At 72.6% G+C, this 57,671-nt stretch carries 43 protein-coding genes, 1 rRNA gene and 1 other RNA gene (1 of these 45 running past the window's edge); 24 read left to right on the forward strand and 21 right to left on the reverse strand.

Going from position 1 to position 57,671, the window contains the following annotated elements:
- Positions 1-105, forward strand: a 5S ribosomal RNA gene (rrf, locus tag ABT296_RS26835); the annotation flags it as partial.
- Positions 106-199: 94 nt separating this feature from the next.
- Here the strand turns inward: rrf and ABT296_RS26840 are convergent.
- Genes ABT296_RS26840 through ABT296_RS26860 form a run of 5 tightly spaced genes read right to left on the reverse strand, consistent with a single transcriptional unit; the run spans position 200 to position 5,789 of the window.
- Complete coding sequence (locus ABT296_RS26840) at positions 200-1,510, reverse strand: DUF58 domain-containing protein (RefSeq protein WP_351931210.1); 1,311 nt, start codon at positions 1,508-1,510, stop codon at positions 200-202.
- The gene (locus ABT296_RS26845) at positions 1,510-2,499 is read right to left on the reverse strand and encodes an AAA family ATPase (protein WP_351931211.1); all 990 of its coding nucleotides are present in this window, start codon (positions 2,497-2,499) and stop codon (positions 1,510-1,512) included. The genes ABT296_RS26840 and ABT296_RS26845 overlap by 1 nt, the downstream gene beginning before the upstream one ends.
- The gene (locus tag ABT296_RS26850) at positions 2,499-3,698 is read right to left on the reverse strand and encodes a DUF4350 domain-containing protein (RefSeq protein WP_351931212.1); all 1,200 of its coding nucleotides are present in this window, start codon (positions 3,696-3,698) and stop codon (positions 2,499-2,501) included. The genes ABT296_RS26845 and ABT296_RS26850 overlap by 1 nt, the downstream gene beginning before the upstream one ends.
- Positions 3,695-4,462 carry a DUF4129 domain-containing protein gene (locus tag ABT296_RS26855; RefSeq protein ID WP_351931213.1) on the reverse strand — a complete coding sequence of 256 codons (768 nt, stop codon included), beginning with the start codon at positions 4,460-4,462 and terminating at the stop codon, positions 3,695-3,697. Before ABT296_RS26855 ends, ABT296_RS26850 begins: the two co-directional genes overlap by 4 nt.
- 4 nt (positions 4,463-4,466) lie before the next feature.
- On the reverse strand, positions 4,467-5,789 hold the full coding sequence (locus ABT296_RS26860) for a DUF7847 domain-containing protein (protein WP_351931214.1): 1,323 nt from the start codon (positions 5,787-5,789) through the stop codon (positions 4,467-4,469).
- A gap of 141 nt (positions 5,790-5,930) precedes the next feature.
- On the opposite strand from ABT296_RS26860, the gene mtnA reads away from it, so the two are divergent.
- The 7 genes from mtnA to ABT296_RS26895 all read left to right on the forward strand — a co-directional run bounded on the left by mtnA (position 5,931) and on the right by ABT296_RS26895 (position 15,062).
- On the forward strand, positions 5,931-7,073 hold the full coding sequence (mtnA, locus tag ABT296_RS26865; RefSeq protein WP_351931215.1) for an S-methyl-5-thioribose-1-phosphate isomerase: 1,143 nt from the start codon (positions 5,931-5,933) through the stop codon (positions 7,071-7,073).
- Positions 7,074-7,230: 157 nt separating this feature from the next.
- The gene (mtrA, locus tag ABT296_RS26870; protein ID WP_187283109.1) at positions 7,231-7,920 is read left to right on the forward strand and encodes a two-component system response regulator MtrA; all 690 of its coding nucleotides are present in this window, start codon (positions 7,231-7,233) and stop codon (positions 7,918-7,920) included.
- 1 nt (position 7,921) lies between these two features.
- Positions 7,922-9,982, forward strand: coding sequence for an MtrAB system histidine kinase MtrB (mtrB, locus tag ABT296_RS26875; protein ID WP_351931216.1), 2,061 nt, complete (start codon positions 7,922-7,924; stop codon positions 9,980-9,982).
- Positions 9,972-11,810 carry an LpqB family beta-propeller domain-containing protein gene (locus ABT296_RS26880; protein ID WP_351931217.1) on the forward strand — a complete coding sequence of 613 codons (1,839 nt, stop codon included), beginning with the start codon at positions 9,972-9,974 and terminating at the stop codon, positions 11,808-11,810. Before mtrB ends, ABT296_RS26880 begins: the two co-directional genes overlap by 11 nt.
- Before the next feature lie 205 nt (positions 11,811-12,015).
- Positions 12,016-13,101, forward strand: a complete 1,086-nt coding sequence (locus ABT296_RS26885; RefSeq protein ID WP_351931218.1) for a ComF family protein — start codon at positions 12,016-12,018, stop codon at positions 13,099-13,101.
- A gap of 315 nt (positions 13,102-13,416) precedes the next feature.
- A complete protein-coding gene (hpf, locus tag ABT296_RS26890) occupies positions 13,417-14,109 on the forward strand; it encodes a ribosome hibernation-promoting factor, HPF/YfiA family (protein ID WP_453167443.1) in 693 nt (230 codons plus the stop codon).
- A 206-nt stretch (positions 14,110-14,315) separates the two neighbouring features.
- Positions 14,316-15,062 (forward strand): response regulator, encoded by a 747-nt coding sequence (locus tag ABT296_RS26895; protein WP_351931219.1) that lies wholly within the window; start codon positions 14,316-14,318, stop codon positions 15,060-15,062.
- A 31-nt stretch (positions 15,063-15,093) separates the two neighbouring features.
- Here the strand turns inward: ABT296_RS26895 and ABT296_RS26900 are convergent, their stop codons facing one another.
- Complete coding sequence (locus ABT296_RS26900) at positions 15,094-16,266, reverse strand: winged helix-turn-helix domain-containing protein (RefSeq protein ID WP_351931220.1); 1,173 nt, start codon at positions 16,264-16,266, stop codon at positions 15,094-15,096.
- 80 nt (positions 16,267-16,346) lie between these two features.
- Positions 16,347-16,919 carry a GNAT family N-acetyltransferase gene (locus ABT296_RS26905; protein WP_351931221.1) on the reverse strand — a complete coding sequence of 191 codons (573 nt, stop codon included), beginning with the start codon at positions 16,917-16,919 and terminating at the stop codon, positions 16,347-16,349.
- A 268-nt stretch (positions 16,920-17,187) separates the two neighbouring features.
- On the opposite strand from ABT296_RS26905, the gene secA reads away from it, so the two are divergent.
- Positions 17,188-20,031, forward strand: coding sequence for a preprotein translocase subunit SecA (gene secA, locus ABT296_RS26910; protein ID WP_351931222.1), 2,844 nt, complete (start codon positions 17,188-17,190; stop codon positions 20,029-20,031).
- 169 nt (positions 20,032-20,200) lie between these two features.
- Here the strand turns inward: secA and ABT296_RS26915 are convergent, their stop codons facing one another.
- On the reverse strand, positions 20,201-20,881 hold the full coding sequence (locus ABT296_RS26915) for an Rv3235 family protein (protein WP_351931223.1): 681 nt from the start codon (positions 20,879-20,881) through the stop codon (positions 20,201-20,203).
- Between the two features lie 340 nt (positions 20,882-21,221).
- Here ABT296_RS26915 and ABT296_RS26920 point away from each other — a divergent pair, with 340 nt between their 5' ends.
- The 3 genes from ABT296_RS26920 to ABT296_RS26930 all read left to right on the forward strand — a co-directional run bounded on the left by ABT296_RS26920 (position 21,222) and on the right by ABT296_RS26930 (position 27,930).
- On the forward strand, positions 21,222-21,728 hold the full coding sequence (locus tag ABT296_RS26920) for a DUF6912 family protein (protein WP_351931224.1): 507 nt from the start codon (positions 21,222-21,224) through the stop codon (positions 21,726-21,728).
- A 75-nt stretch (positions 21,729-21,803) separates the two neighbouring features.
- Positions 21,804-22,469 (forward strand): HAD family hydrolase, encoded by a 666-nt coding sequence (locus ABT296_RS26925; RefSeq protein WP_351931225.1) that lies wholly within the window; start codon positions 21,804-21,806, stop codon positions 22,467-22,469.
- A 529-nt stretch (positions 22,470-22,998) separates the two neighbouring features.
- Positions 22,999-27,930 (forward strand): NAD-glutamate dehydrogenase, encoded by a 4,932-nt coding sequence (locus ABT296_RS26930; protein ID WP_351931226.1) that lies wholly within the window; start codon positions 22,999-23,001, stop codon positions 27,928-27,930.
- A 65-nt stretch (positions 27,931-27,995) separates the two neighbouring features.
- On the opposite strand, the gene ABT296_RS26935 is transcribed toward ABT296_RS26930, so the two are convergent.
- Positions 27,996-28,847 carry an ABC transporter ATP-binding protein gene (locus tag ABT296_RS26935; RefSeq protein ID WP_351931227.1) on the reverse strand — a complete coding sequence of 284 codons (852 nt, stop codon included), beginning with the start codon at positions 28,845-28,847 and terminating at the stop codon, positions 27,996-27,998.
- Positions 28,840-29,763: an ABC transporter permease gene (locus ABT296_RS26940; RefSeq protein WP_351931228.1), complete on the reverse strand. Its 924-nt coding sequence runs from the start codon at positions 29,761-29,763 to the stop codon at positions 28,840-28,842. The genes ABT296_RS26935 and ABT296_RS26940 overlap by 8 nt, the downstream gene beginning before the upstream one ends.
- 184 nt (positions 29,764-29,947) lie before the next feature.
- On the opposite strand from ABT296_RS26940, the gene ABT296_RS26945 reads away from it, so the two are divergent.
- Positions 29,948-30,574, forward strand: coding sequence for a TetR/AcrR family transcriptional regulator (locus ABT296_RS26945; protein WP_351931229.1), 627 nt, complete (start codon positions 29,948-29,950; stop codon positions 30,572-30,574).
- Between the two features lie 18 nt (positions 30,575-30,592).
- Here the strand turns inward: ABT296_RS26945 and galE are convergent, their stop codons facing one another.
- Positions 30,593-31,576 (reverse strand): UDP-glucose 4-epimerase GalE, encoded by a 984-nt coding sequence (gene galE / locus ABT296_RS26950; RefSeq protein ID WP_351931230.1) that lies wholly within the window; start codon positions 31,574-31,576, stop codon positions 30,593-30,595.
- Between the two features lie 92 nt (positions 31,577-31,668).
- Entirely contained in the window at positions 31,669-32,178 is a 510-nt protein-coding gene (locus tag ABT296_RS26955) for a MarR family winged helix-turn-helix transcriptional regulator (protein WP_502977335.1), read from the reverse strand.
- Between the two features lie 79 nt (positions 32,179-32,257).
- Here ABT296_RS26955 and ABT296_RS26960 point away from each other — a divergent pair, with 79 nt between their 5' ends.
- Complete coding sequence (locus tag ABT296_RS26960; RefSeq protein ID WP_351931232.1) at positions 32,258-32,671, forward strand: organic hydroperoxide resistance protein; 414 nt, start codon at positions 32,258-32,260, stop codon at positions 32,669-32,671.
- 28 nt (positions 32,672-32,699) lie between these two features.
- Here ABT296_RS26960 and ABT296_RS26965 read toward each other — a convergent pair whose 3' ends face one another.
- The 7 genes from ABT296_RS26965 to ABT296_RS26995 form a co-directional block, all read right to left on the reverse strand.
- Positions 32,700-34,358 (reverse strand): hypothetical protein, encoded by a 1,659-nt coding sequence (locus tag ABT296_RS26965; RefSeq protein WP_351931233.1) that lies wholly within the window; start codon positions 34,356-34,358, stop codon positions 32,700-32,702.
- A gap of 40 nt (positions 34,359-34,398) precedes the next feature.
- Complete coding sequence (locus tag ABT296_RS26970) at positions 34,399-35,667, reverse strand: hypothetical protein (protein WP_351931234.1); 1,269 nt, start codon at positions 35,665-35,667, stop codon at positions 34,399-34,401.
- A gap of 188 nt (positions 35,668-35,855) precedes the next feature.
- Entirely contained in the window at positions 35,856-38,114 is a 2,259-nt protein-coding gene (locus tag ABT296_RS26975) for a bifunctional glycosyltransferase/CDP-glycerol:glycerophosphate glycerophosphotransferase (RefSeq protein WP_351931235.1), read from the reverse strand.
- A gap of 164 nt (positions 38,115-38,278) precedes the next feature.
- Positions 38,279-39,160: a carbohydrate ABC transporter permease gene (locus ABT296_RS26980; RefSeq protein WP_351931236.1), complete on the reverse strand. Its 882-nt coding sequence runs from the start codon at positions 39,158-39,160 to the stop codon at positions 38,279-38,281.
- Positions 39,157-40,482, reverse strand: a complete 1,326-nt coding sequence (locus ABT296_RS26985; RefSeq protein WP_351931237.1) for a carbohydrate ABC transporter permease — start codon at positions 40,480-40,482, stop codon at positions 39,157-39,159. Before ABT296_RS26985 ends, ABT296_RS26980 begins: the two co-directional genes overlap by 4 nt.
- Before the next feature lie 3 nt (positions 40,483-40,485).
- Positions 40,486-41,844: an ABC transporter substrate-binding protein gene (locus tag ABT296_RS26990; RefSeq protein ID WP_351931238.1), complete on the reverse strand. Its 1,359-nt coding sequence runs from the start codon at positions 41,842-41,844 to the stop codon at positions 40,486-40,488.
- A 225-nt stretch (positions 41,845-42,069) separates the two neighbouring features.
- A complete protein-coding gene (locus ABT296_RS26995; protein WP_351931290.1) occupies positions 42,070-45,495 on the reverse strand; it encodes an FtsK/SpoIIIE domain-containing protein in 3,426 nt (1,141 codons plus the stop codon).
- A gap of 384 nt (positions 45,496-45,879) precedes the next feature.
- Between ABT296_RS26995 and ABT296_RS27000 the strand changes: the two genes are divergently transcribed.
- The 4 genes from ABT296_RS27000 to ABT296_RS27015 all read left to right on the forward strand — a co-directional run bounded on the left by ABT296_RS27000 (position 45,880) and on the right by ABT296_RS27015 (position 50,985).
- Positions 45,880-47,517, forward strand: a complete 1,638-nt coding sequence (locus ABT296_RS27000; RefSeq protein WP_351931239.1) for a serine/threonine-protein kinase — start codon at positions 45,880-45,882, stop codon at positions 47,515-47,517.
- Positions 47,518-47,660: 143 nt separating this feature from the next.
- A complete protein-coding gene (locus ABT296_RS27005; protein ID WP_351931240.1) occupies positions 47,661-48,896 on the forward strand; it encodes a serine/threonine-protein kinase in 1,236 nt (411 codons plus the stop codon).
- Between the two features lie 95 nt (positions 48,897-48,991).
- A complete protein-coding gene (prfB, locus tag ABT296_RS27010) occupies positions 48,992-50,095 on the forward strand; it encodes a peptide chain release factor 2 (RefSeq protein ID WP_351931241.1) in 1,104 nt (367 codons plus the stop codon).
- A 299-nt stretch (positions 50,096-50,394) separates the two neighbouring features.
- Positions 50,395-50,985 carry a hypothetical protein gene (locus ABT296_RS27015; protein ID WP_351931242.1) on the forward strand — a complete coding sequence of 197 codons (591 nt, stop codon included), beginning with the start codon at positions 50,395-50,397 and terminating at the stop codon, positions 50,983-50,985.
- Positions 50,986-51,071: 86 nt separating this feature from the next.
- On the opposite strand, the gene ABT296_RS27020 is transcribed toward ABT296_RS27015, so the two are convergent.
- Positions 51,072-51,263 carry a hypothetical protein gene (locus ABT296_RS27020; RefSeq protein ID WP_351931243.1) on the reverse strand — a complete coding sequence of 64 codons (192 nt, stop codon included), beginning with the start codon at positions 51,261-51,263 and terminating at the stop codon, positions 51,072-51,074.
- Positions 51,264-51,507: 244 nt separating this feature from the next.
- On the opposite strand from ABT296_RS27020, the gene ftsE reads away from it, so the two are divergent.
- The 6 genes from ftsE (at position 51,508) to ABT296_RS27050 (ending at position 56,640) form a co-directional block, all read left to right on the forward strand.
- Positions 51,508-52,197 (forward strand): cell division ATP-binding protein FtsE, encoded by a 690-nt coding sequence (gene ftsE / locus ABT296_RS27025; RefSeq protein WP_351931244.1) that lies wholly within the window; start codon positions 51,508-51,510, stop codon positions 52,195-52,197.
- Between the two features lie 40 nt (positions 52,198-52,237).
- Positions 52,238-53,155 carry a permease-like cell division protein FtsX gene (ftsX, locus tag ABT296_RS27030; RefSeq protein WP_351931245.1) on the forward strand — a complete coding sequence of 306 codons (918 nt, stop codon included), beginning with the start codon at positions 52,238-52,240 and terminating at the stop codon, positions 53,153-53,155.
- A 68-nt stretch (positions 53,156-53,223) separates the two neighbouring features.
- Positions 53,224-54,387, forward strand: coding sequence for a S41 family peptidase (locus ABT296_RS27035; RefSeq protein WP_351931246.1), 1,164 nt, complete (start codon positions 53,224-53,226; stop codon positions 54,385-54,387).
- A gap of 70 nt (positions 54,388-54,457) precedes the next feature.
- Positions 54,458-54,997: an SsrA-binding protein SmpB gene (gene smpB, locus ABT296_RS27040; RefSeq protein ID WP_351931291.1), complete on the forward strand. Its 540-nt coding sequence runs from the start codon at positions 54,458-54,460 to the stop codon at positions 54,995-54,997.
- Between the two features lie 130 nt (positions 54,998-55,127).
- Positions 55,128-55,496, forward strand: a transfer-messenger RNA (tmRNA) gene (gene ssrA / locus ABT296_RS27045).
- Between the two features lie 160 nt (positions 55,497-55,656).
- Entirely contained in the window at positions 55,657-56,640 is a 984-nt protein-coding gene (locus ABT296_RS27050; protein ID WP_351931247.1) for a DUF4232 domain-containing protein, read from the forward strand.
- A 345-nt stretch (positions 56,641-56,985) separates the two neighbouring features.
- On the opposite strand, the gene ABT296_RS27055 is transcribed toward ABT296_RS27050, so the two are convergent.
- Positions 56,986-57,671: the 3' portion of an MFS transporter gene (locus ABT296_RS27055; RefSeq protein WP_351931248.1), read on the reverse strand. 529 nt of this gene lie beyond the right edge of the window; the window shows 686 of its 1,215 coding nt (coding positions 530-1,215); its start codon lies beyond the right edge, outside the window; the stop codon is at positions 56,986-56,988.

The following is a 57,671-nucleotide window of genomic DNA, read 5'->3' on the forward strand; positions in this document are numbered from 1 at the left end:
AGCGTGAGGGAAACGCCCGGTTACATTCCGAACCCGGAAGCTAAGCCTCACAGCGCCGATGGTACTGCAGGGGGGACCCTGTGGGAGAGTAGGACACCGCCGAACAAATTTTGAGAAAACCCCCGACCGGGGATACCGGTCGGGGGTTTTCTGCGTTTAGGCATGCATTTCGGCCCTCGTAATAGAGGGCCAAGCACGGTCAGAGGCGTCCTGCTGTTTTCAGTGCCAGATAGGCGTCCGCCAGTTCCGGTGCCAACGTGTCCGGTGTTGCGTCGACGACGGTGACTCCATGGCGGCGGAGCTGGCCGGCGATGCGGTGGCGTTCAACCTGTGCCTGCGCCGCGGCTGCGGCCTCGTAGACGGAATCGGTGCTGCCGCGTGCTTTCGCCATACGGGCGACGTGCGGGTCCGCCACCGATGCCACCAGGACCGTATGGCGCTGGGTCAGCTGTGGGAGGACCGGGAGGAGGCCCTCCTCGATGGGGGCCGCGTCGAGGGTGGTGAAGAGGACGACGAGGGAGTGTCGGGGCGCCGTGCGCAACACGGTGGAGGTCAGGCCGCGGGAGTCGGTTTCGAGCAGCTCGGGTTCCAGCGTGGCCATGGCGTTGACCAGGGACGGAAGCATGTCGCCCGCGGTTCGGCCCTGGACCAGAGCGCGTACGCGGCGGTCGTAGGCGAGGAGGTCGACGCGGTCGCCGGCGCGGGAGGCCAGGGCAGCGAGGAGGAGGGCCGCGTCCATCGACGCGTCCAGGCGGGGGGCGTCACCCACCCGGCCGGCCGAGGTACGGCCGGTGTCGAGGGCCAGGAGGATGTGGCGGTCGCGTTCGGGGCGCCAGGTTCGTACGGCGACCGTGGACTGCCGGGCCGTGGCACGCCAGTCGATGGAGCGGGTGTCGTCGCCGGGGACGTACTCGCGGAGGCTGTCGAACTCCGTGCCTTCGCCGCGGTTGAGAACGCTGGTGCGGCCGTCGAGTTCGCGGAGGCGGGCGAGCTTGGACGGGAGGTGCTTGCGGCTGGTGAAGGGCGGCAGGACACGTACCGTCCACGGGACTTTGTGGGTTCCCTGGCGGGTGAGGAGGCCGAGGGGGCCGTAGGAGCGGATCGTCACGCGGTCGGCCTCGCGGTCGCCTCGGCGGGTGGGGCGCAGGCGGGTGGTGACGCGGCGGCGTTCGCCCGGCGGGACCGTCACATGGTGGCGGGAGGCGGCGACCTCCGTGCCGGGTTCCCAGCTGCTCGGCGGCCAGGCGTCGCGGATTCGGGCGCGCAGGGGACGGTTGGAGGGGTTGGTGACGGTCAACGTGACCTCGGCCGTTTCACCCAGGCGTGCGGAGGTGTCGCCCGATCTGGTGAGGCCGAGTCGGCGTACGGGGGCGGCGAGGGCGAAATCGCAGGCGCACGCCACCGCGAGGGGGGCGTTAACGGCGAGGATGCCGGCCCAGCCGGGTGCCCAGATGCCGACCGGAAGGGAGCCGAGGGCCGCGAGGAGCGCGGTGCGTCCGGTGAGCGCCATCAGCGGGGGACGGGGACGTGGGCGAGGATCGCGTTGATGACGGAGTCGGCCGTCACGCCCTCCATCTCGGCCTCCGGGCGGAGCTGCACGCGGTGCCGGAGGGTGGGGAGTGCCAGGGCCTTCACGTCGTCGGGGATGACGTAGTCGCGGCCGGTGAGCCAGGCCCAGGCGCGGGCCGTGGCCAGGAGAGCCGTGGCTCCGCGCGGGGAGACGCCGAGGGTGAGGGACGGCGATTCGCGGGTGGCGCGGCAGAGGTCGACGACGTAGGCCGTGATCTCGGGGGAGACCGTGGTCTTGGCCACGGCCGCGCGGGCCGCTTCGAGGTCGGTGGGGCCCGCTACGGGGCGTACGCCGGCGGCGCGCAGGTCGCGCGGGTCGAAGCCCTCGGCGTGGCGGGTGAGGACGGCGATCTCGTCCTGGCGGGAGGGCAGGGGGATCGTCAGCTTGAGGAGGAAACGGTCCAGCTGGGCTTCGGGGAGGGGGTAGGTGCCCTCGTACTCGACCGGGTTCTGGGTGGCCGCGACCAGGAACGGTTCGGGGAGCGGGCGGGGCGTTCCGTCGACCGTGACCTGGCGTTCCTCCATGGCTTCGAGGAGGGACGACTGGGTCTTGGGGGGCGTGCGGTTGATCTCGTCCGCGAGCAGGAGGTTGGTGAAGACCGGGCCGGGCTGGAAGGAGAACTGTGCGGTGCGGGTGTCGTAGACCAGGGAGCCGGTTACATCGCTCGGCATGAGGTCGGGGGTGAACTGGACGCGTTTGGTGTCCAGTTCCAGCGCGGACGCGAGGGCACGGACGAGCAGTGTCTTGGCGACCCCGGGGACTCCTTCGAGGAGAACGTGGCCACGGCACAGAAGGGCGACGACGAGGCCGGTCACGGCGGGGTCCTGGCCGACCACGGCTTTGGCGATCTCCGTGCGCAGGGCTTCCAGGGAGGCCCGGCTATCGGGCCTGTCCTCGCTCTGCCCGGCGTTGTCAGTGGTCGGGTCCATCATGGACGGCGTACCTCTCTTTCGAGGGCGTCGAGTTGGTCGGCGAGCGAGACGAGGGCCGCGTCGTCGCGGGGCGGCGGGCCGAAGAGGAGGACGTGCGGGGCCTGTGCGTCGCCGTTGAGGTGGGCGGACAGGGCGGGGAGCAGGGCTTCGGGCGCGTGGGCCTGGGCGGCGGGGACGCCTACCAAGGGGGCGAGGCGGGTGCGGGTGGTGGAGCGGAGAGCGGCGGCCGCGCGGTCGCGGGCGTCCGCCTTGCGGTAGAGGCGGGCGCGGCCTTCGACGCTTTCGGAGGCGCGGATCGCGACGGGGAGTCTTTCGGGCACGAGGGGGCCGAGTCGGCGTGCCCGCCACAGGGCGGCCAGGGCTGCCGCGATGAAGAGCTGCAGTGTGCCCCACAGCCAGCCCGGGGGGAGCAGGTCGAAGAGGCCGCGCTCGCCTTCGGTGCCGGCGGCGGTGGAGTCGGCGAGCGAGGGGAGGTACCAGACCAGATGGGGGCGGGAGCCGAGGAGTTGGAGGGCGAGCGAGGCGTTGCCCTGCTCGTCGAGGCGGTCGTTGAGGAGGATGTCGGGGGCGCCGAGGACGACGGTGTCGCCGCTGCCGGAGGTGTCGGGGATGTGCAGGAGGGTCGCCAGGCGCTCGCTCGGGTAGCAGGAGGTGGCCTGGAGGTGGATCGTGGTGTAGCGGATGCCGCCGGTGTCGGCCGCTCCCGCGCGCCGGGCCTCGGGGAGGTCGCAGGCGGGGCGGAGGGCGGAGCCCGGGCTCTTGGCGGGGTCGGCCACGACTCCGGGGGCGAGGCGTTCGACGGACCAGCTGCCCGGTGCCACGAGGAGCGTGCGTCCGCCGGTGCCCGTGGTCGCGGTGTGCAGCGCGCTCTGCTGGGGTTCCGTCAGCAGGTCGGGGACGGCGACCAGGAGGGTGGTGTCGGGGCCGGCCGCCGAGCGGGCCTCGTCGAGGGTGGTGACCACGCGTGTGGACACGCCCCGGTCGGCGAGGAGTTCGGCGACGGCGCGGCTGCCCTGGGGGTCGGCGGAGCGGGGGTCGAGGGTGCCGTGCCGGGCGTCGGAGCGGATCACGGCGATGACGACGGCGCCCGCGAGGAGGAGGACCAGGGCGAGGGCGATGCCTCGGGTGCGGGTCCAGACCTGGCGGGTGGTGGGCGCGACCGAGGTGGCGGGCGCTGCGGTGGCCTCGGTGGTCATTCGGCGGCTCCCTGGCGGGCGTGGTGGGCCGCGCTGTGGGCGCTGGTGTTGGTCAGCCGGGGTTTGGCGCGTTCCAGGTCCTCGTCGAGGTCGGCGATGCGCCGGTACGAGGGTTCGGCCGCCGTCCGGCCGCCGTAGGTGATGTCGTCGAAGTCCCGTGCGGCGGAGCGCAGTCGGTCGGTGTGGGCGGGCAGGGCGCGGCCGGCTTCGGCGGCCGCCTCGTCGGCGGTGCGGCCTGGGCGGGTGTCGAGGAGGGCGCGTTCCTCCAGGGAGCGCACGATGGCCCGCATGCGTTCCTGGACGGCCTGGTTCCAGTGGCCCTGGGCGGCGTGCGCCCCGGCGGCCGCGCGGTGTTCGGCGGCGCTGCGCGGGCGGTCCTCGAACAGGGCGGCGGAGGAGACGGGTTGGCGGCGCGGCGTGCCCAGGCGCCACCAGAGCGCCCCGACGACGGCGAGCACGGCGACGATGACGATCACCAGGCCGAGCGTGCCTCCGGGGGCCAGCGACGAGGCGCTGCTGAACAGTTCGCCGATCCAGTCCCAGAAGGCGTCGAGGGCGCGCTGGAACAGGCCGGGGTCGTTCTCGTGGTACGTCCGCTTCGACAGCTCGCGCCGGGCTGCCTCCCGCGCGGGGTCGCGCGGGACGGTCAGCGGCGGTTCGTCGTCGGAGCGGGCCAGTGGCAGTGCCGCCGCGTCGCCGACGCGTGCGGACACGCGTACGGCGGCGCGCGGCAGCGCGGTGAGAACTCCCCCCGCCAGGCTCACCGGTTCAGCTCCCCGGGGTCTCGGATCCGTAGCCCTGGACGCCGGCGGCGCGGGCGAGTTCGAGGTCGAGGGCCTCGCGGCGGATGCGCTGGTCGATGTAGAGGAGCACGGTCACGCCCGCCGAGATCGGGAAGGTGATCATGGAGCCGATCACCGAGCCGATGCCGCTGACGATGAGGAACGTCCAGCCGAGGTCGCCGGTGCCTTCGAGGAGGCCGCTCACGCCGTCGCTGCTGAGGGCGCCGGCGAGGAAGGCGAACGGGATGGCGATGATCGACGCGAGGATGCTCGCGATGATCATGGCCAGCAGCTGGATGCCGAAGATCCGCCACCAGGAGCCGCGGACCAGTTTCGCGGAGCGGCTCATGGACTTCACGATGCCCTGCTTCTCCAGCATCAGCGCCGGCGAGGCGAGGGAGAAGCGCATCATCAGCCAGAGCGCGACGACGATGGTGCACAGGCTGCCGAGGACGGTGAGTGCCGCGCCCGCCTCGGCGGCCCCGGAGGCGGCCACGAGGACGCCGGGCAGCACGCCGACGGCGACGACGCCGAAGGTGATGAGGAGCAGCAGGAAGATCAGCCCGAACAGCCGGGCGAGCTGGGGACGGGCGTCGCTCCATGCCTCGCCGGTGGTCACCGACTTGCCGAGGACGGCGCGGCTGGTGACGGTGGTGAGCAGGGCGGTCGCCACGATCGTGCCGATCAGGGAGATCAGCGAGATGACGCCGTAGCTGAGCAGGGCGTCGCCCATGGCGCGGGTGAGTTCGCCGAGCGTGGCGCTCGGGTCGTCCAGGGCGGAGGTGTCGACGCGGTCGTTGAGGACGAAGCCCTGGAGGAGGACGACGACGATCTCGGTGAGCACGGCGACGGTCAGGGAGATGCCGAGGACCGTGCGCCAGTGGGCGCGCATCGTGGAGACGGCGCCGTCGAGGAGTTCGCCGACGCCGAGCGGGCGCAGCGGGATCACCCCGGGCTTGGCCGCGGGCGGGGGTCCGCCCCAGCCGCCGCCCCAGGCGCCGTGGCCGCCCGGGCCGCCGTAGCCTCCGGGGCCGCCGGCGGTGGGGGGCTGGGCGCCCCAGCCCGGGCCGGGGGGCGGGGGCGGAGGGGTCTGCGCCGGGTTCGCGGGGCCGGTGGGCGCCGACCACTGGGCCGGTGGCGGCTGCTCCTTGGACCACTTCGGGCCGGAGTCCTGCGGCTGCGGGCCCGGCTGGTCGGCGGGTTGTTCGGGGGCAGGGCGGTCGGCGGGCCGGTCGGTGCCGGGCTCGCGGCGCTCCTGACCGTCGGACGGGGCGGATCCGGGCGAGGCCCAGCCCGGAGTGTCGTTCATCGTCGCTCCTTCACGGTGCCCGTCCGCGGGTCGCGGCGGCAGGCTGGCAGCCATCGTGCCATGGGGTGGTCGTCGGGGGACCGGCCAAGGTATGGGCTGCACACCTTCAATGGTCCGCCGGATAACGGGCAGACTGACGGCATGGCTGATCAGCACGCGCAATCCGGTGAGGACAGGCGGCCGACCGGTGTACCGGTGATCCGTTGGGAAGAGCCGCCCGAAGGCCCCGTACTGGTTCTGCTCGACCAGACGAGACTGCCCGCCGAGGAGGTCGAACTGGTCTGTACGGACGCGCCGGTGCTGGTGGAGGCGATCCGTTCGCTCGCCGTGCGAGGGGCGCCGCTGCTCGGGATCGCGGGGGCGTACGGTGTCGCGCTCGCGGCCGTGCGGGGGTTCGACGTGGACGACGCCGCCGACGCGCTCGCGGCGGCCCGGCCCACCGCGGTCAACCTCGCCGTCGGGGTGCGCAGGGCGCAGGCCGCCTACCGGGCGGAGCTGGCCGGGGGCGGGGACGCGGGGAAGGCGGCGCAGGCGGCGCTGGCCGCGGCGCGCAAGCTGCACCGCGAGGACGCCGAGGCGAGTGCGCGGATGGCCCAACGGGGGCTGGCGCTCCTGGACGAGCTGCTGCCCGGCGGCGGGCACCGGATCCTCACCCACTGCAACACCGGCTCGCTGGTGTCCGGCGGTGAGGGCACGGCGTTCGCGGTGGCGCTGGCCGCGCACCGCAAGGGGCAGTTGCGGCGGCTGTGGGTGGACGAGACGCGCCCCCTGTTGCAGGGGGCCCGGCTGACGGCGTACGAGGCGGCCCGCAGCGGGATGGCGTACAGCCTGCTGACGGACAACGCGGCGGGGTCGCTGTTCGCGGCGGGTGAGGTGGACGCGGTGCTGATCGGGGCGGACCGGATCGCCGCGGACGGGTCGGTGGCCAACAAGGTCGGCAGCTATCCGCTGGCGGTGCTCGCGCGCTACCACCATGTGCCGTTCATCGTGGTGGCGCCGCTGACGACGGTGGACCCGGAGACGCCGGACGGGGCGTCGATCGAGGTGGAGCAGCGGCCCGGGTTCGAGGTGACCGAGGTGACCGCGCCGCAGGTGCCGGTGAGCGGGCCGGGCGGCGGGATTCCGGTGGCGCCGCTGGGGACGCAGGCGTACAACCCCGCCTTCGACGTGACGCCGCCGGAGCTGGTGACGGCGATCGTGACGGAGGCGGGAGTGGTGTCGCCGGTGACGGCCGAGGCGCTGGCCGAGCTGTGCGCCGGGGCGGGGGAGGTGACACTCGGCTGAGGAGGGATGCGCGCTGAGTGCCGGCGGGCGGACCGTCGGCGCGTACAGCCGCACTCGAGTTCGAGGGACGAGGGCAGACAGTAGTGACCCGGTACGACTATCGTCACAGGCCAGTGACCCTTCTCACCAGCGCCCCGGTCACTGTTACGAGAATGGGATGATGTCGTTTATGAAGGGACGAGTCCTTGTCGTCGACGACGACACCGCACTGGCCGAGATGCTCGGCATCGTGCTGCGTGGTGAAGGTTTTGAGCCGTCTTTCGTAGCCGACGGCGACAAGGCGCTGGCCGCTTTCCGTGAAGCCAAGCCCGATCTTGTACTGCTCGACCTGATGCTGCCCGGACGGGACGGCATCGAGGTGTGCCGTCTGATCCGGGCCGAGTCGGGCGTACCGATCGTCATGCTCACGGCCAAGAGCGACACCGTCGACGTCGTCGTGGGCCTGGAGTCGGGCGCGGACGACTACATCGTGAAGCCGTTCAAGCCCAAGGAGCTGGTCGCCCGGATCCGGGCGCGGCTGCGGAGGTCGGAGGAGCCGGCGCCGGAGCAGCTCGCCATAGGTGACCTGGTCATCGACGTGGCCGGGCACTCGGTGAAGCGCGACGGGCAGTCGATCGCGCTGACGCCGCTGGAGTTCGACCTGCTGGTCGCGCTCGCCCGCAAGCCGTGGCAGGTGTTCACCCGCGAGGTCCTGCTGGAGCAGGTGTGGGGCTACCGGCACGCCGCCGACACCCGCCTGGTCAACGTGCACGTCCAGCGGCTGCGCTCGAAGGTCGAGAAGGACCCGGAGCGCCCGGAGATCGTGGTGACCGTCCGAGGTGTCGGTTACAAGGCGGGACCGAGCTGACATGTCGCGTGACAGTGCCGCTTCGGCGCCCGGACAGTCCGGGACCCGCGCGGGGCGGCCTGTCGGCCGGGGGACGACAGGCTCTCGTTGGGGACGTTTCCTGGAGGGCGGGCTGCTCCAGGGCGGGGTCCAGGGCAGCCCGGTCCTTAGGCTCTTCATGCGCTGGGTGCGCCGGCCGCTGCTGCCCGTCATGCGGCTGTGGCGGCGCAACATCCAGCTCAAGGTCGTGGTCACCACCCTGCTGATGTCGCTGGGTGTTGTGCTGCTGCTGGGCTTCGTCGTGATCGGGCAGGTGCGCAACGGCCTGCTCGACGCCAAGGTGAAGGCCTCGCAGAGCCAGGCCACCGGTGGCTTCGCGGCGGCCAAGCAGAAGGCCGACGAGGAGGCGGCCGGGGTCGGTGACGACCCCACCACCGCGGACGGCCGCTCCGAGCAGAACGTCATCCAGTGGATGAGCGATCTCGTGGAGTCGCTCTCCAGCGGCGGCCAGGGCGCCTTCGAGGTGGTCACCCTGCCCACCGGCGGCGACAGCGGCGGCGGGCGCGGCCCGCGCGCCTCCAACTACGTCGACCCCAACGCCAGCGTGCCCGAGGATCTGCGGGAGCGGATCGACGGCGACACCGGCGCGGCGCAGAGCTACACGCGCATCATCTACAACGCCGACAAGGAGTCCCAGCCGGCCCTGGTCATCGGCAAGCAGGTCAACGACCCGAACAACAACCCGTACCAGCTGTACTACCTCTTCCCGCTCACTCAGGAGGAGAAGTCGCTGAGCCTGGTCAAGGGCACCCTCGCGACCGCGGGGCTGTTCGTGGTCGTGCTGCTCGGCGCCATCGCCTGGCTCGTCGTGCGCCAGGTGGTCACGCCGGTGCGGATGGCGGCCGGGATCGCCGAGCGGCTGTCCGCCGGACGCCTCCAGGAGCGGATGAAGGTCACCGGCGAGGACGACATCGCCCGGCTCGGTGAGGCCTTCAACAAGATGGCGCAGAACCTCCAGCTCAAGATCCAGCAGCTGGAGGAGCTGTCGCGGATGCAGCGCCGGTTCGTCTCCGACGTCTCGCACGAACTGCGGACACCCCTGACGACCGTACGGATGGCCGCCGACGTCATCCACGAGGCGCGGGAGGACTTCGACCCCGTGACCGCGCGGTCGGCGGAACTCCTCGCCGACCAGGTCGACCGCTTCGAGTCGCTCCTCGCCGACCTGCTGGAGATCAGCCGGTTCGACGCGGGCGCGGCGGCGCTGGAGGCCGAGCCGATCGACCTGCGCGAGGTCGTCCGCCGGGTGGTCAGCGGCGCCGAGCCGCTCGCCGAGCGCAAGGGCACGACGATAAGGGTGGCGGGCGATCAGCAGCCCGTGATCGCCGAGGCCGACGCCCGGCGCCTGGAGCGGGTGCTGCGCAATCTCGTGGTCAACGCCGTGGAGCACGGCGAGGGCCGGGACGTGGTGGTCAAGCTCGCCTCGGCGGGTGGCGCGGTCGCGGTCGCGGTCCGCGACTACGGCATCGGGCTCAAGCCCGGCGAGGCCACGCGCGTCTTCAGCCGCTTCTGGCGGGCCGACCCGGCACGCGCGCGCACCACCGGCGGCACGGGTCTGGGGCTCTCCATCGCTCTGGAGGACGCCCGGCTGCACGGCGGCTGGCTGCAGGCCTGGGGCGAGCCCGGTGGCGGTTCGCAGTTCCGGCTGACGCTGCCGCGGACGGCGGACGAGCCGCTCAGGGGCTCCCCGATACCGCTGGAGCCGAAGGACTCGCGCCGCAACCGCGGACTCGACGACGCCGGCCTGCCGAGGGGCGAGAAGAGCGCCACCGTACCGGCGCAGCAGACGGGCGAGGCGGCCTCGATGCCGTCGCGCGACCCGATAGCGCAGCAGCTGGCCTCGGTGGCCGCCCCCACGGCCGACCCGACGGCGCTGCCCGGGAACGGCGCCCGTGTGGTGCCCCGCCCCGGCGCGGCACCGCGACGACAGGACGACGCGCCCACCGGGGAGGGGGCGCGTGGTGAGGACACCGGGTCGACGGAGGGCCCGAGCAGGCAAGGGGAGGCATTTCGTGGCCGCTGACCGCGAGGGGGGCACCCGGCACGGGCCGGTGCGCGCGGTGGCGTACGTCGCCTGTGGCGCCGTACTGCTGGTGGGGTGCGCGTCGATGCCCGACAGCGGGGATCTGAGCGGGGTGGACTCCACCGCGCGCCAGGACACCCAGGTGCGGGTGTTCGCGGTGCCGCCGTCCGAGGACGCCACGCCCACCCAGCTGGTGCAGGGCTTCCTGGAGGCGCTGACCAGCGACGACCCGAACTACGAGATCGCCAGTCAGTACCTGACGACCCAGGCGGCGAAGGACTGGCGGCCGAAGACGGGCACGACGGTGCTCGCGGACGGTCCGGACGCCTTCGAGCTGCCCCGCTCACGGGGTCGGGAGGACGACGGGGAGACCTCGTTCACGCTGAGCGGCGCCAAGGTCGCCACCGTGGACGAGCAGCAGTCGTACGCCTCCGCGGACGGCGTGTACGAGGAGCTGCTGCACCTCGCCCAGGACCCGAAGACCAAGCAGTGGCGCATCGACGAGCTGCCCGAGGGCGTGGTCATGGGCCAGGGCGACTTCGAGCGCAACTACACGTCCGTCAACAAGTACTACTTCGCCTCGAACACCCTGGCCGGCGGGACCCGCCAGACGGCGGCGGTCGCCGACCCCGTGTACGTCCGGGAGCGCGTCGACCCCATGACGCAGATGGTGCGGTCCCTGCTGAACGGGCCGACCAGCTGGCTGAGCCCGGTGGTCCGGACGAGCTTCCCCACGGGTACGGCGCTGAGGAAGGGCGTCACCACGCTCACCCCGGACGAGCAGAACAAGCTGACCGTCCCGCTGAACGACAAGGCAGCCCGGGTCGGCCTGAGCAAGTGCACCGAGATGGCCGCGCAGCTCCTGTTCACCCTGCGCAGCCTGAGCCCGTCGGTGGAGGAGGTCGAGCTGGAGTCGGGCGACAGGACCCTGTGCTCGCTCTCCGCGGACCGGGCCGAGGCGACGGCGTCGCGCGGCTCCACGGAGCACGTCGACCACCTCTACTTCGTCGACCACGAGCACCGGCTGGTGCGGATGGCCGCCGAGGACGGCGTCAGCACCCCCGAGGTGGTGCCGGGCGCGCTCGGCGAGGGACAGACGCAGCTGCGGGCCGTGGCCGTCTCGCGGGACGAGGAGATGGCCGCCGGCGTCACCCAGGACGGCAAGCAGCTCTACGTGGGCTCGCTGGTGTCGGGAGGGTCGCTCGGCGAGCCCGTCCTGCGCAGCACCGGCAGGACCGCCGAGGACCGGCTGACGGCGCCCAGCTGGGACGCCCGGCACGATCTGTGGGTGGCCGACCGCAACCCCGACGCCGCGAGGCTGCTCCTGCTGGAGAACGGCGCGGGCGAACCGCTGGAGGTGCGGACGCCGGGACTGGACGGGCGCATCGAGTCGGTGCGCGTGGCCGCGGACGGGGTGCGGATCGCGCTCGTCGTCTCCCGGGGCGAGACCTCTTCCCTGCTGGTCGGGCGGATCGAGCGGGAGACCAAGCCGGGGGACGACCTGCCGACCGTGTCGGTGATGGAACTGCGCTCGGCGACACCGGCGTTGGAGGAGGTCACCACCGTCTCGTGGGCGGGCGACAGCCGTCTGGTGGTGGTCGGGCGCGAGGAGGACGGCGTCCAGACCGTGCGCTACGTCCAGGTCGACGGATCCGTGCCGGAGGGGCCGACGCCCGCGGCGCTGACCGGGGCCAAGGAGATCGCCGCGGCGGAGGACGACCGGGTGCCGCTGGTGGCCTACTCCGAGGACGGCATCGTGCGGCTCAAGGCCGGGGCCCAGTGGCAGAAGGTGGTCACCGACGGGACGGCTCCGGTCTATCCGGGGTGAGTCCCGCGGCAGCACGGGTGAACGGCCGTCCCTGCGGGGCGGCCGTTCCGCATTTCCGGCCCTCGTATTGCCCCGGCTTTCCGGTCATCTTTTCCGAACGGTTCGGCACGGCTGTGACCAGGCATTTCTCTGGGGCTCGGAGTGGGCCGGCGGATGTTGTCCACAGGGGTGGCCGGTGGTCGCCGGGGTTGGCACAGTGGTGGGCATGCGGGTGGGTGTGCGGGACTGGTGGCGGGACATCTCGGATCTGGTGCTGCCGGCCGAGTGCGCGGGCTGCGGGCGTCCTCGTACGGTGCTCTGTCCGGCGTGCCGCAGGGCGCTGGGCGGTATGGCGTCGGGCGGTGCGGCGCCGTGCCGGGTGCGGCCGGAGCCGGAGCCGGCCGGGCTGCCGGTCGTGCACGCGGCCGCCCGGTACGGGGACGCGGTGCGGGCCGTGCTGCTGGCCCACAAGGAGCGGGGCGCCCTGGCCCTTGCGGCGCCGCTGGGGGCCGCGCTGGCGGGGGCGGTGCGGGCGGGTACGGGGGGCGCGGTTCGGGCGGGCGGTGAACGGGGCGGCGGTTACGGGGGCGGCGACGCGCTTCGGGAGTGCGGGGGCGGGGGTGGCGGTTACGGGGGCGGCTGCGACGGGGCCGCTTGCGATGAGGTCGGCGGTGGTCTGGCACTGCGGGCACGGGGGCGCGGGGAGTGCCGGGCGGTGGACCAACCGGGTGGGCGGGTTCGGCCGGTGCTGCTGGTGCCGGTGCCCTCGGCGCGCCGGGCCGTGCGGGCGCGGGGGCATGATCCCGCGCGGCGGATCGCGCTCGCCGCGGCGGCCGAACTGCGCCGGGCCGGGACACCGGCACGGGTGCTGGCCGTGCTGCGGCAGCGGCGGGCCGTGGCCGACCAGTCGGGGCTCAACTCCCGGCAGCGGCTGGACAATCTGGCCGGCGCGCTCGTCGTGGCGCCCGGCGGGGGCCGGCTGCTGGGCGACGGGCCGGTCGTGCTCGTGGACGACCTGATGACCACCGGCGCCTCTTTGGCGGAGGCGGCGCGCGCGGTGCGGGAGGGCGTGGCGCTCGGGTGGGCGGACGGGTCTCGGGCGCGGCGGCCGGAACGCCTCGGCGAGGAGAGAAGGGCGGTGTGTTTCGCGGCAACTCGGGAAGACAGAGGGGAACGGAGTACGGAAGCGACGGGCGAGACGGTACGGAGGCACGGAGTGCCGGGAATGGCGGGCAGTATCCGCCCTGGTGGCGTGTTGTGCGCGGCGGTCGTCGCGGCCACGCCGGATGCTTTCGAAATAAACCGGAACTGACTGCGAACTTGCATCGTTGCAGGTTATGAGAGCGCTAATTCACCTGAACGGAGGTACACCGCTGTAGAGGGTGACGACATCCGTCCGGGCGAGATATGTTCAGTTGAGAGAGAAAGGCGCAGGCCATCGCTCTCACAACTGAATGAAGGCTGCGGGTTTTCCGTATTCACCCGAGCCGCCGGGGTGGAGATCTCGCCCGTGGGGGAGGAGGAGGTGGAAGTCACCGAGTCCGAGGTTCCGGGGATCACCGGAGCCTGGTGCAAAAAGGGAGATGCTCCGCCGCTGGAGCGGAGCGATCCGGGAACGGAGTTCTGCGTGGACATCGTCGTCAAGGGCCGCAAGACCGAGGTGCCCGAGCGGTTCCGCAAGCACGTGGCCGAGAAGCTGAAGCTGGAGAAGATCCAGAAGCTCGACGGCAAGGTGATCAGCCTCGACGTCGAGGTGTCCAAGGAGCCGAACCCCCGACAGGCCGACCGCAGTGACCGAGTGGAGATCACGCTCCGCTCCCGCGGTCCGGTGATCCGGGCGGAGGCGGCGGCAAACGACCCGTACGCGGCGCTGGACCTGGCCGCGGAGAAGTTGGACGCACGACTGCGCAAGCAGCACGACAAGCGTTACTCACGCCGAGGCTCGCGACGGCTGACGGCGGCCGAGGTCCCGGACCACGTTCCGGGCGCGGCGACGCTCAACGGGAACGGCCACGCCTTCCAGGAGGAAGAGTCGGACGGCGTTCCCACCAAGAAGATCGGCTCGCTGGAAGTGAAGGGCGAGGGACCCCTCATCGTGCGCGAGAAGACGCACGTCGCTTCCCCCATGACCCTTGACCAGGCCCTCTACGAGATGGAACTGGTCGGGCACGACTTCTACCTGTTCGTCGACTCCGAGACGAAGGAACCGAGTGTCGTCTACCGGCGGCACGCCTACGACTACGGCGTCATCCACCTCAACACCGACCCGATGGTCGCGGAGGCGGACGCCCACGCGGCCGGTGGCACGCTGGGCGGCTGATCCCACCCGGCTGACGGAATGACCGGGTGCCCCTGGAGCGCGCTTGTGCGCCCCCAGGGGCACCGGTGTGCGACCACTTCACACCCCGCTCCGTCACCGCGGTGTCGTCCGGGCATGAAATCATGGCCGCACCGGCCCAACCGGTGGGCCGCTGCCTTGGGTTGGCGATGGCACCTGACCAGCCACAGCCTTCAGGGGGAGGAACGATGGCGGACACCTTCGGACCGATGCGGGACCAGAGTGCCGACGGCGACGTCGTCGGCATGCGCCCGGACACGGGCACTCCACGCAAGGAGCCGATCAGAGTCCTCGTCGTCGACGACCACGCCCTCTTCCGCCGCGGACTGGAGATCGTGCTCGCGGCCGAGGAGGACATCCAGGTCGTGGGCGAGGCCGGGGACGGCGCCGAGGCCGTGGACAAGGCGGCCGACCTGCTGCCCGACATCGTGCTGATGGACGTGCGGATGCCCAAGCGGGGCGGGATCGAGGCGTGCACCTCCATCAAGGAGGTCGCACCCAGCGCCAAGATCATCATGCTGACGATCAGTGACGAGGAGGCCGACCTCTACGAGGCGATCAAGGCGGGTGCGACCGGGTACCTGCTCAAGGAGATCTCCACCGACGAGGTGGCCACCGCCATCCGCGCGGTCGCCGACGGGCAGTCGCAGATCAGCCCGTCCATGGCGTCGAAGCTGCTCACCGAGTTCAAGTCGATGATCCAGCGGACGGACGAGCGCCGGCTGGTCCCCGCTCCGCGGCTGACCGACCGTGAGCTGGAGGTGCTCAAGCTGGTCGCCACGGGAATGAACAACCGTGACATCGCCAAGGAGTTGTTCATCTCCGAGAACACCGTGAAGAACCATGTGCGCAACATCCTGGAGAAGCTGCAGCTGCACTCCAGGATGGAGGCCGTGGTCTACGCGATGCGGGAGAAGATCCTCGAGATCCGCTAGCTCTACCGGGACGGCCGGGAAGGCCCGCGGATCAGGCCGTCAGGCCGGTGAGCGTGCGGGCGAGCGGCTCGCGTAGTTCGGGCGCGTCGACCCGCTCCACACGGACGTCCGTGCAGTCCACCCAGCCCGCCGCCTCCACCAGGGCCTGGGCCACCGCGGGGACCGCCTTGGGGCCGTCCAGGGTGACCTGCTTGGCGACCAGCGTGCGGCCCTCGCGCGCCGGGTCCACCCGGCCGACGAGACGGCCCCCCGCCAGCACCGGCATCGCGAAGTAGCCGTGCACCCGCTTCTGCTTGGGCACGTACGCCTCCAGGCGGTGGGTGAAGCCGAAGATCCGCTCGGTACGGGCCCGTTCCCAGATCAGGGAGTCGAACGGGGACAGCAGGGTCGTGCGGTGGCGGCCGCGCGGGGGCTCGGCCAGCGCCGCCGGGTCCGCCCAGGCCGGCTTGGCCCAGCCCCGCACCGCCACCGGGACCAGCCCGGAGTCGGCGATCACCGCGTCCACCTGCTCGCCCTTGAGGCGGTGGTAGTCGGCGATGTCCGCGCGGGTGCCGACGCCGAGGGACTGGCCGGCGAGGCGGACCAGACGCCGCAGGCACTCCGCGTCGTCGAGTTCGTCGTGCAGCAGGGCGGCCGGGACGGCGCGCTCGGCGAGGTCGTAGACCCGCTTCCAGCCGCGGCGCTCCACGCAGACGACCTCGCCGTACATCAGCGCGCGCTCCACGGCGACCTTGGAGCCGGACCAGTCCCACCAGTCGGCGGTCTTCTTCGCGCCGCCCAACTCCGTCGCGGTGAGCGGGCCTTCGCTGGTGAGCTGCTTGATCACCTGCTCGTAGACGCCGTCGGGGAGGTCGTGGCCCCAGTGCGGGCGGTTGCGGTACGCGCGGCGGCGGAAGGCGAAGTGGGGCCACTCCTCGACGGGGAGGATGCAGGCCGCGTGGGACCAGTACTCGAAGGCGTGGGTGTCCTGCCAGTACGCGTTCTCCACCGTGGTGCGGCCCACCGCGCCGAGCCGGGCGTAGGGGATCAGCTCGTGGGAGCGGGCCAGCACCGAGATGGTGTCGAGCTGGACCGCGCCGAGGTGCCTGAGGACACCGCGTACGCCGGATCTGCGGTCGGGGGCGCCGAGGAGACCCTGGGCGCGCAGGGCGATGCGGCGGGCCTCGTCTGCCGAGAGCTCGGTGGTGGGGCGCGGGGTGGTCATGCCTCGCACGATAGGGGGTGGCACTGACAGTCGGCGGTGAGCTGTGGATACCGGGCCGAGGGGCCGGTCCGGCCGGCGGCTCAGACCTTCTGCGGCAGGTAGGGGGCCGTGGAGGGCAGGCCCAGGTCCGAGGGGAGCAGGGAGGCGACCCAGCAGTCGCGGCGGACGCCCTTGTTGTCGACGGCCGAACGCAGGGTGCCTTCCAGGGTGAACCCCGCCCGTTCCGCGACCGCCAGCGAGCCGGCGTTGCCGACCTCGGCCCGCCACTCCAGGCGGTCGATGGCGGCCCGGGTGAAGGACCAGCGGGCGGCGGTCAGCACCGCCTCGACGGTGAAGCCCCGGCCGCGGTGTTCCTTCGCGGTCCAGAAGCCGACCTCGGCCACGCCCGGGGCGCGCATGGTCAGGCCGAGCATGCCGACGAGTTCCTCGCCTCCGGCGAGGAAGACGCCGAAGGTGAACATCGTGCCGTCCGCCCATCCGTCGGGCACGAGCCGGCCGGTGAAGCTCCGGGCGTGCTCGGGCAGGTACGGCGAGGGGATCGTCGTCCAGCGCTGGATGTCGGGATCCTGGGCGGCGCGGTGGACGGCGTCGGCGTCGTCCGGGCCGACCGTGCGCAGCAGGAGGCGGCCGGTGGTCAGGGTCACGGGGTCCATCGGCCGATTCTGCTCGGGGGCCGGTCGAACATGCCAGGTATTTGCCGTGTGTGAGCGAGTGATCACAATTCGCGCAATTCGCGGGCGTCGCGCGGCACCATCCGCGTCGCCCGTCCGTTGTCCCGTCGTAGAGATGTGAAGCGGCGGAGGTTCGCGACAACGGCAGGCCTCCCGGCGTGGCGGGGTCCTCGCATACGATGGCCGTTGCTCAGTCAAGTCAAATGGAAACCGACCGTCCCAGGCCCGACCGGCAAGGAGACCAACCCCCGTGTCCGTCCTCTCGAAGATCATGCGTGCAGGCGAAGGCAAGATCCTGCGCAAGCTGCACCGCATCGCGGACCAGGTCAACTCCATCGAAGAGGACTTCGTCGACCTCTCCGACGCCGAGCTGCGAGCCCTCACCGATGAGTACAAGCAGCGCTACGCCGACGGTGAGACCCTGGACGACCTGCTTCCGGAGGCGTTCGCCACCGTCCGCGAGGCCGCCAAGCGCGCCCTCGGCCAGCGTCACTACGACGTGCAGATCATGGGTGGCGCCGCCCTGCACCTCGGCTACGTGGCCGAGATGAAGACCGGTGAGGGCAAGACCCTCGTCGGCACCCTGCCCGCGTACCTCAACGCGCTGTCCGGCAAGGGCGTTCACCTGATCACGGTCAACGACTACCTGGCCGAGCGCGACTCCGAGATGATGGGCCGGGTCCACAAGTTCCTCGGACTCGAGGTCGGCTGCATCCTCGCGAACATGACGCCGGCCCAGCGCCGCGAGCAGTACGGCTGCGACATCACGTACGGCACGAACAACGAGTTCGGCTTCGACTACCTCCGCGACAACATGGCCTGGTCCCAGGACGAACTCGTCCAGCGCGGCCACAACTTCGCCATCGTCGACGAGGTCGACTCCATCCTGGTCGACGAGGCCCGTACGCCGCTGATCATCTCCGGTCCGGCCGACCAGGCCACCAAGTGGTACGGCGACTTCGCCAAGCTGGTCACCCGCCTGAAGAAGGGCGAGGCGGGCAACCCCCTCAAGGGCCTTGAGGAGACCGGCGACTACGACGTCGACGAGAAGAAGCGCACCGTCGCCATCCACGAGTCCGGTGTCGCCAAGGTCGAGGACTGGCTGGGCATCGACAACCTCTACGAGTCGGTGAACACGCCTCTGGTGGGCTACCTGAACAACGCCATCAAGGCCAAGGAGCTCTTCAAGAAGGACAAGGACTACGTCGTCATCGACGGCGAAGTCATGATCGTCGACGAGCACACCGGCCGTATCCTCGCCGGCCGCCGCTACAACGAGGGCATGCACCAGGCGATCGAGGCGAAGGAAGGGGTGGCGATCAAGGACGAGAACCAGACGCTCGCCACGATCACCCTCCAGAACTTCTTCCGCCTCTACAAGCGCCACGACCACAACGGCAAGGAACAGCCCGGTCTGTGCGGCATGACCGGTACGGCGATGACCGAGGCCGCCGAGTTCCACCAGATCTACAAGCTCGGTGTCGTCCCGATCCCGACCAACAAGCCGATGATCCGCAAGGACCAGTCGGACCTGATCTACCGCACCGAGGTCGCGAAGTTCGAGGCGGTCGTCGACGACATCGTCGAGAAGCACGAGAAGGGCCAGCCGATCCTCGTCGGTACGACGTCGGTCGAGAAGTCCGAGTACCTCTCGCAGCAGCTCAGCAAGCGCGGTGTCCAGCACGAGGTGCTCAACGCCAAGCAGCACGACCGTGAGGCGATCATCGTCGCCCAGGCCGGCCGCAGGGGCGCCGTCACCGTGGCCACCAACATGGCCGGCCGCGGTACGGACATCAAGCTCGGCGGCAACCCCGAGGACCTCGCCGAGGCGGAGCTGCGCCAGCACGGCCTCGACCCCGAGGAGCACATCGAGGAGTGGGCGCACGCGCTGCCCGCCGCGATGGAGAAGGCCGAGCAGGCCGTGAAGGCCGAGAAGGAGGAGGTCGAGGACCTCGGCGGCCTCTACGTCCTCGGCACCGAGCGGCACGAGTCGCGCCGTATCGACAACCAGCTGCGCGGTCGTTCCGGCCGTCAGGGCGACCCGGGCGAGTCCCGCTTCTACCTCTCCCTCGGTGACGACCTGATGCGCCTGTTCAAGGCGCAGATGGTCGAGCGCGTGATGTCCATGGCGAACGTGCCGGACGATGTGCCGATCGAGAACAAGATGGTCACCCGCGCGATCGCGTCCGCCCAGTCGCAGGTCGAGCAGCAGAACTTCGAGACCCGCAAGAACGTCCTGAAGTACGACGAGGTCCTCAACCGCCAGCGCGAGGTCATCTACGGCGAGCGCCGCCGCGTCCTGGAGGGCGAGGACCTGCACGAGCAGATCCAGCACTTCATGGACGACACCATCGACGCGTACGTCTCCGCGGAGACCGCCGAGGGCTTCGCCGAGGAGTGGGACCTGGACCGGCTGTGGGGCGCCTTCAAGCAGCTCTACCCGGTGAAGGTCACCGTCGACGAGCTGGAGGAGGAGGCCGGCGACCGGGCCGGTCTGACCGCCGAGTTCCTCGCCGACTCCATCAAGGACGACATCCACGCCCAGTACGAGGACCGCGAGGCCCAGCTCGGCTCCGAGATCATGCGTGAGCTGGAGCGCCGGGTCGTGCTGTCGGTCCTGGACCGCAAGTGGCGCGAGCACCTCTACGAGATGGACTACCTCCAGGAGGGCATCGGCCTGCGCGCGATGGCGCAGAAGGACCCGCTGGTCGAGTACCAGCGCGAGGGCTTCGACATGTTCACGGCCATGATGGACGGCATCAAGGAGGAGTCCGTCGGCTACCTGTTCAACCTGGAGGTCCAGGTCGAGCAGCAGGTCGAGGAGGTCCCGGTCGAGGACACCAAGCCCAGCATGGAGAAGGCCCAGGACGCGGTTCCCGCGCAGGCGGCCGCGCGTCCGGAGATCCGCGCCAAGGGGCTCGACGCCCCGCAGCGGCGGAACCTGCACCTCTCGGCGCCGACCGTGGACGGCGCGGGCGGCACCGTGGAGAGCGACTGGTCCGACGACGGCGAGCCGGTGCGCTCGGAGGCCGACGGCCTCACGCGCGCGGAGCGGCGCAAGCAGGCCCGTGGCGGCCGTCGCCGCAAGAAGTAGTCGTGTCGCGCCTCTGAGGGCGTCAGGGCCGCAGTGACGGCCGGGAGGGCCGGGTCACCCGAGGGTGCCCGGCCCTTCCGCGTGCCCGACGCGTTGCCCGCCGGACGCCGGACGCCGGACGCCGGACGCCGGACGCCGGACGCGGTGCGCGTTACGCGCCGCGCCCGGCTCAGTCGTCGTCGGCGCCCGGGCGGGCGGGGCCGCCCAGTTCCACCGCCGTGCAGCGCCAGCGCAGGTCGCGGCCCTGTTCCAGGCGGAAGGCCATGGCGCGCAGCCGGTCACCGGCGCCGATGCGGGCGAAGGCCTCGATGGCGCCCGGGGAGGGCACGTAGTAGCCGATGTCGCGGATCACCGGGCAAGCGCCGCCGGTGCCGTCCGCGGCGCGCAGGGGGCCGCGCTCGGCGAGCCAGGCGAGATCGTCGTAGGCGCGTCCGGCGGTGTGCCGGAGCATGTAGTGCACGGGGCGCCGCCCGCTCAGCACGGCGAGGAGGCGGTCGGCGAAGACATCGGTGGGCCGGGGCTGCGGCACGGCCGGCGCGACCGGGCGACGCGGGGTCTGCGCCGGGACGCGAGGCGCGGCCTGGGCGGCGCCGCCGGGGCCCGTGACGGCGTCCTGGGCCCTCTCCGCGAGGGCGACCCCCGCCGTGCCCGCCGAGGCGCTTGCGGGCCCGCCCGCGCCCCCGCCCGGGCCGGCGGCCGGGAGGGGCGGGCCGGCCGGCCTCGTGCGGATGCCGAGGGGACCGGTGCCGCCCGGGTGGCGGGGAGGGGCGCCGCCGGGACGGCGGGTGTCGCGGCGGCCGGGCGGGCGGGCACCGGGGTGGTTCTTCGCCCTCGTCATGACCTTGTTCATGGGGAGCCCCCGTGGGTGGGCCCGGGAGATACCGGGCAGTAACTTGCTGTCGGGGATCTTGTACGGGGGTGGCGGCGGGTGCGGCAAGCCGGGGCGGCGGTACGTCGGGGGGCCCGGAATGTTCACCTATCCGAAGGACACCGGGGGTGCCGGAGCCCGTGGAATCGGGGGCCCGGGGGGTGAGTTCCCGGACCCGGGTCGACGGCCGGGAGGGTGCTGCGGGGAACTCGAAAGGGGACAGCCGCACGTATCCTGAAGGCCCTGCGGCGGGTGCCGCAACGCCCTCTCCGCGCCCCCTCCGGGGCTGTCGCGGAGCCTCCGACCACGAAAGCGGCCAACCATGCGCGTCTACGTCCCCCTGACCCTCACTGGTCTCGCCGAGGCGTACCGGACGGGCGAACTGGGGAGCGGGCCGGCGTACGCGGTGACACCCGCGCTGCGCGAGTGGTACCTCTCCGACGACATCGAGGAACTGGAGTACGCGGCGCTGAACCGGGCCGCGCTGGCGTCCCTGCGGCTGCTGGCGGCGGACCTCGGGGCCGTGCGGCGCCGGGTGGTCGTCGCGGCCGACGTGCCCGACGGGGCGGCCGCCGCCCCCGACGGGGGACCGGACCCGGAGGCCCTCGGCGAGGTGCTGATGGCCGCCGCGGTGCCGCTGGCCAAGGCGGCCGCGGTGCACGTCGACGGCGGGGACGCGGAGGCGGACGTGGCCGCGGCCGCGCGGGCGCTCGCGGCCGCGGACGACGGGGACGACGACGCCCGGTCCGTCGTGGACGGGGCCGAGGACCACGAACTGCTCTGGTACGCGACCCAGGAGATCCCGAGCCTGGTCGCCCCCGCCGGCTGAGCCCGACTCCCTCCCGCATCCTGCCCTTGACCTGCGGTTCTCTTGATTGTCAGTGGGGCCGGGTACGTTTTGTGCATGGGGAAGCGAGAAGGGGCGCACATCGTCTGGGACTGGAACGGGACGCTGTTCCACGACAACGACGCGATCATCGGGGCCACGAACGCGGCCTTCGGCGAGCTGGGGCTCGCCCCGATCACGATGGAGCAGTACCGGGCGCTGTACTGCGTGCCGGTACCCAAGTTCTACGAGCGGCTGATGGGCCGGCTGCCCACGGACGCCGAGTGGGAGGTCATGGACGGGACCTTCCACCGCCACTACGCCGAGCACCGTACGCGGTGCGCCCTGACCGAGGGCGTCACCGAGCTGCTCACGGGCTGGGGCGCGGGCGGGCACAGCCAGTCGATCCTCAGCATGTACGTGCACGACGAGCTGGTGCCGCTGGTGCGCGGGTTCGGCATCGAGACGCACTTCGTACGGGTGGACGGGCGGACCGGACCGTCCGGGGGCAGCAAGGCCGAGCACATGGTGCGCCACCTCGGCGCGCTGACCGGGGTGGACCCGGCGCGGACGGTCGTGATCGGGGACGCGGCCGACGACGCCGTGGCCGCGCTGCACGTGGGGGCGCGGGCCGTGCTGTACACCGGGGGATCGCACAGCCGGGCCAGTCTGGAGGGCGCGGGGGTGCCCGTGGTGGACACGTTGGAGGAGGCCGTGGCGGAGGCGGCGCGGCTCGCGGCGTAGCCGTCGGAACCGGGGCTGGAACAAGGGGCGGGACAAGGACCGGGACAAGGGGCCGGAATCGGACGGTCCGGGGTGGGCGAGCGGATGCGGACCCGTTCCGGGACTGTGCAGAACGTCAAACTTCGACCCCCGGTTTTGTACACATACGGCTCATGACGGGCCCCCGGTAATCAGCGATAGCCTGGTGGCGTGATCAGCGCGATAGCTCGCGGGGGCGTTGTTGCCCCTGCCCTGCGCCCGGCGAGCACGGACGACATCCGTGGCCGGGCGGCGGTCGCTGGTCTTCGCGAGCGGGGTGGGGACAAGAGGGTCCCCACGGTGACGCGCGAGCCCTCGGTGACGGCAGCGCGCAGCGCGGCGCCACATCCGTCGAGCACGGCGACATTGGCTGATATCCCCCCGCTCGTCTCACCTCGCGGCATAGCGTCGAAGCAGACCGGACACCCCGCGTCGCGACGTTGTGCCGGAGGGGACGAGACCGTACTTCCTTCAACGTCACGCAACGGCGCGCGACAGGAGCCAGAGGACAATGCAGACCAAGCTGGACGAAGCAAAGGCCGAGCTGCTGGAGAGGGCCGCTCGGGTAGCTGAGAACAGCCCGGTCGGGGGGCACCTTCCGACCGGGACCACGGGCGAGGGCACCCCGGACCGGGACACCGTGCTCTCGTTCCTCCAGCGTTACTACCTGCACACCGCCCCGGAGGACCTCGCCGACCGGGACCCGGTCGACGTCTTCGGAGCCGCCTACTCGCACTACCGGCTGGCCGAGACCCGACCGCAGGGAACGGCCAACGTGCGGGTCCACACCCCGACCGTCGAGGAGAACGGCTGGACGTGCAGCCACTCCGTCGTCGAGGTCGTCACCGACGACATGCCCTTCCTGGTCGACTCGGTCACCAACGAGCTGACCCGTCAGGGGCGGGGCATCCACGTCGTCATCCACCCCCAGGTCGTCGTCCGCCGCGATGTCACCGGCAGGCTCGTCGAGGTGCTGCCCACCCCGCCGGCCGCCGCCGAGCGCCCGCACGACACGCACACCGAGTCCTGGATCCACGTCGAGATCGACCGGGAGACCGACCGCGCCGACCTCAAGCAGATCACCGCCGATCTGCTGCGCGTCCTGTCCGACGTCCGCGAGGCCGTCGAGGACTGGGAGAAGATGCGGGACGCCGCGGTTCGCCTCTCCGAGGACCTGGCCCAGGAGCATGTCCCCGGCGACCTGCCCGCCGCCGAGGTCGAGGAGGCCCGCGAGCTGCTCCAGTGGCTCGGCGCCGACCACTTCACCTTCCTCGGCTACCGCGAGTACGAGCTGCGCGAGGACGACTCGCTCGCCGCCGTGCCCGGCACCGGCCTCGGCATCCTGCGCTCCGACCCGCACCACGCCGGCGACGACGCCCACCCCGTCAGCCCCTCCTTCGAGCGGCTGCCCGCCGACGCCCGCGCCAAGGCGCGCGAGCACAAGCTGCTGGTCCTCACCAAGGCCAACAGCCGCGCCACCGTCCACCGGCCGTCGTACCTGGACTACATCGGTGTGAAGAAGTTCGACGCCGACGGCAACGTCGTCGGTGAGCGGCGCTTCCTCGGACTGTTCTCCTCCGCCGCCTACACCGAGTCCGTCCGGCGCGTCCCGGTCATCCGGCGCAAGGTCGACGACGTCCTCCGGCGCGCCGGCTTCTCGCCCAACAGCCACGACGGGCGCGACCTGCTCCAGATCCTGGAGACCTACCCGCGCGACGAGCTCTTCCAGACACCCGTCGACGAGCTCCAGACGATCGTCACCAGCGTGCTCTACCTCCAGGAGCGCCGGCGCCTCAGGCTCTACCTGCGCCAGGACGAATACGGGCGCTACTACTCCGCCCTCGTCTACCTGCCCCGCGACCGCTACACCACCGGGGTGCGGCTGCGGATCATCGACATCCTGAAGGAGGAACTCGGCGGCACCAGCGTCGACTTCACCGCCTGGAACACCGAGTCGATCCTGTCCCGGCTGCACTTCGTGGTCCGGGTCCCGCAGGGCACCGAGCTGCCGCAGCTCAGCGAAGCCGACAAGGAGCGCATCGAGGCCCGCCTGGTCGAGGCCGCCCGCTCCTGGGCCGACGGCTTCGCCGAGGCGCTCAACGCCGAACTCGGCGAGGAGCGGGCCGCGGAACTGCTGCGCCGCTACGGCAACGGCTTCCCCGAGGGCTACAAGGCCGACCACACCCCGCGCGCCGCGGTCGCCGACCTGGTCCACCTCGAACGGCTCGGCGAGGAGAAGAACTTCGCGCTCAGCCTGTACGAGCCGGTCGGCGCCGCCCCCGAGGAGCGCCGCTTCAAGATCTACCGCAAGGGCCCGGCGATCTACCTCTCCGCCGTCCTGCCCGTGCTCAACCGGCTCGGCGTCGAGGTCATCGACGAGCGGCCCTACGAACTGCGCTCCTCGGACCGCACGTCGGCCTGGATCTACGACTTCGGCCTGCGCATGCCGAAGTCGCAGAACGGCGGCGACTACGGCGGCGACGACGCCCGCGAGCGCGTCCAGGAGGCGTTCTCCGCGACCTGGACCGGACAGGCCGAGAACGACGGCTTCAACGCGCTGGTGCTGGCCGCCGGGCTGACCTGGCGGCAGGCGATGGTGCTGCGCGCCTACGCCAAGTACCTGCGCCAGGCCGGTTCCACCTTCAGCCAGGACTACATGGAGGACACCCTCCGCAACAACGTCCACACCACCCGGCTGCTCGTCTCGCTGTTCGAGGCGCGGATGTCGCCGGACCGCCAGCGCGCCGGCCGCGAGATCGTGGACGCCCTGCTGGAGGAGCTCGACGCGGCCCTGGACCAGGTGGCCAGCCTCGACGAGGACCGGATTCTCAGGTCCTTCCTCACCGTGATCAAGGCGACCCTGCGGACCAACTTCTTCCAGGAGGCGACGGGCGGCCGCCCGCACGACTACGTCTCCATGAAGTTCGACCCGCAGGCCATCCCCGACCTGCCGGCGCCGCGTCCGGCGTACGAGATCTGGGTGTACTCGCCGCGGGTCGAGGGCGTGCATCTGAGGTTCGGCAAGGTCGCGCGCGGCGGTCTGCGCTGGTCCGACCGGCGTGAGGACTTCCGGACCGAGATCCTCGGCCTGGTCAAGGCGCAGATGGTGAAGAACACCGTCATCGTGCCGGTCGGCGCCAAGGGCGGCTTCGTCGCCAAGCACCTCCCCGACCCCTCGGTGGACCGGGACGCCTGGCTGGCCGAGGGCATCGCCAGCTACAAGACGTTCATCTCGGCGCTGCTCGACATCACCGACAACATGGTGGCCGGCGAGGTCGTGCCCCCGGCGGACGTGGTCCGCCACGACGAGGACGACACTTACCTGGTCGTCGCCGCCGACAAGGGCACCGCGACCTTCTCCGACATCGCCAACGGGGTCGCCGAGCAGTACAACTTCTGGCTCGGTGACGCCTTCGCCTCCGGCGGTTCGGCCGGCTATGACCACAAGGGCATGGGCATCACCGCCCGCGGTGCCTGGGAGTCCGTCAAGCGGCACTTCCGCGAGCTGGGTGTGGACACGCAGAGCGAGGACTTCACGGTCGTCGGCATCGGCGACATGTCCGGTGACGTGTTCGGCAACGGCATGCTGCTCAGCGAGCACATCCGGCTGGTCGCGGCCTTCGACCACCGGCACATCTTCATCGACCCCGTCCCGGACGCGGCCACCGGCTACGCCGAGCGCCGCCGCCTGTTCGAGCTGCCGCGCTCCAGCTGGGCCGACTACGACACCGACCTGATCTCGGCCGGCGGCGGGGTCTTCCCGCGCAGCGCCAAGGCCATCCCGGTCAACGCCCACATCCGCGAGGCCCTCGGCATCGAGGGCAAGGTGTCCAAGATGACGCCGGCCGAGCTGATGAAGGCGATCCTCCAGGCGCCGGTGGACCTGCTGTGGAACGGCGGCATCGGCACGTACGTCAAGGCGTCCACCGAGTCCAACGCGGACGTCGGCGACAAGGCCAACGACGCCATCCGGGTGGACGGCGCGGACCTGCGCGTCCAGGTCGTCGGCGAGGGCGGCAACCTCGGGCTGACCCAGCTCGGCCGGATCGAGTTCGCCCGGCAGGGTGGCAAGATCAACACCGATGCCATCGACAACAGCGCGGGCGTGGACACCTCCGACCACGAGGTGAACATCAAGATCCTGCTGAACGCGCTGGTGACCGAGGGCGACATGACCGTCAAGCAGCGCAACAAGCTGCTCGCGGAGATGACCGACGAGGTCGGCCGGCTGGTGCTGCGCAACAACTACGCGCAGAACACGGCCATCGCCAACGCGCTCGCCCAGTCCAAGGACATGCTCCACGCCCAGCAGCGCTACATGCGCCACCTGGTCCGCGAGGGCCACCTCGACCGGGCCCTGGAGTTCCTGCCCACCGACCGCCAGATCCGTGAGCGGCTCGGTGCCGGGGACGGCCTCACCGGCCCGGAGACGGCCGTACTGCTCGCGTACACGAAGATCACGGTCGCCGAGGAGCTGCTGCACACCTCACTGCCGGACGACCCGTACCTGAGCACGCTGCTGCACGCGTACTTCCCGAGCGCGCTGCGCGAGCGGTTCCCCGAGTACCTGGTCAGCCACCCGCTGCGCCGTGAGATCACCACGACCGTGCTGGTCAACGACACGGTCAACACCGGTGGTACGACCTATCTGCACCGGCTGCGCGAGGAGACCGGTGCCTCGCTGGAGGAGATCGTCCGGGCGCAGACCGTGGCCCGCGCGATCTTCCGCTCGGGCCCGGTGTGGGACGCGGTCGAGGCGCTCGACAACCAGGTCGAGGCCGGGGTCCAGACCCGGATCCGGCTGCACTCCCGGCGCCTGGTCGAGCGCGGCACGCGCTGGCTGCTCAACAACCGGCCGCAGCCGCTCCAGCTCGCCGACACCATCGACTTCTTCGGCGAGCGGGTGGAGCAGGTGTGGCAGCAGCTGCCGAACCTGCTGCGCGGCGCGGACCTGGAGTGGTACCAGCAGATCTTCGACGAACTGGTCGCCGTCGGCGTCCCGGACGCGCTGGCCACCAAGGTCGCCGGGTTCTCCTCGGCCTTCCCGGCGCTCGACATCGTCTCGGTGGCCGACCGCATGGACAAGGAGCCGCTGGACGTCGCCGAGGTCTACTACGACCTCGCCGACCGGCTGCACATCTCCCAGCTGATGGACCGCATCATCGAGCTGCCCCGCAACGACCGCTGGCAGTCGATGGCCCGCGCCTCCATCCGCGAGGACCTCTACGCCGCCCACGCGGCGCTGACCTCGGACGTGCTGGCCGTCGGCAACGGCACCTCCACACCGGAGCAGCGCTTCAAGGCGTGGGAGGAGAAGAACGCGGCGATCCTCGGCCGGGCGCGCACCACCCTGGAGGAGATCCAGGGCTCGGACGCCTTCGACCTCGCCAACCTGTCGGTGGCGATGCGGACGATGCGCACCCTGCTGCGGACGCACTCGTAGCGGACACGACGAAGGGCGCCCCGGACCGTCACGGTCCGGGGCGCCCTTCGTCGTCACAGGCGCCGTCAGGCGGGCTGGGGCTCGGCCGTCGCGGCCGGCTTCGGCTTGGGCTTCGGCTTCGCCCGGGGCTTCTTGTCGCCGGTGAAGGTCTCGTACTCCCTCAGGACGTCCTCGGTGGGGCCGTCCATGCGCAGCTCGCCGCGCTCCAGCCACAGCACCCGGTCGCAGGTGTCCCGGATCGACTTGTTGTTGTGGCTGACCAGGAACACCGTGCCCGCGTGCTTGCGCAGCTCGCGGATGCGGGCCTCGGAGCGCTTCTGGAAGGAGCGGTCGCCGGTGGCCAGGGCCTCGTCGATCAGGAGGACGTCGTGGTCCTTGGCGGCGGCGATGGAGAAGCGCAGCCGGGCGCCCATGCCGGAGGAGTAGGTGCGCATCGGCAGGGTGATGAAGTCGCCCTTCTCGTTGATCCCGGAGAAGTCGACGATCTCCTGGTAGCGCTCCTTGATCTGCTCCCGGGACATGCCCATGGCCAGGCCGCCGAGGTGGACGTTGCGCTCCCCGGTCAGGTCGCCCATCAGGGCCGCGTTCACGCCGAGCAGGGAGGGCTGGCCGTCGGTGTAGATGGCGCCGCTCTCCACCGGCAGCAGCCCCGCGACCGCCTTGAGCAGTGTCGACTTCCCGGAGCCGTTGGTGCCGATCAGCCCGATGGCCTCGCCCTTGTAGGCGACGAAGGACACCTCCCGCACGGCGTGCACGGTACGCACGCCCGCCGCCTTCTCGGACTGCTTGCGGCGCAGGATGCGGTTGAGGGCGGCGGTGGCGGAACCGCGGCCGGATCCGGTGCCGTTGACGCGGTAGACGATGTCGACGCGGTCGGCGATGACGGTGGGGCTCTGTTCCTCGGTGTTCTCAGCCACGGCCGTACGTCTCCTCAGCCTTCCAGAAGTAGATGAATCCGCCGACTCCGGCGAGCAGCGCCCAGCCCGCGGCGAGCGCCCACACGTGCGCCGGGAGCTGGCTCGCGTGGAAGCTGTCGATCAGCGCGAAGCGCATGAGGTCGATGTAGACGGCGGGCGGGTTGGCCTGGAGCACCGGGCCCACCCAGGACGGCCAGTCCTGGTGCTTGGTCAGCAGGTGGTCGATGCTCCACATCACGCCCGAGGTGTACATCCAGGTGCGCAGCACGAACGGCATCAGCTGGGCGATGTCCGGGGTCCGCGCGCCCACCCGGGCCATGATCATGGAGACGCCCGCGTTGAAGGTGAACTGGAGGACCAGCACCGGGAGGGCGAGCAGCCAGGACGCGGCGACCGGCACGCCGAAGGCGAGCAGGATGACGGCCAGGGCGCCCATCGAGAACAGCAGCTGCTGGAGCTGCTGGAGGCAGAACGAGATCGGCAGCGCGGCCCGCGGGAAGTGCAGGGCGCGCACCAGGCCGAGGTTGCCGGAGATGGCGCGGGTGCCGGCGAGGATCGAGCTCTGGGTGAAGGTCCAGATGAACACGCCCGTGACGAGGAACGGGACGTAGTCCGGGACGCCGTCCTTGGTGCCCAGCAGCACGCCGAAGATCAGGAAGTAGACGGCCGCGTTCAGCAGCGGGTTCATGATCTGCCAGAGCTGGCCGAGCTTGGCCTGGCTGTACTGGGCGGTGAGCTTGGCGGTGGAGAACGCGGCGATGAAGTGGCGCCGGGCCCACAGCTGGCGGACGTACTCGGGCAGGGTCGGGCGGGCGCCGCTGACCGCGAGGCCGTGGCGGGCGGCGAGGGCCGCGAGGTCGACGTCGACGGGTGGGGCCGTCGGTGTCGGGGGCGGTGTGTCGAGGACCTGGCTCACATCCGCTGCTTTCGCTCGGGGGGCGGGGGTGCGCGCGGCGGTGCGGTCCGTCGCCCCGTGTTTCCCCACGCGACTCCTGGCGTTCTCTTACGTCGGGACGGGACCGTATCGTCGCAACGTGAGCGTAGGCCGAACGTACGTCGGAACGCAACCGTTTCGTCGTTACGCCCCTATGCTGGTCGGCATGACGACGAACGCCGACGGGTCCCAGCCGCGTCCGCGCCGCCGGGCCCCCGCGGGGGCGGCCGTGCTGCGGGCGGACGTGACGGAGGCGATCCGGGCGGCCGTGTTCGAGGAGCTGGCGGCCGTCGGCTACGCGCGGATGTCGATCGAGGGGATCGCCCGCCGGGCCGGGGTCGGCAAGACGGCGGTGTACCGGCGGTGGCGGTCCAAGCTGCACCTGGTGCTGGACGTGGTGTCGGCGCTGGCCGTGCAGGGGCTGCCGGCCCCGGACACGGGGTCGCTGGAGGGCGATCTCAGGCTGCTGTACGAGGTGACGTCGAGGGCGCTGCGGCACCCCGTCGCCTCGCAGGTCATCCCGGACCTCCAGGCCGAGGCCGCCCGCAACCCGGAGATCGCCGAGGCGCTGCAGAAAGCGCTGCGGGAGGGGCAGGACGGGGTGGCGAGCGGCATCGTGGCGGCGGCTCAGCGGCGGGGCGAGATCCGCGCGGACGTCGACCACGAGCTGGCGCTGGACCTGATCTCGGGGCCGCTCTACTGGCGGTCGGTGGTCATCCGCAGCCCCAGGCTGCCGAAGGGGTACCTGGCCTCCCTGACCCGCGCCACGGCGGGAGCGCTCAGGGCGCTGTGAGGCGGGCGCGCACGGGGCTCACAGTGCCCTGAGCGCTCCCGGGTAGCGGCGTACCCAGCCCTCCCAGGCCGACGTGATCATGTCCTGGACGTCGTGCTTGGCCCGCCAGCCCAGCTCGTCGGCCGCCCGGTCTGCGGAGGCGACCACCCGGGCCGGGTCCCCGGGGCGCCGGGGGGTGACGGTCGGCGCGCGGTCGTGGCCGGTGATGGCGTTGATCCGGTCGATCATCTCCCGCACCGAGACGCCCTCGCCGCGTCCGATGTTGAGGGTCAGCTCCCGGCCGGGCCCGGACCCGAGCGCGCGGGCCGCCGCCACATGGGCCTCCGCCAGGTCGACGACGTGGATGTAGTCCCGCACGCAGGTGCCGTCCGGGGTCGGGTAGTCGGCGCCGAAGATGCGCGGGGGCTCGTCGGCGGTGAGCCGTTCGAAGACCATCGGGACGAGGTTGTGGACGCCCACGTCGGCGAGGTCCGGGGCGGCCGAGCCGGCCACGTTGAAGTAGCGCAGCGACGCCGTGGCGAGGCCGGTCGCCCGGGCCGTGGCGCCGACCAGCCACTCGCCCACCAGCTTGGTCTCGCCGTACGGCGACATCGGCGCGCACGGGGTCTCCTCGGTGACCAGGTCCACGTCCGGCATGCCGTACACCGCGGCCGAGGAGGAGAACACGAACGAGGGAACGCCGGCCGCCGTCACCGCCTCCAGCAGGGTCCGCAGGCCCTCCACGTTCTCCCGGTAGTAGCGCAGCGGCTGCCGCACCGACTCGCCGACCTGCTTCTTCGCCGCGAGGTGCACGACCCCGGTGATCCCGTGGTCGGCCACGGCGCGGGAGACGCCCTCGGCGTCGAGCGTGGAGCCCACCAGTAGGGGGACGCCGTCGGGCACGCGCTCGGCGATACCGGTGGACAGGTCGTCGTAGACCACCGTGCGCTCGCCCGCCTCGGTCATCGCCCTCACGACATGCGCCCCGATGTAGCCGGCGCCGCCGGTGATCAGCCAGGTCATGTGCGGCCGTCCCCTCGTTGAATGGCCCGTGCGTGGAGCATAGCCACTCGGTTTGGCCGCCCATGGGGGATAAGTACGGAAAGTTTTCCCCGTTACGGCGTGGCCGCCGACGCGGCCGCCGCGTCCAGGGCCGTCGTGAGTGCGTCCAGCCGGGTCCGCAGGTCGCCGATCTCCGCCACGTCGAAGCCGGTGGCCGCCGCGATCCGGCGCGGCACCTCGAGGGCCCGCTCCCGCAGCGCCGAGCCCTCCCCGGTCAGCCGCACCTCGACCGACCGCTCGTCGCGGGTGCTGCGCTCACGGCGCAGGAGTCCGGCCGCCTCCAGCCGCTTGAGCAGCGGCGAGAGGGTGCCGGAGTCGAGGCGCAGGTGCTCGCCCAGCCGCTTGACGGGCATGTCGCCGTGTTCCCAGAGCACCAGCATGACCAGGTACTGCGGGTAGGTCAGGCCGAGGTCCTTGAGGATCACGCGGTAGACGCCGTTGAAGGCGCGGGCCGCCGCGTGCAGGGAGAAGCAGATCTGGCGGTCCAGGCGGAGCCATTCCTCCTGGGGGGCGTCGGGTGTCCCGGTCCGGTTCATGGCTCCAGGGTAGCTCTTGCCCGCCATTCAGTTGTGCACAATTTAATTGTGTGCTCTACTTGGGTCCGTCAGCGAGCCCCGACTTCTCCCCAGGGACGGTTCATCCATGGACGCCATCTACACCGCCGTCGCCACCGCCACCCACGGCCGCGAGGGCCGCGCCGTCAGCTCCGACGGCAGGCTCGACCTCCAGCTCGCGCCGCCGGTGGAGCTCGGCGGCAACGGCGAGGGCACCAACCCCGAGCAGCTGTTCGCCGCCGGCTACGCCGCCTGTTTCGCCAGCGCCCTCGGTCTGGTCGGCCGTCAGGCCAAGGTGGACGTCACCGAGGCCGCCGTCACCGGTGAGGTCGGTATCGGCAAGCAGGGCCAGGGCTTCGGGCTGAAGGTGACGCTCCGCGTCGAGCTGCCCGACACCGTGGACGAGGCCACCGGGCGCAAGCTGGTCGAGCAGGCGCACCAGGTCTGCCCGTACTCCAACGCCACCCGCGGCAACATCGACGTCGACCTCGTCGTCGAGTAGTCACACCCCCGCCCGGGGCGTCGAGCGGTCACCCGCCGACCCGCGCCAGCACCTCCCCGGTGCGCGGGCTCCACGCCACCACCACGGCCTCCTCGGGCAGCGTGCGCGAGCGCGTCAGCAGCAGCCAGCGCACATGGTGGCGGCGGACGACGGCGGCGCGCTCGGCGCGGGTCGCACCCGGGGAGAGGTAGGCGCGCACGTCGTCGAGGCGTGCGCGCCGCTGCCGTTCGTCCAGTGCCGCGTCGGGCCGGACGGGCGCGGCCAGATTCGCGCCGTAGCCCGCGACGGAGCGCACCGCGTAGTACCCGTCGGCGATCACCACCTCGCCGGGCCGGATGTGCTGGGCGGCCCACTCGTACGTCGGCCAGCGCGGCGGCTGCGCGAAGCCGACCGGGTCCAGGGAGCGCGGGACGACGGCCCCGGCCTGCACCGACAGGAAGCCCAGACAGGCGCCGGCTGCCGCGGCGGCGCCCAGGGCTCGGCGCCACGCCCGCCAGGGGCGCGGCGCCGACAGCTCCACCGCGAGCGCCAACTGCGCGGGCACGAGGGCGAGTCCGGGGCCGAGGACGCCGGCTGCGGAGCCGATCGCGAGCGGCGCGAAGAGCAGCACCAGCGGATCGCGCCAGGCCGACCGGCGTCCGCGCAGCCACAGGGCCGGCAGGCCCAGCAGGGCGAGCCAGACGGCACCGACGCCGACCACGGTGAGGCCGTGGTGCGGGGCGAGGGCGCGGAGGCCGGTCCAGGGCCAGAGCGCGGCCGTCGCCGGCGCGGTGGCCGCGATCACGAGCAGGGCGCGGACCTGAGCGGGTCGGCTGCGCGGAGCTGAGCCCTCGTCGGCAGGCGCGGCGCGGTCGTGCGGCGCCGGGTCCTTGTCGGCCGGAGCAGGCTGGCCGTGCGGCGCCGAGTCCCCGTCGGCCGGAGCGGCCCGACCGTGCGGAGCTGAGCCCCCGTCGGCCGGAGCGGCCCGACTGTCCGGCGCTGAGCCCCCGTCGGCGGGCGCGGCCCGCCCCACGGTGAACGCCACCGCCCCCAGCGCCGCGCCCACCCCGGTGACCGGGTCCACCAGCAGGATCACGCCGTACAGGACGCCCACGCCCGCGCACCGCGCCGGGCCCGCCTTCCGGCCCCGCGCCCCGGTCAGCGCCCAGGCCCAGAAGGTCAGCCCGATCGCGAACGTCGACGGGTTGCCCAGGTTTCCCGTCAGCGCCATCAGGCCGAGAGCACCGCTCCCGTGCGCCCGTTCGGTTCCCCACAGCAGGGTCATCGCCGCCAGTGCCAGCACCGGGGCCCACGGACGCGGGGTCAGCAGCCGCACCAGGCGCCCGGCGCCGGTCAGCAGGACCAGCAGGTTCAGCGGGCCCGCGAGCCGCAGCACCTCCCAGCCGCCCAGCCCCGTCAGCCGGGCGAACAGCCCCTGCGCCACCGCGTACGGCGAGTAGGCCGCGCTGCCGTCGCCCGGCAGGTCCGCCGTGGGGTGCCGGGGTTCCAGGAGGCTCGCCCGCAGCCGTTCCACCACCGCCGCGTGCTGGCCCGCCTCGCAGCACAGCGGCAGCCGCCAGTAGGCCAGCGACATCAGCAGCCAGAACAGGAAACCGAAGAACTGGTACGGGGTGGGGCGCCAGGCACGGCCGCCGCGGAGCGCGGTCGCGCCGAGTGCGGCCCGCCTGGCCAGAAGCGTCTGCGGCATCTGCTGGATGTTCCCGGCCGGCCGGGAGGCCGACCCGGCGTCACCTCAAGGAGTGAGCCCGATCGGCGGTCCCCTGCACCGGCAGCGACACCTGCGCGCGCAGCAGCTGCTCCAGCAGCAGCGGGAGACCGAGCACCGGGAGCAGCCAGGCCAGGACGATCAGCCGCCCGCCCCCGATGGCGACGTCCGGGTGCCCGGCCTGGGTGAGGAACCCGGTGACCGCGGCCGCGATCAGGAACGCGCCGAACACCGGCCTGCGCAGCGCCCCCCACAGCCCCGCGCACAGTGCGGCCAGGAACAGCGGTTCCCAGAACTGGCGGCGCGCCCACTCCATCCAGTAGTTCCCGGTCAGCTGGAGGAACTCCGGCCACGGGTCGGTCAGGTCGGGGCGGGTGAAGTGGTCGGCGAGCAGATCCTGGACGCTCTCCGAGGCCGCCGGATAGCCGAGCAGTTTCGCCAGCACCGACGTCAGCACGGCCGCGCCCAGGCCGATCCCCGTGATCACCACGACGTCCCGGCGGGGCGCCCGGCCCCCGCGCCACCGGGCCAGTACGACCAGCGCGCCCGCGACGGCCAGGCACACCCCGAGGAACAGCGCCTGCGAGTGCTTCACGGCGAACAGCGCGAGCAGCGCGCCCGCGACCAGCGCCGGCCCCGCCCGCCGCCCGTGCAGGGTCAGCGCGCAGCCCCACACGGCGGCCAGCGTCAGCGCCATCAGCAGGCCCTCCGTCATGGGCCGCATCGCGACCGTCCCGCACGGCAGGACGTAGTACAGCGCCTGCCCCGCCAGGGCGAGCGGCAGCGGCAGGGACAGCGTCCGCAGGATCAGGAAGGCCAGCACCCCGCCCGCCACCGCCACCGTGACGCTCGCCGCCCACACCCCCCAGGTCACCCCGAACAGCGTCAGGAACGGCACCAGGAGGACCGGGTAGCCCGGCCGCACCTCGAAGATCCGCATGAACCGCTCCGAGGCGAACGGCGCGGTGTGCCCGGCCGTCTGCCCGGCCGCCAGCCGCCGGTCCACCCCGGACCACAGCTCGGCCCGGCACGCGGCCTCGACCGCGGGCGCGGGGTCCGGGCGGTGGAAGCGGACCACGTCGACGTTCTGCGCGCGGTGCGCCATCGACGCCTTGCTCGCGCAGTAGTGGTCGATGGCGCCCTCGGCCGCCGCCCGCTTGCTCTCACCGCTCAGACTCAGCGCGTACGAGATGTAGTTGCGGGTGTCGGGGGTGTCCCGGCCGGTGACGTTCGCCAGTTGCATCACGGCGAAGACGGCGGCCAGCAGCAGCACCCAGGTGCGCGGCCTCATGACGCCACCAGCCGGCCGCCGGGACGCGGGGCGGGACGCCAGGTGGGGGGCCGGCTCGGCGTGGGCCGCGAAGGGCTGGAGGACATGTGAACTCCCCTGCGAGGGAACGGCGTTCAGAAGGGGGCGGTGCGACCACGAAGGGGCGGCGCGTTCGGAGAGGCGCGGCGCGCTCGGAGAGGTCGGCGCGGTCAGAGGCGGTCGGTCAGCGACAGCGGGCCCGCCGGCCGCGGCAGCGTGGTGGACGGCGGCTGCGTCCGGGCCGCCGCCGACGGCACCGGGTGCCGTTCGTCGAGCGGCACCACCGGCGGCAGACCCCGCTCGCCGAGCACCAGGTGCCGCACCACCCGCTCGGCGGCCCGCCCGTCGTCGTAGGGGCAGAAGCGGGTCCGGAACGCCGAGCGCAGTTGCGCCGAGCGGGAGCCGCGCCAGTGGCCGGTGGTGAAGATGTCGACCAGTTCGTCCTCGCTGCGCGCCACCGCGCCCGGGGGGAAGGCGCGCAGGTCGAAGTAGGTGCCGCGGGCCGCCTCGTAGGCCTCCGGGTCGTCGGCGTGGATCACGATCGGGCGGTCCAGGCCCGCGTAGTCGAACATGATCGACGAGTAGTCGGTGACCAGGGCGTCCGAGGCGAGACAGAGGGCCTCCACGCTCGGGTGCGCGGAGACGTCGATGACCCGGGCCGAGCCGGCCTCGGGGGCGAGCGGGCCGCCGTGCCGGCGGTGGGCGCGGGCCAGGACCACGTAACGGGGGCCGAGCCGGGCCGTCAGCCGGTCCAGGTCCAGCCGGGCGACCTGGGTGCGGCGGTAGTCGCGGGGCGTCGGCGCGTACAGGACCGCCACCGCGTCGGCGGGGACGCCGAGCGACTCGCGCAGCCGGTTCACCTCCGCCGAAGTCGCCTGCTGGAACACGTCGTTGCGCGGCTGGCCGTACTCCAGGGTCCGGTAGCTGCCGGGCAGCACCCGCTCCCAGACCAGCGTGGAGTGGCGGTTGGCGGAGACGACGTAGTCCCAGGTGGCGGCGGTGGCGAGGAGCGCGTCGGCGTCCAGGCCGGCGGCGGCCGCGGGGCGTTCCAGCAGGTCCAGGCCCATCCGCTTCAGGGGGGTGCCGGACCGGGTCTGCACGACGATCTGGCCCGGCCGCTTGACCAGCCGGCGGTCGAGGCCGGTGTTGTCGATCAGGTACCGGGAGCGGGCGAGCGCCGTCCAGTGGGCGGCCGTTCCGGGGGTGATACGGCGGGTGGCGGCCGGCACCGTGTGGTGGTGCCGCGGGTGCGCGACCCACGCGGTGCGGACGTGCGGGGCGTGCGCGCGGAACGCCTGCTCCAGCGCGCCCGGGTTGCAGCCGTGGCCCTGGCCGTCGTACGCGGTGAAGACGGCCCGGTCCGCGCGCAGGGGCAGGCGGAGCTGGACCCGGTAGTGCAGGCGCAGGGCCGCCGAGCGCAGGGCGCCCAGGAGTTTCACGGCGCGCTTGGCGCTCCTGCGGCGCAGCACCCCGGCCCCGCGCAGGGTCCGGTAGGTGCGGTGCAGGCCCAGCCGGACCAGGGCGTGCCGGACGCGCTCGCGCAGGGGTGCGGGGGCGCCCGGGGCGCCCGGGGCGCGGTGGCGGCGGCAGTGGGCGCGGGCCAGCCGCAGGAACTCGGCGCGGGCGGCGCGGGGGAGCGCTTCGCGGCGGGCGGCCACCGCCGCCAGGTGGTCCAGCATCCGGCGGAACAGCACCGGCCGCCACCGGTCGAGCCCGGGGCGGCCGGAGAGGAACGCGAAGACCCGGTCGTACTGCTCGAAGAGGTCGAGGTGGCGGCGGCCGGAGGTGCGCGAGGTGCCGACGTGGTGCACGCAGACCCGGTCCAGGGTCGCGATCGACTCCGCCGCCATCAGGACCGGGCAGGTCCACGGGGTGTCCTCGTAGTGGCCGGAGGGGAAGGAGAAGCCCTCGCGCTCGACGAACTCCCGCCGGCAGACCTGGTTCCGGGTGGCCGCAGTCAGCCGCAGCAGGCCCGGCCGGTCGGCGAGCCGGAACGGCGCCGGGCCCTCCTCGGTGAGCCGGGCGGGCCCCTCGTCGCGGACCGGCACTCCCCTGGGGTCGACCCGGGCGTGGCCCAGGACCAGGACGTCCGGCTCGCCGGTCTCCTTCAGCCGGTCGGCGACGGCGGCGAGGGCGCCCGGGGCGAGGGTGTCGCCGCCGTCGAGGAACAGCAGGTAGTCGCCGGCCGCCTCGGCCGCCCCCGCGTTGCGGGCCGGACCCGCGCCCTGGTTGCGCGCCAGGCGCAGCGACCGTACGCGGGGGTCCGCGGCCGCGCACTCGTCGATGATCGCGCCGCAGGCGTCCGGTGACGCGTCGTCGACGGCGATCAGTTCGAGATCGGAGAACGACTGGGAGAGCACCGACTCCAGGCACGCGTTCAGATACGCCTGAACCTTGTACGCGGGGACGATGACACTGAACCTGGGCAAGGGGACATCCATGGGTCGGCGCGGGCGGTGGGACGGGACGGGCCCGGCCCGGGAACGGCCGATCGACCGAGCGGGTTACGTTGCGCTACGGCATCCGGGGGACGAACCACCGGGAGGCGGACCGGTGTGCACCGGCCCGCCCCCCGATTCGCCTTCCGTACGCGCTACTTCACCGCGCCCGCCATCACCCCGGAGACGAACTGCCGCTGGAACGCGAAGAACACGGCCAGCGGGATCACCATCGAGATGAACGCGCCGGGCGCCAGCACCTCGATGTTGGAGCCGAACTGCCGTACCTGCTGCTGGAGTGCGACCGTCAGCGGCTGGGAGCCGGAGTCGGAGAACACCAGCGCCACCAGCATGTCGTTCCACACCCACAGGAACTGGAAGATGCCCAGCGACGCGATGGCCGGCGCGCCCAGCGGCAGCACGACCGTCGCGAACAGCCGGGCCTCACCGGCGCCGTCGAGCCGCGCCGCCTCCAGCAGCTCCCGGGGGATCTCCGCGAAGAAGTTCCGCAACAGGAAGATCGCGAACGGCAGTCCGAACGCCACGTGGAACAGCACGACCCCGACAATCGAGCCGAAGATGCCCAGTTCTCCGAAGAGTTCGGACAGCGGGATCAGCGCCACCTGCACCGGCACCACCAGCAGCGCGATCACCGCCATGAACCACCAGTCGCGGCCCTTGAAGTCCAGCCACGCGAAGGCGTATCCGGCCATCGCGCCGATGACCACCACGAGCACGGTCGCCGGGACGGTGATCCAGACGGTGTTGACCAGCGAACCGGTGATGTCGTCGTTCTCCAGCAGCGTGCGGTAGCTGTCGGTGGTGAGCTCGGCCGGCGCCGAGAAGACCTTCCACCAGCCGGAGGAGGCGATGTCGGTCGGCTCGCGGAACGAGGAGACCAGCAGCCCGAAGGTGGGCACCAGCCAGAACACCGCCACCACCAGCAGGAACGCCCGCAGCGCGCCCCCCGCCGCCCCGCTCGCCAGCCGCGAGGCCCAGGACCGCTTGCCGCGCACGGAGGTGTCGAGTGCGCTCATCGCTCGCGCTCCTTCCTGAGCCGGCGGATGTTGACGATCATCACCGGGACCACGAGCAGCAGCAGGATGATGCCGATCGCGCTGCCCACCCCGTAGTTGCCGCCGCCGCCGAACGACGACAGGAACAGTTGCAGCGCCAGCACGTTGGCCTCGTCCTGGGTGGGCTGCGGGGCGATGATGTAGACGAGGTCGAAGACCTTCATCACGTTGATCATCAGCGTGATCAGGACGACGACCAGGACCGGCGCCAGCATCGGCACCGTGATCCGGCGGAACACCTGCCACTCGTTGGCGCCGTCGACCCGCGCCGCCTCCAGCAGGTTGCGGTCGACCCCGGCGAGCCCCGCCGCGATCAGCACCATCGCGAAGCCCGCCCACATCCAGACGTACGCCCCGATGATCGCCGGGGTGACCAGCGTCGGCCCGAGCCAGTCGACGCCGTTGTAGGGCGCGGCGAAGTTCGAGCCGGGCAGCCGCAGTCGGGCCCCGTCGGCCTCGGCGGGCAGGGTGAAGGTGCCGTCGGCGCGGGTCGTCGCCGAGGCCACCACCGTGCCGTCCCTCACCGCCTCGACCTTCACGCCCTCCAGCGCCTTCTCGCCCGCGTCGACCCGGCCCTTCTCGCCGCCGCCACCGAGCTTGAAGTCCAGCCAGACGGTGCCGGTGACACCGGAACCCGTGGCCGCCCTCGCGTCCTCGGGCTCGCCCGGCAGCCGGTTGGGCGCGATCCCGACCAGCGGGAGCATCGCCGGGGTGCCCGCGGTCACCGTGCCGGCCGCGGTGAACGAGCCGCCCCCGGACGGCTTCAGATCACTGACCTGCGCGTTGGGCCGGGCGTTCGGATAGACCGAGGAGTCGGCGAAGGTGTCGTGCACGGACGTCACCACCGCGTTCGCCACGCCCTGGTCCGGGTCCGCCTGGTACACCAGCCGGAAGATGATCCCCGCGGCCAGCATCGAGATCGCCATCGGCATGAAGACGATCAGCTTGAACGCCGTTCCCCAGCGCACCCGTTCGGTGAGCACGGCGAAGATCAGGCCCAGCACGGTGACCACCGCGGGCGCCACCGCGACCCAGACCGCCGTGTTGCGGACGGCCGTCAGCGTGGCGTCGTCGGTGAAGACGTCGATGTAGTTGTCCAGGCCGACGAAGCCGTCGCCGCCCGCGTCGTACAGGCTGCGCCAGACCGAGTACCCGATCGGGTAGACCACGAGCGCGCCGAGCAGCACCAGGGCGGGCAGCAGGAACAGCACCGCCACCCACAGCCTGGTGCCCGTCACGCTCTTGCGCGGTGCCGGAGCACCTCCGTTCGCGACCGACGTCATCCGTCAGCCGGTCTTGTACGCCTTGGCCGCGTCCGCCTCCAGCTTTCGCTGGGCGCCCGCCACGTCGTCCGGGTTCTTCAGGAAGTCCTGGAGCTGCTTCCACTCGCCGACGCCCTGCGTGCCGCCGAACGCCGCCGGCGCCTGGTCGGACATGTCGAAGCGGAAGTCGTCGCCGGCCGCGATCAGCGCCTCGGCGATGTCCCGGGTGACGTCGTCCTTGTACGTCCCGGGGTCCATCTCCTTGTTGGGCGACAGGAAGCCGCCCTGCGCCGCCCATATCTCCGCCGCGTCCGTGGAGGCCAGGAACGTGATCAGCGCCTGCGCGCCCTCGCCGTCCTTCAGCGCCACGGCCACGTCGCCGCCGCTGACCACGGGCGAGTCGTCGCCGACCGCCGGGAACGGGAACACCTTGGCGTCCGTGCCGACCTTCGCGTCGGTGTCGGCGTTGATGTTCGCGGTGACGAAGTCGCCCTCGAAGACCATCGCGGCCGGGGTGTCACCGGAGAACGTCTGGGTGACGGACTTCGGGAACTCCGTGCGCAGCGCGCCCGAACGGCCGCCCGCGATCAGCTCGTCCTTGCCCCACAGCTCGGCGAGCGTGGTCAGGGCGTCCTTCACCGTCGGGTCGGTCCACTCGATCTCGTGCCGGGCCAGCTGGTCGTACTTCTCCGGGCCCGCCTGGGAGAGGTAGACGTTCTCGAACCAGTCGGTGAGCGTCCAGCCGTCCGCGCCGCCGACGGAGACGGCCGGGGAGCCGGCGTCGGAGAGCGTCTGGGCGGTGGCCAGGAAGTCCTCCCAGGTCTTCGGCTCCTCGGTGATGCCGGCGGCCTCGAAGGCGGCGGTGTTGTACCAGACGAGGGACTTGTTGGCGGCCTTGGCGTAGACGCCGTACTGCTTGCCCTCGTAGGAGCCCAGTTCCTTCCAGCCGGCCGAGAAGTTCTTGTCCAGCTGGGCCTGCGCGTCCGCCCCCACGGGCTTGATCCAGCCCTTCTCGGCGAACTGGTGCAGCACGCCGACCTGCGGCAGGAACGCCACGTCCGGGGGCTGGCCGCCCTGGATCTTGGTGCCGAGGAACGTGGAGGTGTTGTTGCCGGTGGGTACGAAGTTCACCTCGGCGCCGGTGCGCTTCTCGAACTCCTCCAACACCTTGGTGAAGTTGTCCTGTTCGGGCCCGGTCCAGACGGCCGCGACCTCCAGGGTCTGTCCGTCCAGTTTCGGGAGTTGCACGGAGGAGCCGGTACCGGTCCCGGTGCCGCCGCCGTCCTTGCCGTCGTTGTCGTCGTCCCCGCCACAGCCGGTGAGGGTCAGCGCGAGGGCGCCGACGGCCGCCAGGGCGATCCGGATCGTGCGATTCGTGCGCATCACTGCCCCGTTCTTCGTGCTTCGTCGCCTCGTCGAACGTTGGAGCGCTGTCTGTCCGGATTGGTTTACGCCGGGTCCCCGGGGTCGGCAAGAGCGCCTGCCGTGTCAAGTGGGCGATCGTGACCGCGTCGTGACTGACCCTCCACCGGACCTCCAGCAGCGCTCCAGCGGAGAGCGCCCGGAGGTCCGGTCACGGGGGGTACGGGCCCTGCGCGCGGGGGCCGTTCAGAGCAGGGACGGCACCTCGGCGGCCGAGACCTGCTTCGCGGCCCTCTCCAACGCGCTGGCGAGCAGGGCGAGATCGGTCGGGCCGTTGCCGAGTTCGCGGACCGGGCGGCGGGCCGGGGGATCGCCCATGCGGTGCCACTCCAGCGCGACGACCGTGGGCCGCAGTGTCGCGGTGCGCGGGATACGGCCGGTGACCCGGCCGCCCTGGAAGGCGGTGGTACGGCCGTCGGCCCAGGCCAGCCTGGCCCGCCCGGCGGCCGGTTCGTCCGGTCCGGCGGCCGGGGCGTCGAGCGTGACCCGCAGGGTGGCCCGGCGGGCCGGCTCCGACACCGCCGTACGGCCGTCCGCGCCGGCCGCCGCCACCAGGTGCACGCCGAGCCGCTCGCCCTCCCGGGCCACCGCCTCCAGCGCGCGGACGACGGAACCGGCGGCGGGCCTGCCGGGGGAGCCCAGCGCGGGGGAGACCAGGGCGTCCAGGTCGTCCACGACCACGACCAGCCGGGGCAGCGGCGGTGCCGCCTCCGGCTGCCGGCGGGACGCGGCCGGGCGCAGCCGGAGCGTGGAGCTGGGCGGGGCGTCCAGATCCGCGGCCCCGGCCCCGGCCCCGCCGGCCGGGGGCGCGGCCGTGCGCTGGCCGACCATCCGGCCCGAGACCAGCCGGCTCGCGTGCCACTCGGCGAAGTGGGAACGGCCCAGCAGCTCGCCGCGCCGCTTCAGCTCCGCGCTCAGCGACTGGGCGAACTCCCGCATCCGGACCGGGTCGTTGGCGGCGAGGTGCGTGGTGACGTGCGGGACGTCCGTGCACACCCGCAGTCCGTCGGCTCCGGTGCCGTCCCGGCCGTCGACCAGGACCATGCTCAGCCGGTCCGGCCGCTCGGCGGCGGCGAGGGAGGCGACGAGCGCCCGCAGCAGTTCGGTGCGTCCGCTGCCCGGGGGGCCCTCGATCAGCAGGTGCGGGCCGTCCGCGCCGAGGTCCGCCGAGACCGGGCCGCGCGGTCCGGCGCCGAGCACCGCGCAGGCCCGCCCGCCGAGTGCCTCGGTGTCGTCGGCGGCGTCCGCCCAACGGGCCATCAGCGAGGCGGGGGTGGCCCGGGCGAGCCCCAACTCGTCGAGGAGCCGGGCCGCCTGGGGCAGCGGCGCGGACACCCGGGTGCGCCGCTCCGCTCCGGTGCCGTCCGGCCGCAGCGGGGCCAGCGCCCGCGCGAACCGCTCGGCCCAGGGGAGCGAGACGGCGTCCACGGTGGCGACCGTGCCGGGGCCGACGGGTGCCGGGGCGGAGGCGGGGGCGCCCTCCTGGCGGGCGACCCGCATCAGCCGCAGCGCGGTGGCCACGTCGCCGCTCAGCAGGGCGACCGCGCCGCACTCCTGGAACGACGGAGCCGCGGCGCAGGCCGCGCGGTAGGTGTCGGTGACCGGTGAGGCGGGCGACGCGGGCGGGGTCTCGGCCAGGCACACCACGTGGATCCCGGCGCGCGGTCCGTCCGAGGCGAGCCGGGCGACGGCTTCCCGGACGTCGGCGCCGCCGGGGTCCCCGTCCACCACGACCACGGTGTACGGCCCCGGGAAGGGGTCCGCCGGGTCGGCCTCGGCCCACGAGGGGCGGTGGGCCGGGAGAGGGGGGAGGTGCTCTGTGCGGTCGTCGAGGCGGCGGAGCAGTTCGTCGGTGCGGGCGGTGGCCTGTTCGCGGTCGTGCGCCAGCAGCAGCCGGCAGTCCTGGCCGTGCGCCGGGCGCAGATGCGGGAGCCAGCCCAGCCAGGACCATTCGGCGGTGCGCTCCTCCAGCGGGCGGGAGCGGTCCGCGCTGATCAGCACGATCTCCAGGGCGTCCGGCGAGTGCAGCGCGGCGAGCTGGGCGACGACCGAGCGGGCGAGACCGGCGAGCCGGGCGCGCGGTCCGGCCAGGCCCAGGGCGCCCGCCTCGCGCAGACCGGCGGTCACGGGGACGGCGGGCAGCAGGCCGGAGCCGTCGGGGGCGGCGCGGTCGGCGGTGCCGAGCCGCACGGTGAGCGTCTCGGGGTGGTCGGGGCCGCGCTCCCACAGGCGGGGGCCGGGGCCGAGGGAGTTCAGCAGCAGGGCGGCGGGATCCGGCCAGGTCTCCGGGGACCGGTGGGCGGTGTCGGAGGCGAACCGCGCGAGGGCGTCGGCGCCGGGTCCGTCGTGGCGGTCGTAGCCCCCGGGGCCGTCGTGGCCCTCGGCTCCGGCCGGGTCCTGCTCGGCGCGGCCACCGGTCAGCCGGCGCGCCCACGCGGAGAGGCCGCCGCGTCGCCGTACGCCCTGGGGGACGTCGGTGCCGCGCAGCGGGGTCCCTTTGCGACCGATGCCGTCCGGCCCGTACTCGGCGGGCGCCGCCTGGCCGCGGTGCGCCGTCTCCCCGCGGTGCGCCGGGTCCGCCCGGCGGTCGCCGGACGCCGCCGCGCCCCCGCGCGCGTGCCCGGCACCCCCGTGGAGGTCCGGGGCACCGGCACCGTGGGCGTCCGGGGCACCGGCACCGCGGGAGTCCGCAGGCGCACCCGCACTCCGGGAGCCCGCCGGGAGGCCCGCGCCGTGGGTGTCGCCCCCGCGGGGGCCCGGGACGGAGGCGCCGGGCGGCGCCGTGCGGGTCTCGATGCGCGGCGCCCCGCCCTGCCCGGGCACCACCGGCGGTTCCACAGGCCCGTGCTCCTGCGCCCCCGGGGAGGCCGCGGCGGCCCCCCAGCCGGCCGGGCCGTACGCGTGCCGCGTCTCCCCCGAGGGGCCCGGCGCGGCGGCCTCCGCGCGCGCGTGCGCGGCGCCCGACAGACGGATGTGCCCCTCGCCGTCCGGCACCGTCGCCACCCGGGCCCCGGGGCCGCCCGCCGGGGCGAGCCGCAGCGCCGACTCGCCGATGCGCAGCAGGGCGCCCGGAGCCAGCCGGACCGGGCTGGTGCCCACCCGGGCGCCGTCCAGCGTGGTGCCGTTGGTGGAGCCGAGGTCGGCGACCGAGACCCGGCCGTCCCCGGCGACCGTCACCGCGCAGTGCAGCCGGGAGACGTCGGGGTCGTCGAGCGGGACGTCCGCCTCGGCGGAGCGGCCGATGTTGATCCGGCCGCCGTGCAGCAGATGGACGCCGCCCGCGTCGGGACCCGCCACCACGTGCAGCTGGGTGGGGGCGTCGTCGACCTCGGGATGCGCCTCGGGCTCGGCGGGGGCGCCCAGCGAGAGCACCGCGCCGTCGACCAGGGGAGGCTCGCCGAGCGTGCAGCGCGCCCCGTCGAGCCGCTCCGCGCCCGCGTACACCACGACAGGCCCCTCGCCGGCCGAGACCGTGGAGGCGAGCGCCGACGCCACCGCGGACAGAGCCGTGCCGGCGGGCGCCGTGACCAGGACGTCGCAGCTCGTGGCGTGGTCCCGCCCGGCGGCGGGGGGCGGGCCCAGCGGGTCTACGACGGTCAGCCGGATCTGCATCGCCGTCAGCGGTCCCTTCTGCACGGGCACCCGCGTACGGGGACGACGCCGCGCGGTCCCCCACCGCGGACTACCCCCACCGCCACACGAGCACATCGGCCAGTACGGAAGGCATCCTCGCACCTGCCACCGACAACGCGCCCGCCGCCCGGGGACAAGTGATCTTGATTGGTCGGCTCTGCCCGCAAAAATGCCTGATCCCTGACGCAACTCTGCCGAAACAACGGCACCGGAGTGATCAGTTGAGATCGGTCACGCCCGGGTTCGGCAACCGAAGCGAGCGGTCCGAGCGTCTTTCCGGCGAAGCTTTGCTTCGCGGTACCCGGCACTACAGTGGGTCGGAACATCGGAACACTTTCAGGCAATCAGCAGGGAGCGCGTGACGTGCGGCCAGTCGGCAGCAAGTACCTGCTCGAGGAGCCGCTCGGTCGCGGCGCCACGGGCACCGTCTGGCGAGCCCGCCAGCGTGAGACCGCGGGCGCCGAGGCGGCCGTGGCCGGCCAGCCCGGCGAGACCGTCGCGATCAAGGTCCTCAAGGAGGAGCTGGCCGGCGACCCGGACATCGTGATGCGGTTCCTGCGGGAACGCTCCGTCCTGCTGCGCCTGACCCACCCGAACATCGTCCGGGTCCGCGACCTGGTCGTCGAGGGCGAGCTGCTGGCCCTGGTCATGGACCTGGTCGACGGCCCCGACCTCCACCGCCACCTGCGCGAGAACGGCCCCTTCACCCCGGTCGCCGCCTCCCTGCTCACCGCGCAGATCGCCGACGCGCTCGCGGCGAGCCACGCGGACGGCGTCGTCCACCGCGACCTCAAGCCCGCCAACGTCCTGCTCAAGCAGCAGGGCGGCCAGATGCACCCGATGCTCACCGACTTCGGCATCGCGCGCCTCGCCGACTCCCCGGGCCTGACCCGCACCCACGAGTTCGTCGGCACGCCCGCGTACGTCGCGCCCGAGTCCGCCGAGGGCCGCCCGCAGACCTCCGCCGTCGACATCTACGGCGCCGGCATCCTGCTCTACGAGCTGGTCACCGGACGCCCCCCGTTCTCCGGCGGATCCGCGCTGGAGGTGCTCCACCAGCACCTGAGCGCCGAACCGCGCCGCCCCTCCACCGTCCCCGACCCGCTGTGGACGGTCATAGAGCGCTGTCTGTCGAAGGACCCCGACCGGCGGCCCAGCGCCGAGAACCTCGCGCGCGGCCTGCGGGTCGTCGCCGACGGCATCGGCGTGCACGCGAACTCCGCGCAGATCGCCGCCGCCGAGGGCGTCGCGGCCCTGCTCGCGCCCGACCCGGCCCCCGCCGCCGTACCGGGCTCGGCCGACCCCACCCAGGTGCTGCCCCAGGGCGCCGGCTCCTTCGACCCGAACGCCGCCACCAGCGTCATGCCGCACACCGGGGGACCGGGCGGCGCCGCCGACCCCACCGCGGTGCTGCCGCCGGTCGGGCCCGCGCCCGAGGACCCGCACCCCTGGCAGAACCAGATGCGGGCCGCGCGCGACCGCAACGAGCAGACGCAGGTCCAGTACCTCGACCCCGGCCAGGACCCGCTGCGCCGCCGCCCCCAGCGGCAGGCGGCCCGCCCGCAGCAGCCGCCGCAGCGCCAGCCGCAGCCGCCGCAGCGCCAGCCCCAGCCCCAGCAGGGCTACGGCTATCCGCAGCAGGGGCAGCAGCAGTACGCCCCGCAGCGCCAGCCGCAGCAGCCCCGCCAGCAGCCCCGTCCCCAGCCGCAGCAGCCGCAGCGGTACGCGCCGCCGCCCACGCCCGAGCCCCAGCGCCCGCAGCGCGAGCCCCGGCAGCCCCGCCAGCGCAGCGCCAACCCGATGCGCATCCCCGGTCTCGGCTGCCTGAAGGGCTGCCTGTTCACGATCGTCATCCTGTTCGTGGCCGGCTGGCTGATCTGGGAGCTGAGTCCGCTCCAGTCCTGGATCGGCACCGGCAAGGGCTACTGGGAGCAGCTCTCCGACTGGTTCACCACGGTGACCGGCTGGATCGGCGACCTCGGCTCGACCTCGGGGCAGTAGCCCCGGGCGCGGGCCCGGCACGGCCCCGAGCACGGCGAGTCTGTGGATTTGTCGACTTCCAGCAGGTGATTTCTGTCTCCGTGGTGAAGGTTGGCTCGTCGGACGCGTAGTTTTGGCGGCAACACGCGTCTGTAGGAGCAGTCTTGGCACGGAAGATCGGCAGCCGGTACACCGCCCACCAGATCCTGGGACGGGGCAGCGCCGGCACGGTGTGGCTGGGCGAGGGCCCCGAGGGGCCCGTCGCCATCAAGCTGCTGCGCGAGGATCTCGCGTCCGACCAGGAACTCGTCGGGCGGTTCGTGCAGGAGCGCACGGCACTGCTGGGCCTGGAGCACCCCCATGTGGTGTCGGTCCGCGACCTGGTCGTGGACGGCAACGACCTCGCGCTCGTCATGGACCTGGTCCGGGGCACGGACCTGCGCACCCGCCTCGACCGCGACAGGCGGCTCGCCCCCGAGGCGGCCGTGGCCATCGTGGCGGACGTCGCGGACGGCCTCGCGGCGGCGCACGCCGCGGGCGTCGTGCACCGGGACGTCAAGCCGGAGAACGTCCTGCTGGACATGCAGGGACCGCTCGGTCCGGGTGGCGCGCACCCGGCGCTGCTGACCGACTTCGGCGTCGCCAAGCTCATCGACTCGCCCAAGCGGACCCGGGCCACCAAGATCATCGGCACCCCGGACTACCTCGCCCCGGAGATCGTGGAGGGCCTGCCCCCGCGCGCCTCGGTGGACATCTACGCCCTGGCCACCGTCCTGTACGAGCTGCTGGCCGGCTTCACGCCCTTCGGCGGCGGCCACCCCGGAGCGGTGCTGCGCCGTCATGTGACGGAGTCCGTCGTCCCGCTGCCCGGCATCCCGGACGAGCTGTGGCAGCTGATCGTGCAGTGCCTGGCCAAGGCGCCGGCGTCCCGGCTGCGGGCCTCGGAGCTCGGGGCCCGGCTGCGCGAGCTGCTGCCCCTGCTGGCCGGCATCCCGCCGCTGGACGTGGACGAGCCGGACACCGAGCCGGCCGAGGAGGAGGAGACGGCCCCCCAGGAGCCGGCCGCGTCCGGACCGGTACGGCGGGGCGCGGTGCCGCTGGTGCCGGGGGCGAAGCCCGCCGACTCCAACCGGGACACCCACACCTCGATGCGGGTGCCGGCCCCCGATGAGCTGGCCGGCGGCGCCCGCGGCACCGCCCGCGCGCCGCGGGCCTCGGGAGCACCCCGGCCCGGCTCGGCCCGCCATCGCGCGGCCACCCGCCGGCGCCGGGTGGCGCTGGGGGCCGCGGCCGTGGCGCTCGTGGCGGCGGCGGGCGTCGGCACCTGGCTCGCGACCTCGGGCGAGGACGCGGACGCGAACCCGCAGGACACCAGGAACTCCGCCCCGGCCTCGCCCTGATCCCGCGGGGGCGCCGGAGCGGCGGCCGGGGGCCGCGCCGACCAGGGCGGTGAGCGGCGGCGCGGGCCGCTTGCCGTAGCCGTTACGCTGGAGGCGTGGCAGTCGTCGATGTATCCGAAGAGCTCAAGTCCCTCTCCTCGACCATGGAGTCGATCGAGGCCGTTCTGGACCTCGACAAGCTGAGGGCAGACATCGCCGTGCTCGAGGAGCAGGCGGCCGCGCCGTCCCTGTGGGACAACCCGGACGAGGCGCAGAAGATCACCAGCAAGCTCTCCCACCTCCAGGCCGAGGTGCGGAAGGCCGAGGCCCTGCGCGGTCGTATCGACGATCTCGCCGTGCTGTTCGAGATGGCCGAGGAGGAGGACGACCCGGACACCCGCGCCGAGGCCGAGTCCGAGCTCACGTCCGTCAAGAAGGCGCTGGACGAGATGGAGGTCCGGACCCTGCTCAGCGGTGAGTACGACTCCCGCGAGGCCCTCGTGAACATCCGGGCCGAGGCCGGTGGCGTCGACGCCGCCGACTTCGCCGAGCAGCTCCAGCGGATGTACCTGCGCTGGGCGGAGCGGCACGGCTACAAGACGGAGCTCATCGAGACCTCGTACGCCGAGGAGGCCGGCATCAAGTCGACCACCTTCTCCGTGCAGGTCCCGTACGCCTACGGCACGCTCTCGGTCGAGCAGGGCACCCACCGGCTGGTCCGGATCTCGCCCTTCGACAACCAGGGCCGCCGCCAGACCTCCTTCGCGGGCGTCGAGGTGCTGCCCGTGGTCGAGCAGACCGACCACGTCGAGATCGACGAGTCCGAGCTGCGGGTGGACGTCTACCGCTCCTCCGGCCCCGGCGGACAGGGCGTCAACACCACGGACTCCGCGGTCCGGCTGACGCACCTGCCCACCGGCATCGTCGTCTCCTGCCAGAACGAGCGCTCGCAGATCCAGAACAAGGCCACCGCCATGAACGTCCTCCAGGCCAAGCTGCTGGAGCGGCAGCGCCAGGAGGAGCGGGCCAAGATGGACGCCCTCAAGGACGGCGGCAGCTCCTGGGGCAACCAGATGCGTTCGTACGTCCTGCACCCGTACCAGATGGTCAAGGACCTGCGCACCGAGTTCGAGGTGGGCAACCCGCAGTCCGTGCTCGACGGTGAGATCGACGGCTTCCTGGAGGCCGGAATCCGCTGGCGCAAGCAGCAGGAGAAGTAAGCGAAGAGTTTTGTCGACAAGGCAACTGCCGTCCATCGGGCGGCAGTTGCCTTGTCTGCTCCCGATGTCCGGCTTCCACATCACGCTCACAATCTTCAACGTCCGGCAAAGAACCCGTTCTTGGACATGGTGCGCGGATCGGCCTTGACGTCGTTCCGATAAATCGGAAGGCTTGCGCGCGGCATGCGTTTCTCTGGGGCGCATGTGAACCGGGGGGCGTGAGTTCACCTGCCGCCCCTCGTCGATCACCGCCCCGAGCGCCGCCTCACTGACGATGAGCTACTGGGGGTAGCAACCACATGACCAAGAAGACGCGGATCCGTGTCGCACGGATAGCGGCCGGTGCCGTTATCGCCGTCGGTGCCACGATCTCCGCCGCCGGTGCCGCTTCCGCAGACGTCTGCGACGAGCTGGGCATCTGCGTCACGCCCGAGCCGACCGAACCGGAGCCCGAGCCGACCGAGCCCACCGAGGAGCCCACCGTCATCCCGACGGAGCCCACGGAGGAGCCGACCGAGCCCACCGAGGAGCCCACCGAGCCGACCGAGGAGCCGACCGAGCCCACCGAGGAGCCCTCGGAGGAGCCCACCGCCGGTCCGACCGACGACCCGGGCAACGGGAACGGCAATGGGAACGGCAACGGCAACGGGAACGGCAACAACACCGACCCCGACGGCGGCGCCGGCGAGTCGACCCAGCAGGAGGGCTCCTCCTCGCTGACCGACACCGGTGACGACACCTCCGCCCAGGGCAGCGGCGAGGAACTGGCCGAGACCGGTTCCGGCCAGGTCATGTTCCTGGTCATCGGTGCCGCGACGATGATCGCCGGCGGCGTGGGCTTCCGCGTGCTGCCGCGTCTGGTCGGCGGCCGTGGCGGTGCGGCCGCCTGACGGTCGCCTGCCGCACACCGTGCGTGACGAAGGGCCCGGAGCGCAGCCGCGCTCCGGGCCCTTCGTCGTGCGTCTCGGGCGGCGCCCTACGCGGTCTGGTGGGCCAGCAGGGCCACCGCCGCGATCAGCACCGCGAGCAGCGCGATCAGCGTCATGGGGGTCAGGTTCGCGAGCGGGTTCGCCTGCTGGAGCCGTTCACGGTTCGCCCGGCAGACCGGGCAGCGGCCCTCGTTCACGGGCGCCGCGCAGTTCGCGCACACCAGCCGGTCGTACGTCATGCGCCTCGCCCTTCTCGTGAGTGGTACCGGGGGGAGAACGTCTCGGGGTCGCGGAACGTTCCCCTCTCTACTGTGCCAGGTTCCGTCCGGGGCCGCCCGGGCGCTGCCCGAGGAGCGGACGGCGCACGCCCCGGAGCGGGAACAAAACCGCATATCTGTGAAGCAACGCGGCCGGTGCCTGCGCCCCCGCGCCCGACTCGCGTATGGTCACGCTCATCTACCCCCGGCGACCCGTGGTGCATCCGTGATCCGATTCGACAACGTATCCAAGGTCTACCCCAAGCAGACCCACCCCGCACTCAGGGATGTCTCCCTCGAAGTGGAGAAGGGTGAGTTCGTGTTCCTCGTGGGGTCCTCCGGCTCGGGAAAGTCCACTTTCCTGCGGCTGATCCTGCGCGAGGAGCGGTGCAGCCACGGCCAGGTGCACGTGCTGGGCAAGGACCTCGCCCGCCTGTCCAACTGGAAGGTGCCGCAGATGCGCCGCCAGCTGGGCACCGTCTTCCAGGACTTCCGGCTGCTGCCGAACAAGACGGTCGCCGAGAACGTCGCCTTCGCGCAGGAGGTCATCGGCAAGTCCCGCGGCGAGATCCGCAAGTCCGTGCCGCAGGTGCTCGACCTCGTCGGGCTCGGCGGCAAGGAGGAGCGGATGCCGGGCGAGCTGTCCGGCGGTGAGCAGCAGCGCGTGGCCATCGCGCGGGCCTTCGTCAACCGGCCCAAGCTGCTGATCGCCGACGAGCCCACCGGCAACCTCGACCCGCAGACCTCCGTCGGCATCATGAAGCTGCTGGACCGGATCAACCGGACCGGCACCACCGTGGTGATGGCGACGCACGACCAGAACATCGTGGACCAGATGCGCAAGCGCGTCATCGAGCTGGAGAAGGGCCGCCTCGTCCGCGACCAGGCCCGCGGCGTCTACGGCTACCAGCACTGAGACCGCAGCGAGTTCCACGGAAAGGCTTGAAGCAGACGCCATGCGCGCCCAGTTCGTACTCTCCGAGATCGGTGTCGGTCTCCGCCGCAATCTGACGATGACGTTCGCCGTCGTCGTCTCCGTCGCCCTGTCGCTCGCCCTGTTCGGCGGGTCGCTCCTGATGAGCGACCAGGTGAACACGATGAAGGGCTACTGGTACGACAAGGTCAACGTCTCGATCTTCCTCTGCAACAAGAGCGACGCCGAGTCCGACCCCAACTGCGCCAAGGGCGCGGTGACCGCGGACCAGAAGAAGGAGATCCTCGCCGACCTGGACAAGATGTCGGTCGTCGACACGGTGACGCACGAGACGCAGGACCAGGCGTACAAGCACTACAAGGAGCAGTTCGGCGACTCCCCGCTGGCCAGCTCCCTCACGCCGGACCAGATGCAGGAGTCGTACCGGATCAAGCTCTCCGACCCGGAGAAGTACCAGGTCATCGCCACCGCCTTCGACGGCCGTGACGGAGTGCAGTCGGTGCAGGACCAGAAGGGCATCCTGGACAACCTCTTCGAGCTGCTCAACGGCATGAACTGGGCGGCCCGGGCGATCATGGCGCTGATGCTCGTCGTCGCGCTGATGCTGATCGTGAACACCGTGCGGGTCTCGGCGTTCAGCCGGCGGCGCGAGACCGGCATCATGCGCCTGGTCGGCGCCTCGGGCTTCTACATCCAGGCGCCGTTCATCATGGAGGCCGCGGTCGCCGGACTGATCGGCGGCGCGGTCGCCTGCGGATTCCTGGTGGTCGCCCGGTACTTCATCATCGACCACGGGCTGGCCCTGTCGGAGAAGCTGAATCTGATCAACTTCATCGGCTGGGACGCGGTGTTGACCAAGCTTCCGCTCATCCTCGCCACGAGTCTGCTGATGCCCGCGCTTGCCGCCTTCTTCGCGCTGCGCAAGTACCTGAAGGTGTGACTCTTGCCAAGAGGGGCCGTCCGGTCAACCGACCGTACGGCCCCTCGCCTTGTCCTAGACTCACCGGCATGTCAGGTCGTGACCTGTTCTGCCAGCCCCGTCGCATCCGCCGCGGGGCCGCCCTGACATTGGTGTTCGCCAGTGTGCTCGTCGCCGGCGCGGCGACCGGGTCCCTGCCCGGCCCCGACCGGAAGTCGTCGCCCGCCACGCCCCGTTCGACCACCGCGGCCCGCCACGAGCAGGTCGCCGAGGCCGCCGCCGAGGCGATGGCCGACGGCAAGTCCCCCATGGAGGCCGCCGAGCGCGCCGTCAGCCGCAGCGGGGACCGCTGGGGCGCGGTGTACTCCGAGGGCGAGTACGAGGAGTTCGAGGAGGCCCTCGACGGCCGGTACACCGGCGTCGGACTGTGGGCCCGCCGGGAGCGGGACGGCCGTATCGAGGTGAGCAGGGTGCGGTCCGGGTCACCCGCGGCCGCCGCCGGGATCCGGGCCGGCGACCGGCTGCGCAGCGTCGACGGCGAGCGGGTCGACGGCCGGCCGGTCACCGAGGTGGTCTCCTTACTGCGCGGCGACGCCACCGACGCGCCCGCCGGCACGGAGGTCAGGCTCGGCCTGGAGCGCGGCACCCACGCCTGGAGCCTCACCGTGCGCCGCGCCCGGCTGTCCACGGACTCCGTCACCGCCCACCGGACCGCCGACGGCGTCACGGTCATCCGGATCGACTCCTTCACCAAGGGCTCCGGCGACGCGGTTCAGGCCGCCGTACGGCGGGCCCCGGCCGACGGCGGGATCATCCTCGACCTGCGCGGCAACTCCGGCGGACTGGTCACCGAGGCCGTCGGCGCCGCCTCCGCCTTCCTCGACGGCGGCCTGGTCGCCACCTACGACGTCGACGGCGACCAGCGCGCCCTGCACGCCGAGCCCGGCGGGGACACGGCCAGGCCCCTGGTGGCGCTCGTCGACGGCGGCACCATGAGCGCGGCCGAACTGGTCACCGGCGCCCTCCAGGACCGCGGCCGGGCGGTCGTGGTGGGCTCCCGCACCTTCGGCAAGGGCTCGGTGCAGATGCCCAGCCGGCTGCCCGACGGCTCCGTCGCCGAACTGACGGTCGGGCACTACCGCACCCCCTCGGGCCGCGGCGTCGACGGCCGCGGCATCACCCCCGACCTCGACGCCGACGCCCGCGCGCTGGAACGCGCCGAGACGGTCCTCAGCGGACTGGCCCCCGAGTAGCCCGCGGGGAAATCCGCTTCCCGCGGACCCCCTCCGTAGTGCGAAAATGGACGGCACTATGAGCAAGGGAATGTACGTACCCAAGGAGTCCCAGCCCAAGCAGGGCGGGACCGCCGCCAAGGCCAGGGACGGCGAACGGGGCGGCAAGCGCAAGATCGTGGCGCAGAACAAGAAGGCCCGCCACGACTACGCGCTCATCGACACCTTCGAGGCCGGTCTCGTCCTGACCGGTACCGAGGTGAAGTCGCTGCGCCAGGGCCGGGCCTCGCTGGCCGACGGTTTCGTCCAGGTCGAGGGGGGTGAGGCGTGGCTGCACAACGCCCACATCCCCGAGTACGCCCAGGGCACCTGGACCAACCACTCCGCCCGCCGCAAGCGCAAGCTGCTGCTGCACCGGGAGGAGATCGACAAGCTGGCGGTCAAGGCGGACGAGACCGGTCACACCATCGTGGCGCTCGCCCTGTACTTCAAGGACGGCCGGGCGAAGGCCGAGATCGCGCTCGCGCGCGGCAAGAAGGAGTACGACAAGCGGCAGACGCTGCGCGAGCAGCAGGACCGGCGTGAGTCGGACCGGGCCATCGCGGCGGCGAAGCGGCGGCAGCGCGCGTAGGCCCTGCCGGTGCAGAGGTCGCCGGGGCCGCCGGGAATACGCTGGCATGTGGCCGTGCTGGTCACGTACGATGCAGATGTGCCCCACAGCGGGCGCGTGGCCCTCTTCGGAGGGTTTGAAAAAACAACATGGGGATGATCGGTTTCGACAGCGGATGTCGAAGCAGGGGAAGCGTGTCGAGGAAGCGGCCATGATCTCGTAAACCACAGGCCGAAACCAATAATCGCCGAAACCAAGCGCGATTCCTTCGCCCTCGCTGCCTAAGTAGCGACTTGCGAAGTGTCAGCCCGGGGCTGTTCCCGACCCGGATCCTGGCATCAGCTAGGGGACTAAACCTTGATCCCGGTCACGGGGTGAAGAGGGAAACCAAACAGTGACTGAGCCCGTTCCGGACTTGTCCGGGTGATTCGGAGGGCTGAGAAAGTCGTACCGGACTGCGCACGGAGAAGCCCTGTTTCCGCACCGTTGGACGCGGGTTCGATTCCCGCCATCTCCACTCATCCCATGTTCCAACTGAATATCGTGGCAAGGCCCCGTCGCTCCCGAGCGCCGGGGCCTTTGTCGTGCGGGGCGGCGGCCCGGTATCTGTGACAGTCCTGTGACTGCCGATGTGGCACCGGTCACAGCAGCCGATGATCAAGTGCTGGTGGCATGGGCGGATGCCTACCGCCGTGCGTGCCGTGCCCGCCACCCTCGCCGGTGTCCTCCTGCTCGCCGCCTGCGGGACCGAGCGGAACGGCGACCCCGAGGCCGGCGGCCCCGTCGCCACCGCGCAGCCGTGCCCGTCGGACTCCCCGCGGTACGGCGAGCCGGCCGACGCCGGCGACGAACAGCCCGGCACCGCCCGCGCCTCGGGCACCCCGAGCCCGCTGCCCGTCACGCCCGCCGAGGGCGAGGTGCGGATCACAGGCCTGTACGCCTGGGGCGCCGACAGCGGATGCGGGGCGGCGGACTACTCCGCCGACTTCGAGGTCACCAACGACGGTACGAAGGCGATGACTTACACCATCACCTTCGGCTTCACCTCCGGCTCGGTCGGCGCCCTCGACGACGCCGAACGGACCGTGGCGTCGGTCGGGCCGGGGAAGACCGCCAAGGGCACCCTCGTCGTGACGAGTCCGGCCGTGGACACTCCGGCCGAGGTGTCCGGGGTGAAGGTCGTCAAGGTGCGCAGCGTCCCCGACGACGAGGCGGCGAGCGCCTCGGGCCCCTGCCCCGAGTCCGGGCTCCATGTGTACGCGGACCAGGGCGACGCGGCCATGGGACTGCGCGCGGTCGGTCTGCACCTCGTCAACTGCGGCGACGAGGACTACGAGTTGAACGGCTACCCGCAGGTCGAGCCGCTCGACGAGAACCACGACGCCGTCGAGGGCGTACAGGTCCTCCAGGGCACCTCCGGCATCAGCACCGGGCTCGGCGACGACACCGCCGGGCCGCTGGTCCTCGCTCCCGGCGAGGCCGCGCGGGCCACGCTCGCCTGGCGGAACACCACCGAGGCCGGGGAGCCCGTGAACGCGCCGTACGCCCGGGTCCGGGTCGCGCCCGGTGCGGCCCCCGTCACGGTGATCCCGGAACTCGACCTCGGCACCACGGGCGAACTCGGCGTCGGCCCCTGGACCAAGGACACGACCCGCACCCAGTGACGACCGGCCCGCCGCGCGCGGGTACCGCGCGTCCTGCGTGTCCGCCCGGATGGCGACGGGTGATGTCGGTCTGTGGTGGGCGCGTGCCCGCGCGGACGGCACCCGGTGGCATCCGCCGGCCGTCGGCTCGCCGGGTGTGTGTCGCCGAGGACGCGTGTCTGCGCACCAGCCTGGGCGCCCCGCCTGTGGGGTCCGGCCACACAAGTGTCCCGGTGGCACCCTTCCGCGGTCGGTGCGCGTCCGCGTGGATCGCGGTCGGTGGCGTCGGCCGACCCGCCGGGTGTGTGTCGCCGGGGACCCACTCCGGGCACCCGATGAGTGGGGTCCGGCCACACCCAGAGGGGCTCACGCGACGGTGAGCGCTGCCGGCCTGGGGCTCGGCCCGCGCGTCACCGCTATCAGCAGCGCCACCCCGGCCGCTGCCACCGGCACCGCGTACCCCGCCGTCGGAGAGACGTGCTCCGCCGTCCAGCCGCCGGCCGCGCTGCCCAGGGCGATGCCGCCGAGCAGACCGGTCACGGCGAGGGTCATGCCCTCGTTGAGGCGGCCCGGCGGGGTGAGCCCCTGCACCAGGGTCATGTTGGTGATCATCGTGGGCGCGGTGGCCATCCCGGACACCAGCAGCGTCCCCGCCAGCAGCACGAGCGAGCCGGTGAGCGACGCGGCGAGCAGCGGCAGCGTCAGCGCCACCGCCAGGGCCGCTATGCACCACGGGTAGCGGCGTTCCGCCGGACCGCCCGGGCTCAGGGCGCCGTACAGCAGTCCCGCGGCGAAGGAGCCGCACGCCTGGAGGGCGAGGACCAGCCCGGCCGCCGTGCCGTGGCCCCGGGCGTCCGCGAAGGCGAGCGTGACGACCTCCAGGGCGCCGAACACACCGCCCACGGCCAGACAGACGGCGAGCAGCGCGGGCATCCCCGGCGCCCGCAGCGGGGACCGCCCGGCGTTCGAGGGCGCCGAGGCCGGCGGTTCGGTGGCGCGCTGGGCGGTGAACAGGGCCATGCCCGCGGCCAGCAGCAGCGCCGCGACGAGCG

The sequence above is a fragment of the Streptomyces sp. NPDC000983 genome, from assembly GCF_040299205.1.
Taxonomy (GTDB): domain Bacteria; phylum Actinomycetota; class Actinomycetes; order Streptomycetales; family Streptomycetaceae; genus Streptomyces.

Excerpts from the sequence above, each read along its gene's own strand:
- ABT296_RS26895 (WP_351931219.1), top strand. The coding sequence starts at position 14,316 with ATGGCGGACACCTTCGGACCGATGCGGGACCAGAGTGCCGACGGCGAC.
- ABT296_RS26930 (WP_351931226.1), top strand. The coding sequence starts at position 22,999 with ATGCAGACCAAGCTGGACGAAGCAAAGGCCGAGCTGCTGGAGAGGGCC.
- ABT296_RS26955 (WP_502977335.1), bottom strand. The coding sequence starts at position 32,178 with ATGGCGGGCAAGAGCTACCCTGGAGCCATGAACCGGACCGGGACACCC.
- ABT296_RS27015 (WP_351931242.1), top strand. The coding sequence starts at position 50,395 with ATGACCAAGAAGACGCGGATCCGTGTCGCACGGATAGCGGCCGGTGCC.
- ABT296_RS26860 (WP_351931214.1), bottom strand. The coding sequence starts at position 5,789 with ATGAACGACACTCCGGGCTGGGCCTCGCCCGGATCCGCCCCGTCCGAC.
- ABT296_RS26905 (WP_351931221.1), bottom strand. The coding sequence starts at position 16,919 with ATGGACCCCGTGACCCTGACCACCGGCCGCCTCCTGCTGCGCACGGTC.
- ABT296_RS26915 (WP_351931223.1), bottom strand. The coding sequence starts at position 20,881 with ATGAACAAGGTCATGACGAGGGCGAAGAACCACCCCGGTGCCCGCCCG.
- ABT296_RS26900 (WP_351931220.1), bottom strand. The coding sequence starts at position 16,266 with ATGACCACCCCGCGCCCCACCACCGAGCTCTCGGCAGACGAGGCCCGC.
- ABT296_RS26840 (WP_351931210.1), bottom strand. The coding sequence starts at position 1,510 with ATGGCGCTCACCGGACGCACCGCGCTCCTCGCGGCCCTCGGCTCCCTT.
- galE (WP_351931230.1), bottom strand. The coding sequence starts at position 31,576 with ATGACCTGGCTGATCACCGGCGGCGCCGGCTACATCGGGGCGCATGTC.
- ABT296_RS26925 (WP_351931225.1), top strand. The coding sequence starts at position 21,804 with ATGGGGAAGCGAGAAGGGGCGCACATCGTCTGGGACTGGAACGGGACG.
- mtnA (WP_351931215.1), top strand. The coding sequence starts at position 5,931 with ATGGCTGATCAGCACGCGCAATCCGGTGAGGACAGGCGGCCGACCGGT.
- ABT296_RS26965 (WP_351931233.1), bottom strand. The coding sequence starts at position 34,358 with ATGCCGCAGACGCTTCTGGCCAGGCGGGCCGCACTCGGCGCGACCGCG.
- mtrA (WP_187283109.1), top strand. The coding sequence starts at position 7,231 with ATGATGTCGTTTATGAAGGGACGAGTCCTTGTCGTCGACGACGACACC.
- mtrB (WP_351931216.1), top strand. The coding sequence starts at position 7,922 with ATGTCGCGTGACAGTGCCGCTTCGGCGCCCGGACAGTCCGGGACCCGC.
- ABT296_RS26845 (WP_351931211.1), bottom strand. The coding sequence starts at position 2,499 with ATGGACCCGACCACTGACAACGCCGGGCAGAGCGAGGACAGGCCCGAT.
- ABT296_RS26970 (WP_351931234.1), bottom strand. The coding sequence starts at position 35,667 with ATGAGGCCGCGCACCTGGGTGCTGCTGCTGGCCGCCGTCTTCGCCGTG.
- ABT296_RS27035 (WP_351931246.1), top strand. The coding sequence starts at position 53,224 with ATGTCAGGTCGTGACCTGTTCTGCCAGCCCCGTCGCATCCGCCGCGGG.
- ABT296_RS26885 (WP_351931218.1), top strand. The coding sequence starts at position 12,016 with ATGCGGGTGGGTGTGCGGGACTGGTGGCGGGACATCTCGGATCTGGTG.
- ABT296_RS26990 (WP_351931238.1), bottom strand. The coding sequence starts at position 41,844 with ATGCGCACGAATCGCACGATCCGGATCGCCCTGGCGGCCGTCGGCGCC.
- ABT296_RS27050 (WP_351931247.1), top strand. The coding sequence starts at position 55,657 with ATGCCTACCGCCGTGCGTGCCGTGCCCGCCACCCTCGCCGGTGTCCTC.
- ABT296_RS26920 (WP_351931224.1), top strand. The coding sequence starts at position 21,222 with ATGCGCGTCTACGTCCCCCTGACCCTCACTGGTCTCGCCGAGGCGTAC.
- ftsX (WP_351931245.1), top strand. The coding sequence starts at position 52,238 with ATGCGCGCCCAGTTCGTACTCTCCGAGATCGGTGTCGGTCTCCGCCGC.
- ABT296_RS26945 (WP_351931229.1), top strand. The coding sequence starts at position 29,948 with ATGACGACGAACGCCGACGGGTCCCAGCCGCGTCCGCGCCGCCGGGCC.
- ABT296_RS26995 (WP_351931290.1), bottom strand. The coding sequence starts at position 45,495 with ATGCAGATCCGGCTGACCGTCGTAGACCCGCTGGGCCCGCCCCCCGCC.
- ABT296_RS26985 (WP_351931237.1), bottom strand. The coding sequence starts at position 40,482 with ATGACGTCGGTCGCGAACGGAGGTGCTCCGGCACCGCGCAAGAGCGTG.
- ABT296_RS27020 (WP_351931243.1), bottom strand. The coding sequence starts at position 51,263 with ATGACGTACGACCGGCTGGTGTGCGCGAACTGCGCGGCGCCCGTGAAC.
- ABT296_RS26850 (WP_351931212.1), bottom strand. The coding sequence starts at position 3,698 with ATGACCACCGAGGCCACCGCAGCGCCCGCCACCTCGGTCGCGCCCACC.
- smpB (WP_351931291.1), top strand. The coding sequence starts at position 54,458 with ATGTACGTACCCAAGGAGTCCCAGCCCAAGCAGGGCGGGACCGCCGCC.
- ABT296_RS26980 (WP_351931236.1), bottom strand. The coding sequence starts at position 39,160 with ATGAGCGCACTCGACACCTCCGTGCGCGGCAAGCGGTCCTGGGCCTCG.
- ABT296_RS26960 (WP_351931232.1), top strand. The coding sequence starts at position 32,258 with ATGGACGCCATCTACACCGCCGTCGCCACCGCCACCCACGGCCGCGAG.